This window comes from Inquilinus limosus (assembly GCF_002195995.1).
In the GTDB taxonomy this organism is placed as follows: Bacteria; Pseudomonadota; Alphaproteobacteria; order DSM-16000; family Inquilinaceae; genus Inquilinus; species Inquilinus limosus_C.
On the sequence record NZ_NHON01000024.1, the window covers coordinates 1 to 52,993 of the forward strand.

The 52,993-nt window shown below is 70.2% G+C and carries 58 protein-coding genes (1 of these 58 cut by a window edge); 33 read left to right on the forward strand and 25 right to left on the reverse strand.

Annotated features, from left to right (window positions below):
* The 6 genes from BWR60_RS14450 to BWR60_RS14475 form a co-directional block, all read left to right on the forward strand.
* On the forward strand, positions 1-536 hold a 536-nt coding region (locus tag BWR60_RS14450; protein WP_144445621.1), incomplete at its 5' end, for a CHAP domain-containing protein.
* A gap of 369 nt (positions 537-905) precedes the next feature.
* Positions 906-2,504: a glycosyltransferase family 39 protein gene (locus tag BWR60_RS14455; RefSeq protein WP_179221774.1), complete on the forward strand. Its 1,599-nt coding sequence runs from the start codon at positions 906-908 to the stop codon at positions 2,502-2,504.
* 8 nt (positions 2,505-2,512) lie between these two features.
* Entirely contained in the window at positions 2,513-3,529 is a 1,017-nt protein-coding gene (locus tag BWR60_RS14460) for a glycosyltransferase family 2 protein (RefSeq protein WP_088151734.1), read from the forward strand.
* Entirely contained in the window at positions 3,495-4,397 is a 903-nt protein-coding gene (locus BWR60_RS14465; RefSeq protein WP_088151735.1) for a ChbG/HpnK family deacetylase, read from the forward strand. The genes BWR60_RS14460 and BWR60_RS14465 overlap by 35 nt, the downstream gene beginning before the upstream one ends.
* Positions 4,398-4,433: 36 nt before the next feature.
* Positions 4,434-4,919, forward strand: coding sequence for a YajQ family cyclic di-GMP-binding protein (locus BWR60_RS14470; protein ID WP_088151736.1), 486 nt, complete (start codon positions 4,434-4,436; stop codon positions 4,917-4,919).
* A gap of 197 nt (positions 4,920-5,116) precedes the next feature.
* Positions 5,117-5,437, forward strand: coding sequence for a YbaY family lipoprotein (locus BWR60_RS14475; protein ID WP_218823499.1), 321 nt, complete (start codon positions 5,117-5,119; stop codon positions 5,435-5,437).
* A gap of 157 nt (positions 5,438-5,594) precedes the next feature.
* On the opposite strand, the gene BWR60_RS14480 is transcribed toward BWR60_RS14475, so the two are convergent.
* From BWR60_RS14480 to BWR60_RS14490, 3 genes are read right to left on the reverse strand one after another with little or no spacing between them, the layout of a single operon-like run.
* Entirely contained in the window at positions 5,595-6,062 is a 468-nt protein-coding gene (locus tag BWR60_RS14480) for a nucleoside deaminase (RefSeq protein ID WP_088151738.1), read from the reverse strand.
* Positions 6,049-6,690, reverse strand: a complete 642-nt coding sequence (locus BWR60_RS14485; protein ID WP_218823500.1) for a dimethylsulfonioproprionate lyase family protein — start codon at positions 6,688-6,690, stop codon at positions 6,049-6,051. Before BWR60_RS14485 ends, BWR60_RS14480 begins: the two co-directional genes overlap by 14 nt.
* On the reverse strand, positions 6,687-7,238 hold the full coding sequence (locus BWR60_RS14490; RefSeq protein ID WP_088151739.1) for an AAA family ATPase: 552 nt from the start codon (positions 7,236-7,238) through the stop codon (positions 6,687-6,689). Before BWR60_RS14490 ends, BWR60_RS14485 begins: the two co-directional genes overlap by 4 nt.
* Positions 7,239-7,337: 99 nt before the next feature.
* On the opposite strand from BWR60_RS14490, the gene BWR60_RS14495 reads away from it, so the two are divergent.
* The 3 genes from BWR60_RS14495 to BWR60_RS14515 all read left to right on the forward strand — a co-directional run bounded on the left by BWR60_RS14495 (position 7,338) and on the right by BWR60_RS14515 (position 10,918).
* Complete coding sequence (locus tag BWR60_RS14495; RefSeq protein ID WP_218823501.1) at positions 7,338-7,736, forward strand: NUDIX hydrolase; 399 nt, start codon at positions 7,338-7,340, stop codon at positions 7,734-7,736.
* Between the two features lie 806 nt (positions 7,737-8,542).
* Positions 8,543-9,574, forward strand: a complete 1,032-nt coding sequence (locus BWR60_RS37050) for a hypothetical protein (protein ID WP_179221775.1) — start codon at positions 8,543-8,545, stop codon at positions 9,572-9,574.
* Positions 9,575-10,528: 954 nt separating this feature from the next.
* Positions 10,529-10,918, forward strand: coding sequence for a Crp/Fnr family transcriptional regulator (locus BWR60_RS14515; RefSeq protein WP_088151744.1), 390 nt, complete (start codon positions 10,529-10,531; stop codon positions 10,916-10,918).
* On the opposite strand, the gene BWR60_RS14520 is transcribed toward BWR60_RS14515, so the two are convergent.
* On the reverse strand, positions 10,888-11,268 hold the full coding sequence (locus BWR60_RS14520) for a winged helix-turn-helix transcriptional regulator (RefSeq protein ID WP_179221776.1): 381 nt from the start codon (positions 11,266-11,268) through the stop codon (positions 10,888-10,890). The two genes, BWR60_RS14515 and BWR60_RS14520, sit on opposite strands and share 31 nt — an antisense overlap.
* A 243-nt stretch (positions 11,269-11,511) precedes the next feature.
* On the opposite strand from BWR60_RS14520, the gene BWR60_RS14525 reads away from it, so the two are divergent.
* Complete coding sequence (locus tag BWR60_RS14525; protein ID WP_088151745.1) at positions 11,512-11,823, forward strand: general stress protein; 312 nt, start codon at positions 11,512-11,514, stop codon at positions 11,821-11,823.
* A 69-nt stretch (positions 11,824-11,892) separates the two neighbouring features.
* On the opposite strand, the gene BWR60_RS14530 is transcribed toward BWR60_RS14525, so the two are convergent.
* The 4 genes from BWR60_RS14530 to BWR60_RS14545 all read right to left on the reverse strand — a co-directional run bounded on the left by BWR60_RS14530 (position 11,893) and on the right by BWR60_RS14545 (position 15,270).
* Positions 11,893-12,789 carry a cation diffusion facilitator family transporter gene (locus BWR60_RS14530; RefSeq protein ID WP_088151746.1) on the reverse strand — a complete coding sequence of 299 codons (897 nt, stop codon included), beginning with the start codon at positions 12,787-12,789 and terminating at the stop codon, positions 11,893-11,895.
* A 36-nt stretch (positions 12,790-12,825) separates the two neighbouring features.
* Positions 12,826-13,110, reverse strand: a complete 285-nt coding sequence (locus BWR60_RS14535) for a double zinc ribbon domain-containing protein (protein WP_088151747.1) — start codon at positions 13,108-13,110, stop codon at positions 12,826-12,828.
* Between the two features lie 142 nt (positions 13,111-13,252).
* On the reverse strand, positions 13,253-13,954 hold the full coding sequence (locus BWR60_RS14540; protein ID WP_034837212.1) for a PhoH family protein: 702 nt from the start codon (positions 13,952-13,954) through the stop codon (positions 13,253-13,255).
* 395 nt (positions 13,955-14,349) lie between these two features.
* A complete protein-coding gene (locus BWR60_RS14545; protein WP_218823502.1) occupies positions 14,350-15,270 on the reverse strand; it encodes a LysR family transcriptional regulator in 921 nt (306 codons plus the stop codon).
* A gap of 116 nt (positions 15,271-15,386) precedes the next feature.
* On the opposite strand from BWR60_RS14545, the gene BWR60_RS14550 reads away from it, so the two are divergent.
* Positions 15,387-16,670 (forward strand): MFS transporter, encoded by a 1,284-nt coding sequence (locus BWR60_RS14550; RefSeq protein WP_343216403.1) that lies wholly within the window; start codon positions 15,387-15,389, stop codon positions 16,668-16,670.
* Here BWR60_RS14550 and BWR60_RS14555 read toward each other — a convergent pair.
* Complete coding sequence (locus tag BWR60_RS14555; protein ID WP_179221777.1) at positions 16,661-17,254, reverse strand: TetR/AcrR family transcriptional regulator; 594 nt, start codon at positions 17,252-17,254, stop codon at positions 16,661-16,663. The genes BWR60_RS14550 and BWR60_RS14555 overlap by 10 nt on opposite strands.
* Positions 17,255-17,412: 158 nt before the next feature.
* Between BWR60_RS14555 and BWR60_RS14560 the strand changes: the two genes are divergently transcribed.
* Together BWR60_RS14560 and BWR60_RS14565 are read left to right on the forward strand one after the other, a co-directional pair.
* Positions 17,413-17,985, forward strand: coding sequence for a hydrolase (locus BWR60_RS14560; protein WP_088151749.1), 573 nt, complete (start codon positions 17,413-17,415; stop codon positions 17,983-17,985).
* 22 nt (positions 17,986-18,007) lie between these two features.
* Positions 18,008-19,093: an AbrB family transcriptional regulator gene (locus BWR60_RS14565; protein ID WP_230983056.1), complete on the forward strand. Its 1,086-nt coding sequence runs from the start codon at positions 18,008-18,010 to the stop codon at positions 19,091-19,093.
* Positions 19,094-19,096: 3 nt separating this feature from the next.
* Here the strand turns inward: BWR60_RS14565 and BWR60_RS37055 are convergent, their stop codons facing one another.
* The 5 genes from BWR60_RS37055 to BWR60_RS14590 all read right to left on the reverse strand — a co-directional run bounded on the left by BWR60_RS37055 (position 19,097) and on the right by BWR60_RS14590 (position 23,327).
* Positions 19,097-19,735: a phosphohydrolase gene (locus BWR60_RS37055; RefSeq protein ID WP_088151751.1), complete on the reverse strand. Its 639-nt coding sequence runs from the start codon at positions 19,733-19,735 to the stop codon at positions 19,097-19,099.
* 139 nt (positions 19,736-19,874) lie between these two features.
* Positions 19,875-20,069, reverse strand: a complete 195-nt coding sequence (locus tag BWR60_RS14575; RefSeq protein ID WP_144445622.1) for a hypothetical protein — start codon at positions 20,067-20,069, stop codon at positions 19,875-19,877.
* Positions 20,070-20,541: 472 nt separating this feature from the next.
* Entirely contained in the window at positions 20,542-21,252 is a 711-nt protein-coding gene (locus BWR60_RS14580; protein WP_088151753.1) for a pseudouridine synthase, read from the reverse strand.
* A 10-nt stretch (positions 21,253-21,262) separates the two neighbouring features.
* On the reverse strand, positions 21,263-22,300 hold the full coding sequence (locus BWR60_RS14585) for a class I SAM-dependent methyltransferase (protein ID WP_088151754.1): 1,038 nt from the start codon (positions 22,298-22,300) through the stop codon (positions 21,263-21,265).
* Between the two features lie 199 nt (positions 22,301-22,499).
* Positions 22,500-23,327: an IclR family transcriptional regulator gene (locus BWR60_RS14590; protein WP_088151755.1), complete on the reverse strand. Its 828-nt coding sequence runs from the start codon at positions 23,325-23,327 to the stop codon at positions 22,500-22,502.
* A gap of 216 nt (positions 23,328-23,543) precedes the next feature.
* Between BWR60_RS14590 and BWR60_RS14595 the strand changes: the two genes are divergently transcribed.
* The 7 genes from BWR60_RS14595 to BWR60_RS14625 are packed head-to-tail and all read left to right on the forward strand — an operon-like array spanning position 23,544 to position 30,157.
* Positions 23,544-24,617: an ABC transporter ATP-binding protein gene (locus tag BWR60_RS14595; protein ID WP_088151756.1), complete on the forward strand. Its 1,074-nt coding sequence runs from the start codon at positions 23,544-23,546 to the stop codon at positions 24,615-24,617.
* On the forward strand, positions 24,614-25,477 hold the full coding sequence (locus tag BWR60_RS14600) for an ABC transporter permease (protein ID WP_218823503.1): 864 nt from the start codon (positions 24,614-24,616) through the stop codon (positions 25,475-25,477). Before BWR60_RS14595 ends, BWR60_RS14600 begins: the two co-directional genes overlap by 4 nt.
* Positions 25,478-25,483: 6 nt before the next feature.
* Positions 25,484-26,278, forward strand: coding sequence for an ABC transporter permease (locus BWR60_RS14605; RefSeq protein WP_088151757.1), 795 nt, complete (start codon positions 25,484-25,486; stop codon positions 26,276-26,278).
* A 13-nt stretch (positions 26,279-26,291) separates the two neighbouring features.
* Complete coding sequence (locus tag BWR60_RS14610; RefSeq protein ID WP_088151758.1) at positions 26,292-26,585, forward strand: (2Fe-2S)-binding protein; 294 nt, start codon at positions 26,292-26,294, stop codon at positions 26,583-26,585.
* Positions 26,582-27,955: an NAD(P)/FAD-dependent oxidoreductase gene (locus BWR60_RS14615; RefSeq protein ID WP_088151759.1), complete on the forward strand. Its 1,374-nt coding sequence runs from the start codon at positions 26,582-26,584 to the stop codon at positions 27,953-27,955. The genes BWR60_RS14610 and BWR60_RS14615 overlap by 4 nt, the downstream gene beginning before the upstream one ends.
* Positions 27,952-29,082: an NAD(P)/FAD-dependent oxidoreductase gene (locus tag BWR60_RS37640; protein WP_088151760.1), complete on the forward strand. Its 1,131-nt coding sequence runs from the start codon at positions 27,952-27,954 to the stop codon at positions 29,080-29,082. The genes BWR60_RS14615 and BWR60_RS37640 overlap by 4 nt, the downstream gene beginning before the upstream one ends.
* 31 nt (positions 29,083-29,113) lie before the next feature.
* Entirely contained in the window at positions 29,114-30,157 is a 1,044-nt protein-coding gene (locus BWR60_RS14625; RefSeq protein WP_218823504.1) for an ABC transporter substrate-binding protein, read from the forward strand.
* A 115-nt stretch (positions 30,158-30,272) separates the two neighbouring features.
* Here BWR60_RS14625 and BWR60_RS14630 read toward each other — a convergent pair whose 3' ends face one another.
* From BWR60_RS14630 to BWR60_RS14640, 3 genes are all read right to left on the reverse strand, one after another.
* The gene (locus tag BWR60_RS14630) at positions 30,273-30,908 is read right to left on the reverse strand and encodes a TetR/AcrR family transcriptional regulator (protein WP_088151762.1); all 636 of its coding nucleotides are present in this window, start codon (positions 30,906-30,908) and stop codon (positions 30,273-30,275) included.
* 90 nt (positions 30,909-30,998) lie between these two features.
* Positions 30,999-32,375 carry a four-carbon acid sugar kinase family protein gene (locus tag BWR60_RS14635; protein ID WP_088151763.1) on the reverse strand — a complete coding sequence of 459 codons (1,377 nt, stop codon included), beginning with the start codon at positions 32,373-32,375 and terminating at the stop codon, positions 30,999-31,001.
* Positions 32,376-32,604: 229 nt separating this feature from the next.
* A complete protein-coding gene (locus BWR60_RS14640; protein WP_230983057.1) occupies positions 32,605-33,849 on the reverse strand; it encodes a ribulose-bisphosphate carboxylase large subunit family protein in 1,245 nt (414 codons plus the stop codon).
* A gap of 103 nt (positions 33,850-33,952) precedes the next feature.
* On the opposite strand from BWR60_RS14640, the gene BWR60_RS14645 reads away from it, so the two are divergent.
* The 7 genes from BWR60_RS14645 (at position 33,953) to BWR60_RS14675 (ending at position 41,096) form a co-directional block, all read left to right on the forward strand.
* Positions 33,953-34,780, forward strand: coding sequence for a phosphogluconate dehydrogenase C-terminal domain-containing protein (locus tag BWR60_RS14645; RefSeq protein ID WP_088151765.1), 828 nt, complete (start codon positions 33,953-33,955; stop codon positions 34,778-34,780).
* Between the two features lie 59 nt (positions 34,781-34,839).
* The gene (locus tag BWR60_RS14650; RefSeq protein WP_088151766.1) at positions 34,840-35,778 is read left to right on the forward strand and encodes a D-ribose ABC transporter substrate-binding protein; all 939 of its coding nucleotides are present in this window, start codon (positions 34,840-34,842) and stop codon (positions 35,776-35,778) included.
* Positions 35,779-35,800: 22 nt separating this feature from the next.
* Entirely contained in the window at positions 35,801-36,631 is an 831-nt protein-coding gene (locus tag BWR60_RS14655) for a DUF2291 family protein (protein ID WP_088151767.1), read from the forward strand.
* Positions 36,628-38,166, forward strand: a complete 1,539-nt coding sequence (locus BWR60_RS14660) for a sugar ABC transporter ATP-binding protein (protein ID WP_088151768.1) — start codon at positions 36,628-36,630, stop codon at positions 38,164-38,166. Before BWR60_RS14655 ends, BWR60_RS14660 begins: the two co-directional genes overlap by 4 nt.
* On the forward strand, positions 38,163-39,236 hold the full coding sequence (locus BWR60_RS14665) for an ABC transporter permease (RefSeq protein ID WP_088151769.1): 1,074 nt from the start codon (positions 38,163-38,165) through the stop codon (positions 39,234-39,236). Before BWR60_RS14660 ends, BWR60_RS14665 begins: the two co-directional genes overlap by 4 nt.
* 4 nt (positions 39,237-39,240) lie before the next feature.
* Positions 39,241-40,266: a Gfo/Idh/MocA family protein gene (locus BWR60_RS14670; protein WP_088151770.1), complete on the forward strand. Its 1,026-nt coding sequence runs from the start codon at positions 39,241-39,243 to the stop codon at positions 40,264-40,266.
* Between the two features lie 140 nt (positions 40,267-40,406).
* Positions 40,407-41,096: an RNA polymerase sigma factor gene (locus tag BWR60_RS14675; RefSeq protein WP_088151771.1), complete on the forward strand. Its 690-nt coding sequence runs from the start codon at positions 40,407-40,409 to the stop codon at positions 41,094-41,096.
* Positions 41,097-41,125: 29 nt separating this feature from the next.
* On the opposite strand, the gene BWR60_RS14680 is transcribed toward BWR60_RS14675, so the two are convergent.
* The 4 genes from BWR60_RS14680 to BWR60_RS14695 form a co-directional block, all read right to left on the reverse strand.
* Positions 41,126-41,455, reverse strand: coding sequence for a cupredoxin domain-containing protein (locus BWR60_RS14680; protein ID WP_088151772.1), 330 nt, complete (start codon positions 41,453-41,455; stop codon positions 41,126-41,128).
* 4 nt (positions 41,456-41,459) lie between these two features.
* Positions 41,460-41,990, reverse strand: coding sequence for a DUF4142 domain-containing protein (locus BWR60_RS14685; protein ID WP_088151773.1), 531 nt, complete (start codon positions 41,988-41,990; stop codon positions 41,460-41,462).
* A gap of 172 nt (positions 41,991-42,162) precedes the next feature.
* Positions 42,163-43,569 (reverse strand): adenylate/guanylate cyclase domain-containing protein, encoded by a 1,407-nt coding sequence (locus BWR60_RS14690; RefSeq protein ID WP_088151774.1) that lies wholly within the window; start codon positions 43,567-43,569, stop codon positions 42,163-42,165.
* A 52-nt stretch (positions 43,570-43,621) separates the two neighbouring features.
* Complete coding sequence (locus BWR60_RS14695) at positions 43,622-44,332, reverse strand: transcriptional regulator NanR (protein ID WP_088151775.1); 711 nt, start codon at positions 44,330-44,332, stop codon at positions 43,622-43,624.
* Between the two features lie 436 nt (positions 44,333-44,768).
* Between BWR60_RS14695 and BWR60_RS14700 the strand changes: the two genes are divergently transcribed.
* The 4 genes from BWR60_RS14700 (at position 44,769) to BWR60_RS14715 (ending at position 49,082) form a co-directional block, all read left to right on the forward strand.
* Complete coding sequence (locus tag BWR60_RS14700) at positions 44,769-45,824, forward strand: LacI family DNA-binding transcriptional regulator (protein WP_218823506.1); 1,056 nt, start codon at positions 44,769-44,771, stop codon at positions 45,822-45,824.
* 81 nt (positions 45,825-45,905) lie between these two features.
* Entirely contained in the window at positions 45,906-47,291 is a 1,386-nt protein-coding gene (locus tag BWR60_RS14705; RefSeq protein WP_088151776.1) for an ABC transporter substrate-binding protein, read from the forward strand.
* A 76-nt stretch (positions 47,292-47,367) separates the two neighbouring features.
* Positions 47,368-48,249 carry a carbohydrate ABC transporter permease gene (locus tag BWR60_RS14710; protein WP_088151777.1) on the forward strand — a complete coding sequence of 294 codons (882 nt, stop codon included), beginning with the start codon at positions 47,368-47,370 and terminating at the stop codon, positions 48,247-48,249.
* Entirely contained in the window at positions 48,246-49,082 is an 837-nt protein-coding gene (locus BWR60_RS14715; protein WP_088151778.1) for a carbohydrate ABC transporter permease, read from the forward strand. The genes BWR60_RS14710 and BWR60_RS14715 overlap by 4 nt, the downstream gene beginning before the upstream one ends.
* Before the next feature lie 21 nt (positions 49,083-49,103).
* Here the strand turns inward: BWR60_RS14715 and BWR60_RS14720 are convergent, their stop codons facing one another.
* Together BWR60_RS14720 and BWR60_RS14725 are read right to left on the reverse strand one after the other, a co-directional pair.
* Positions 49,104-49,847: a carbonic anhydrase gene (locus tag BWR60_RS14720; protein WP_088151779.1), complete on the reverse strand. Its 744-nt coding sequence runs from the start codon at positions 49,845-49,847 to the stop codon at positions 49,104-49,106.
* A 178-nt stretch (positions 49,848-50,025) separates the two neighbouring features.
* On the reverse strand, positions 50,026-50,358 hold the full coding sequence (locus tag BWR60_RS14725; RefSeq protein ID WP_034833006.1) for a DUF1476 domain-containing protein: 333 nt from the start codon (positions 50,356-50,358) through the stop codon (positions 50,026-50,028).
* Between the two features lie 205 nt (positions 50,359-50,563).
* Here BWR60_RS14725 and purC point away from each other — a divergent pair, with 205 nt between their 5' ends.
* The gene (gene purC, locus BWR60_RS14730; RefSeq protein ID WP_034833007.1) at positions 50,564-51,331 is read left to right on the forward strand and encodes a phosphoribosylaminoimidazolesuccinocarboxamide synthase; all 768 of its coding nucleotides are present in this window, start codon (positions 50,564-50,566) and stop codon (positions 51,329-51,331) included.
* Positions 51,328-51,570, forward strand: a complete 243-nt coding sequence (gene purS, locus BWR60_RS14735) for a phosphoribosylformylglycinamidine synthase subunit PurS (RefSeq protein WP_034833008.1) — start codon at positions 51,328-51,330, stop codon at positions 51,568-51,570. Before purC ends, purS begins: the two co-directional genes overlap by 4 nt.
* Positions 51,571-51,687: 117 nt before the next feature.
* On the opposite strand, the gene BWR60_RS14740 is transcribed toward purS, so the two are convergent.
* On the reverse strand, positions 51,688-52,380 hold the full coding sequence (locus tag BWR60_RS14740) for a tellurite resistance TerB family protein (RefSeq protein WP_088151780.1): 693 nt from the start codon (positions 52,378-52,380) through the stop codon (positions 51,688-51,690).
* Between the two features lie 73 nt (positions 52,381-52,453).
* Positions 52,454-52,993 carry the 3' portion of a transcriptional regulator GcvA gene (gene gcvA / locus BWR60_RS14745; protein ID WP_088151781.1) on the reverse strand. Its footprint extends 393 nt past the window's final position, so only the last 540 of its 933 coding nucleotides appear in the window; the start codon falls outside the window, past its right edge — the gene reads right to left on this strand; the stop codon is at positions 52,454-52,456.

Sequence of the window (52,993 nt, forward strand, 5' to 3'; positions counted from 1 at the left end):
GCCCCGCCCGGGCATCGGCCGCCGCCCGGGCCCCGGCCGTCGCCGACGTGCCGGCCCCGCGCACCCAGCTGACGGCCCGCAACGTCACCGAGCAGCGGCAGATCCAGCGGGTCTCCGCGCTCAAGGCCCAGCATCGCCGCTGGTCCTGCGTTCCCTTCGCCCGCGAGCTCACCGGCTTCCAGATCTCCGGCGACGCCTGGCGCTGGTGGGATGCCGCCGCCGGCCGCTACAACCGTGGCCGCATGCCGGTCGCCGGCTCGGTGATCGTGCTGAAGCGCTATGCGTCGATGCGGCGCGGCCATGTCGCGGTCGTCCGCCGGATCGTCAGCTCCCGCGAGATCATCGTCGACCAGGCCAACTGGGCGCCACGCGGCCGGGTGAACGAGCCGGCCCGGGTCATCGACGTCTCCGCCAAGAACGACTGGAGCCAGACCCGCTTCTGGCACCAGCCGACCGGCCAGATGGGAACGACGGTCTACCCGACCTACGGCTTCATCTACGCGCCGAACACCCAGGTCGCCGAACGCGCCGACTGACCAGACCGCATCACACGCTTCCGCTTCCAGCGAGGCCCGCCCACCACCGTGGGCGGGCCTTCGTCTTTTCGGGCCCGACATCCGGTATGGCCGAGGGTGTCGGCGACGGAAGGGTGCATTTTTCACCGGAATAATACTGCACCAGGAATCCCTCTTATACATAACTTCCTTTAAATCTGATCGTATCAGCCCGATGTGATCGATATCAATTGCAATGTTAATTCATCAATTACTTATATACCGAAATATACAAAATTGTAACTACCAGAGCGCGAAGCAACCGGATATTTCTGATCGTGCCGCAGCCCCGGCCGCCACTGGCGGTATCTTCCGGACCGCGGCCGAATGTTCCAATCGAGCAGCGACATCGTGAGCATCGAGGCGGCCTCGTCCGCATCCGTCACCGACTCCCCTGTCTCCCTGGGGATGCACCGCTCCGGCGCGACGCCCACGGCCGGCATCCGCACCGCCTGGGTGCTTGCCTTCGTCTCCGCCGGCTTCGCGGCCTGGACCCTGCTGCCGGCCTGGCTGGCGGGCAACCTGCATCCCGACACGCTCGAAGGCCTCTACTGGGGCCAGCACTGGCTGTGGGGCTATCACAAGCATCCGCCATTGGCGGCCTGGTCCTCCGAGCTGGTCCACGCCGTGTTTGGCAGCGCCAACTGGGCGTATTACGCGCTGAGCCAGGCCTTCATCGCCGCCGCCTTCGCCGGCATCTGGCTGCTGGCGCGCGACATCGCCGGGCGCCGTGCCGCGCTGGCCGCGGTGATCCTGCTGGCCCTGACCCACTACACCACCTACGCCACGCCGCGCTTCAATCCGAATGTCGTCCAGTTCGCCTTCTGGGCGTGGACCATGGCGCTGTTCTGGCGCGCCTTCACCCGCGACCGCGCCGTCTGGTGGGTGCTGACCGGCATCGCCGCGGGGCTGGGCCTGCTGGCGAAGTATTCGATCGGCGTGCTGCTGGCGACGCTGCTCGCCTATCTGCTGCTGTCACCGGCGGGCCGGCGGCACTTCGTTCGGCCGGGCCTCTATCTCGGCCTGGCCGCCTGCCTGCTGGTGATCGCGCCGCATCTGCTGTGGCTGGTCCGGAACGACTTCGTCCCCCTGGGCTATCTGGCCGAGCGCAGCGACGGCACCTTGATCGGCCCGGCGGGCCACATCGTCGGCCCCTTGGCCTTCCTGGGCGACCAGGCCTTCGCCATCGTGCCGATGCTGCTGGCGGCCCTGATCGGGCTCGGCGCCTCCGGCCGGGACCAGGCGACATCCATCGCCCATCTGGCCCGGCGGCGGCTGCGCTCCCCGGCCGGACTCTATCTCGCCTTCGTCTACCTGGTCCCGATCGCGGTGCTGGCTTTCGCCTCGGCGGCCACCGGCATCCGCATCCGGACGATGTGGGGCATGAGCTTCGTGCTGGCCCTGCCGCCGCTGCTGGCGCTGCTGCTGCCGGGGCTGGCCGCGCCCGGGCCGGCCGCGGGGCGCCTGCGCGCCTTCGCCCTCACCGCGGCGCCGGCCTTCATGGTCGCCTTCATCGTGCTGATGCTGGTCAAGCCCGGCCTGTCCGGCGCGCCGAACATCATGAACCTGGACGGGCCGGCCCTGTCCGCGGCGGCGGAATCGCTGTGGCAGAGGAGCCAGCCGGGCGCGCCCGGGACCGTGATCGGCACCATCCCGGAGGCCGGCACCATCTCCCTTTACGGCAGCGCGCGGCCGCAGGTCTTCGAGGATGCGGACCCGACGCTGTCGCCCTGGGTCGATCCCGAAAGGCTGGTCCACGACGGCGCCGTCTATGCGTCCCGGCGCGAGCCTGTGCCCGGCCGCCCGATCGCCGGCCTGTGCCCGCAGGACATCACCGCCTATGCCTGGCCGGCGCGCACGGCGCTCGGGACGCCGCTCGCAAGCCGCACCGTCTGGCTCGCCGTGCTTCCCGGCCGTGACTCCCCCGCCATCACCTGCCCTGCCCCGTGAGGGCCGCGATGAACCACACCCTTCCGACCACCCCGCGCCGCCTGTCGATCGTCGTGCCGCTGTACAACGAGGCGGATTCGGTCGCCACGCTTCACCGGCAGCTGGAGGAGCTGGCCGCCCGGCTCGACACGGCCCACGGCCTTGCGGTCGAGGTGATCTATGTCGATGACGGCAGCCGGGACGGCAGCGCCGGGGTCATCGCCGCCCTGCCCGACGGCCGAGCGCGGGTCGAGCTGATCCGCCTCAGCCGCAACTTCGGCAAGGAGGCGGCGCTGACCGCCGGCCTCGACGCCGCGATGGGCGACGCGGTGGTGTTCATGGATTCCGACGGCCAGCATCCGCCGGAGCTGATCGACACCTTCGTCCGCCACTGGCTGGTCGATGGCGACGACATCGTCTACGCCGTCCGCCGCCGGCGGCAGGAGGGCCCGGTCTACCGCCTGCTGGTCAAGTCCTTCTACGGGCTGATGAACTCGGGCAACGCCTTCCGCATCACGCCGGACGCGGCCGATTTCCGCCTGATCTCCGCCCGGGCCGCCGAGGCCCTGCGGGGCCTGCGCGAGCGCGGCCGCTTCTTCAAGGGCCTGTCGGTCTGGGTCGGCTTCCAGCAGCGCCGGATCGACTACCAGCCGGCGGAGCGGATCGGCGGCACGACGAAATGGTCGTTCTGGAAGCTGCTGCTGCTGTCGCTGAACGGCGTCACCTCCTTCAGCCGGATGCCGCTCCGGATCTCCACGCTGCTCGGCTTCGCCATGGCCCTCACCGCCTTCGTCTACGGGCTGTGGATCACCATCGTCTGCCTGGTCGACGGCGTCGCCCTGCCCGGCGTGCCCGGAGTGATCGCCATCCTGGTGCTGATCGGCGGCGTGCTGCTGATCAATCTCGGCATCCTCGGCGAGTATCTCGGCCAGATCCTGGACGAGGTGAAGGACCGCCCCCTCTATGTCGTCGCCGAGCATATGCGGCGCGACCGCGTGGAAGAGATGAGCCATGTCCTCCAGGCGTATCACGCTGGTCGCCGATGATTACGGCCTCGCCCCCGGCGTGTCGCTGGCGATCCGCCAGCTGCTGGCCGAGGGCCGCCTGTCCGGCACCAGCTGCCTGACCGTCGGGGCCTGCTGGCCGGAGGCGGCCGGGCTGCTGCGCGACCTGCCCGCCGGGCCGGCCGAGATCGGCCTTCACCTCTGCCTCACCGGCCCCTTCGCCCCGCTGTCGCAGCAGCTGCGGATCGATGCGGGCTGGAGCCGGTTTCCGAGCCTCGCCGCCCTGCTGCGCCTGAGCTTCACCCGCCGGCTGCCGTCCGGCGCAGTGTCGGCCGAGATCGAGGCGCAGCACGCCGCCTTCGTCGACGCCTTCGGCCGCGAGCCGGATTTCATCGACGGGCACCAGCACGTCCACCTGCTGCCCGGCGTCGCCGAGACCCTGGCCCTGACCCTGCGCTCCGCCGGGCTGCGGCCGCGCTGGATCCGGCGCTGCGGCGACCGGCCGCGACGGATCCTGCGCCGCCCCTTCGCCGCGAAGGCGCTGTTCCTGCAGGCGCTCAGCCTGCGCTCGGACGCCGTGCTCGCCGGCGTCGCCGGGCGGCGCAACGACAGCTTCTGCGGCATCTACGACTTCATCGACCGCGGCCACGGCGTGCTGTTCGAGCGCTGGCTGGAGACCGCGCCGGACCGGGCGGTGATCATGTGCCATCCCGGCCTGGTCGACGCCCGGCTCGCCGCCCTCGACCCGGTCACCACCATGCGCGCGGTCGAGTTCCGCTACTTCGCCGGGCGGGAGTTTCCCGAGGCGCTGCGGCGGCACGGCGCCCGGCTGGCGCCCTTCGGCGCCCCGCCGGCGGCCAACGGCCGCGCCGCGGCCATGGAGGCTCCCATTCGCCGCGGAATCGGCTAGACTCGCCGATCTGGTCCCGCAGATCCGCGAAATGCCATGCCCTCCTTCGACATCGTCTCCAAGACCGACCTCACCGAAGTCGACAACGCCGTCGCCGGCGTCACCCGCGAGGTGGCGCAGCGCTTCGACTTCAAGGGATCGAAATGCACGATCGAGCGCAGCGACGCGACGCTGACGATCCTGGCCGATGACGACCTGAAGCTGAAGCAGATGCACGAGCTGCTGCGCGGCTATTTCGCCCGGCGCAAGCTCGACGCCGGCGCGCTCGACTTCAAGACGCCGGAGAAGGCCTCCGCCAACATGGTGCGGCAGGAGGTGGTGGTGAAGCAGGGCATCGACCGCGACCTGGCCAAGACCATCATCAAGGCGATCAAGGACGGCAAGCAGAAGGTGCAAGCCGCGGTCCAGGGCGACGAGCTGCGGGTCACCGGCAAGAAGATCGACGACCTGCAGGCCACCATCGCCCTGGTCCGCGGCCTGAAGATCGAGCAGCCGCTGCAGTACCTGAACTTCCGCGACTGAGGGGTGGGCGCCGGGTGCAACCGAACGGGCCGTGGAGCGTTGTCATCGGCAGAACAGCGGCCGCCACGGCCTGCAAGGGGTATCCGATGAACCGCCGATCCTGCATCGCCGTCCTGGCCGTCGCCATGGCTCTCGCCGCCTGCGGCCCGACGGCAGAGCCTGCCGCCCCAACGCCCGCCCCTGCCGCGAGCGCGACCGTGACCGGCACCGCCACCTATCGCGAGCGCATCGCCCTGCCGGCGGATGCGGAGCTGATTGTGCAGCTGGTCGACGTCTCGCTGGCCGACGCGCCGTCGACCGTGATCGCCGAGCAGCGCATCGCCCCGGTGCGCGTGCCGGCCGCCTTCACCCTGACCTACGACCCGGCGCAGATCGACCAGCGCCACAGCTATGCCGTCTCGGCCAAGGTCGAGCGCGCCGGCACGCTGCTGTTCACCACCGACACCCGTCACCCGGTGCTGACCCAGGGCGGCGGCAGCGCCGTCGACATCGTGATGACCCGGGTGCGGTCGCGCTGAGGCCGGCCCGCTCAGAGACCGTTTGGAAATGCGCTGGCGTGAGTCGGCTGGCGGTGGTTTCGAGAACCGGCGCGCAGCGGACGTTTGAGTCCGTGAGCACCGGAAGCGGAGAAACCGCCGTCAGACGGCCTCGTCAGTAGCATTTACAGGCGGTCTCTCAGCCCCGCTGGCGGTCGCGCCACAGCCCGTAGAGGTCGAGCCCGCCCACCCGCACCGGCAGGTGCCGGATGGTCATGGCCTGGTCGGCCAGGGGCTTGGCGAGTTCTGCATAGACTCCGGCGGTGGACAGGCCGTAGGGCGCGCCCTCGTCGTTGGAATGGGCGTAGTAGACCGCCGTGACCCCGGCCATGGTCATGGCGGCGAGGCACATCGGGCAGGGGTGGCCGCTGGCATAGACGGTGCAGCCGTCGAGCCGCAGCGCGCCGAGCGCCCGGGCGGCGGCGCGGATCGCCTGCAGCTCGGCATGCGCCGTCGGGTCGCCGCTGGCGCCCATCTCGTTGACGCCGGTGGCGACCACCGCGCCGTCGCGCACCAGCACGGCGCCGAAGGGCCGGCCGCCCCGCTCCTCGACATTGTGCCGCGCCAGCTCGATCGCCTGCGCCAGGAACTGCTCATGCGTGGTCATGGGGGCCTCCTTCCTCCCGGCCGCCGGCGGCGCCGAGGATCGTCGATTTCTGCGCCAGGTCGCCGCCGCGCCAGAGATACAGCGCCAGCAGCGGCTGCGCGCCCGTGCGCATCGCATGGCCGATGCCGGAGGGGTGGTGGATCAGCTCGCCCGGCCGGCGCGGCCGCCAGCCTTCCCCGCCGCGCAGCCACAGGGCGGTGCCGGCCAGCGGCAGGTAGATCTCCTCCGCCGCATGGCTGTGCGCCGGGTATTCGAGGTCGGGGCCCAGCAGCAGCACGCCGCAGGCCAGGCGGTCGCCGGCGATCGGCCCGCGCAGGCCGACCAGCTCGCTCCAGCCATAGCGATCGAGGAAGCGTTCGCCGAAATCCGTGGCCGCATAGGTCTGGCCCCAGGCGAGCCCCGCCGCCGCCGCGACGATGCCATCGACCAGCGGCCGGGTCTCCCCGGCGGCGTGTGCCGCGAGCCGGTCGAGCCAGCGGAGGACCGGCAGCGGCCGCGGATCGACCGCCCGCCGGGCGGCATCGGGCGCCGGCCAGTCATCCAGGAACGGGAGAAGCTCCGGCCGGCCCGGGCCGTCCAGCAGCGCCCGCGCCAGGCCGACGAGTTCGTCCGGGCCCGCGGCGCTCACGGCAGCCCGGCCCTGGTCTCGGCGATGCGCGCCAGGATCGCGTCGACGGTCTCGCCCACCGTCAGCCCCGAGCTGTCGAGCCAGAGGCCGAGCCGCGGCGTGTCGGCGCGCAGGCCGCGGTCCAGATCGGCCGGCGTCCACGCCCCGTACCCCGTCTTCGGCCGCCCCGCCTCGCGCTCGGCCACCGCCTCGGGCGACGGGCACAGCACGACGATGCCGAAGGACCGGCCGCGCAGCAGCCGGGCGACCCGGGCCAGGGCCGGGCCGAGGATCACGTCCTGCCAGACCACGGTGAAGCCGGAGTCGGCATAGCGCCCGGCCACCGTCGCCGCCAGCTCATAGCGCAGGTCGAGCTGGCGCATCGCCTCGGCCGGCAGGTCGGGCGTCACCTCGACCCGGCCGGAGACGATCATGCGCCGGAACACGTCGCCGCGCAGATGCACCGCCCGCGGCAGCCTTTCGGCCAGTGCCTGGGCCACGGTCGACTTGCCCGCCGCCATGATCCCGGTGACGACGAGGATCCCCGGCGGGTCGGCTTCGGTCGGCATGGTCGATCCCTTCAATCCTCGTCCAGGATAGCCACCGCATGGCGCGACGGCACCGATACGATGTCAACCATCCGTCGCCCACGATGAAGGATGAATCCGATGAAGCAGATCGCCTGCGCCATCCTGCTGCGCGACGGCCGCATCCTGCTGGGCCGCCGGACACCGCAGCGCCGCTTCTACCCGGATTGCTGGGACGTGCTGGGCGGCCACGTCGAATCCGGGGAGACGCCGGAGCAGGCGCTGATCCGCGAGGTTCAGGAGGAGGCCGGGGTCACGCCGGTCCGCCACCACCTGGTCGCGACGCTGGCGGACCCCGATCCGGCGCGAAACGGCGAAGCCCGGCACCATGTCTTCGTCGTCACCGGCTGGACCGGAGGCGAGCCGCGGATGCTGGGCGACGAGCACAGCGAGATCCGCTGGATCCCGATCGACGAGGCCGCCCGGCTGCCCGACCTCGCGATCGAAGCGTATCGTGACCTGTTCCGATCACTGGCTTAGCCGGACACGCTCTTGGATGATGGGGCGCCGGGTTCCGGATAGCACCTCGCCCCGCTCGCCTTGTCGGAAGGAGTGAGAGGAGGTCACACCGCCGACCTCCCTGGAACGAACATGACCGCACGCTGACCGCATGCACCATGGCGCTCACTGAGGTCGACAGGTATGTTTAAATGGAGCTGTCTAGCCTGAAACCAACGCCATGCAATTTCCATGAGACAGGCAATTCTAAATCTCATTCTGCAAATCGGCTTTCCGATTGCCATCGGATTTTCTGTATATCTATTGAATAGAAAGCGCAAGTGGACATTCAAAAGAAGCATCTCGTACGGATACGCTAAGTTGTTCTATTACTTTTCGACTGTCGCGATTTGCGCCGGGATGTTCGTTGCCATGTTCGGAGCACTTAGTTTGCTCACAGGGGAAGATCGACATGCGATGTCGATTTGGCTCGGCATTCTGGTCGCCCTCCTGGCCTATGTATTTCGCTTTATTGGAAAATTCTGGATCGAGTCGGAGCAACAGCGGTCCAATTAGCGTTTCGAAGTTGGATCCAGCCGCGATCGTTTATTAGCTTTGCAACAGCTCAACGAACCGGAAGCGTTGTTCGCTGACGGCAAGCGAGTGCATTTCCGCGATCCGCCCTTCTCGGCCACCAACCGAATGACGGGCTGGAAGCGGTCATGGCGGGGCGGCCGTTGTGCCATCCTGCCACGGCTGCCTCATCCGGCTCCTGAAATCGGATGATTTCAAGCGATGACGATGCGGTTTCTCTTGACCAAATGTTCCCATTTTGTTCTAATTCACGGATGGTCGATCCCGTCACAGCCGAAACTCCGCCCGCCGCTTCGCCGGCCGCGGAGGAGGCTGCCCGGGAGGTCGAGGTGCTGGCCGCGCTGACGCAGCTTGCCCTGGAGATGGCCCGCGCCATCCAGGCCCAGGGACTCGCTGCCCTCGCGGCCGGCGATCTCGACCGCGCCGGCAGGGCCGAGAGCCGCTTCAGCAGCCTGTTTCTCGGCATCCGCCGCGCCGTCGCGCTCAGGGCCCGGCTGCACCGGCAGCAGGGGGAGGTTTCCGCCGTGCCCGCCGCGGGCGAGGCCGCGATGCTGTCCGAGCTGATGGAGCGCGCGCTGGAACTGGCCCGCGGCTTCCAGGCCCTGGGCGTGACGGCCGGCGATCTCGACCGCGCCGGGGAAGCGGAGACCCGCTTCAGCAGCCTGTTCCTCGGCATCCGGCGCGCCATCGCGCTGCAAGCCAAGCTGCGGCAGCAGCGGGAGGACGCACGGCGCAAGGCCGAACAGCGGCGCAAGAGCCGGCAGGACGAGACGGACGACCGGCGCCAGGCCGTCGCCCAGGGCGTCGCCCGCGCCATCGCCGCGGTTCCCGACGCCGACGACCGGGATCGGCTGACCGTGGACCTCTGGGAACGGCTGACCGAGGATGAGCGCATCGACGCCGACCTGGCCGACACCGCCTTGCCGATCGGGGGCCTGATCGCCAGCCTGTGCCGGGCCCTCGGCCTGCCGCCCGGCGGGACTCCTCCAGCCGGCGGGCCTGCGGCCGGCAGGCCTGCTGTCGGCGGACCTGCTGTCGGCGGACCTGCTGTCGGCGGACCTGCCACCGGAGACCCCGCCGCCGCGAAAGCCGGGGCCGATGAGGTCGGCGCCGGTCCGAAGGGCCAGGCCCGCGAACCGGCCTCGGCTCAGTCCGCGCTCAGGCGCGGCCGCTGCATTCGCGCACCATCAGGGTGGCGAACCAGTCGTCCTTCAGCAGGAAGTTCAGGTTCTTCGCAATGGCGTCGTCCACCGCGCGGTCCACCGACTGGCCACGGGCCACGGTGAAGGTGGTGCCGAAGGCCTGGTCGAACTGGACATTGCCGCCCACGGCCAGCTCATAGCGGATGTCGACGCCGTAATGCTCCTCCGCCCCCGCCCGGTCGACCTTGAAGTCGCGGATGGTGGCGTCGAGGATGCAGCGCGACGAATTCAGCCCGGCGCCGGCGCGGCGCAGCTCGGCCTTCAGCGCGTTGGTGACATAGCCCGGCACGTCGCGCACGCTGCCCTGCGGCGCCACGCCCGTGCGCGGCCGGTAGCCCATCGGGTTGACCGCGACCGCCCCGGTCAGATGCGCCGTGGTCTGCGGCTGGTAGCCGGTGCGCGGCGCCGGAACGGGCTGGGTGGCGCAGGCGGCGACGAGCAGGGCAAGGGCGAGCGGCAGGCGGCGCAGCATGGAGGCTCCAGGCGGTTGCGGCGGGGCCCGAGCGCCCCGCCCCGACATAGCCTCGCCGCCGCCGCCGGGTCAATCCGATGCCCGCGCCCGCCCGGGGCAATCGCCTGGAAGCCGGGCGATGCCGACGGGCTTGCATTGCCTCGCCCGCAATCGAGACCTTTTCAGGACGCTCGCCCCCTGCCGTCATTGCGAGGAGGCGAAGCCGACGAAGCAATCCAAGGGCCGGTGCGCACCGGCCCCTGGATTGCTTCGCTGCGCTCGCAATGACGGTGTCGGGAATTCTGAAAAGATCTCGCAAGCGGGAACGGCCATCGGACGGTGCCCTGTCCGCCGCGGGAAGCGCTTCGAGCGATTGCCCTGGCCCCCCTGCCGCCCCTTGCCGTCACGCGCCCCCTCGGCCGTTCCGTCATGCTCGGACGGAACTGGAAGCGGGCCGTCGCGTTGCTACGATGCCGACATCGTCCACGGCCCGCGGCTGTGCCGCCCGTCCGATCCACGCCTTCCCGCCTCTGCCCCGCGGCTGTCGCCCGCGCGCCTGATCGCGCCCATCACAGGGAGAGCCTGCCATGTCCCCGCACGACCTGAACGTCAAGCTCGCCGCCGACATGCCGCAGCTCAAGATCCTGGATCCCGAGCTGCTCGACTACATCCAGCGGCGCCGGGTCGAGGATGTCGCCTTCGCGGCCGGGGCAAGGATCATGACCGAGGGCGATCGCAATCCGCCGCTCTACACCGTCGCCAGCGGCTGGGCCATGCGCTTCAAGATACTGCAGGACGGCCGCCGGCAGATCCTGTCCTTCATCCTGCCGGGCGACGTGATCGGCTTCCAGGCCCAGTTCTTCGACAGCGCCGTCACCTCGATCGAGGCGGTCACCGAGGTCTCGCTGTGCGGCGACGGCCTGAGCGTCAGGCGGCGGCCTGAGCGTCAGGCGGCCTCGGCGGCCGGCGGCACATAGGCCATCCGGGCGGCGCGCACCTTGTCGTGATGCAGGTTCGCCCAGTCCACCAGCGCGTTCAGCGGCTCCAGCAACGACCGGCCGAGCGGCGTCAGGGCATAGTCGACCCGCGGCGGAATGGTCGGATGCACCGTGCGCGACACCAGCCCGTCCTGCTCCAGCCGGCGCAGCGTCTGCGCCAGCATGCGCTGCGAGATGTCGCCGATCTCGCGCTTGACCACGGTGAAGCGCTTCACCCCCGGCGCCAGGGTCTGCAGCACCAGCAGGCTCCAGCGGTCGCCGATGCGGTCCAGCACATCCCGGATCGGACAGGGATGGAACGCCCCGTCCACCATCTCGCGAGCCACCATGATCCGCTCCTTCCGCCCGATCGCGGGCAACGGTCGGTACAATATCGGAACCAGGATCCTGTTCGGAACCATCCCGTTGTCGCAGGCATCGGCACTCTTCGGCAAGGAGATGTCGGCCGCCTGCCGCGGACACCGCAAGCGAAGCCTAACGAACCGGCTGAAAATTAAGGATTTTTCATTGGGAACCTCGTCTCGCTGCGGCCTATTCCCATGAGGTGAGCCCACAGCAAGGGAGCTTCGACCATGGCGGATAGCCAGACTCCGCATCGGGGCGGCACCGGGAACTTCGCCCACAACCGGGAGCGCGCAGCGGAGGCCGGCCGCAAGGGCGGGCAGGTGAGCAGCGGCAACTTTGCCAATGATCCGGCCCGGGCCTCGGCCGCCGGTCGCAAGGGCGGCCAGCACAGCGGCGGCAACTTCAAGAACGATCCGGCCCGGGCCGCGGCAGCGGGCCGCAAGGGCGGGCAGGAAAGCGGCGGCAACTTCGCCAATGATCGCGAGCGCGCGGCGGAAGCCGGGCGGAAGGGCGGCCTCTCCGGACACGGCGCGCACTGACGTCGGCGCCGCTTCCGCATTCACCGCAGGGCAGGCCGGGCCTGCCCTTTTTTTGTCCGGGGGAACGGCCTAGAGGAAACGGTGGCCGGCCGCCGCGTCGGCGCAGGGCACCGGCTCGCATTGCAGCGTGACATGGCCGATGTCGAAGCGCTCATGCAGCATGGCCCGCGCCTGGTCCAGCAGCCCGGCGACGGCCGCGGCGTCGCCGCCCGACACCACCAGATGGGCGGTCAGCGACACGCGGCCGCCGGTCAACGCCCAGATGTGCAGGTCATGGACATCGGTGACACCGGGCAGGCCGCGCAGCGTGGCATGCACCGCGGCCGGGTCGATGCCGTCCGGCACGCCCTCCAGCAGGATGTTCACGCTCTGCCGCAGCAGGGTCCAGCTGCGCGGCAGCACCCACAGGCCGATGGCCACGGCGATCAGCGAATCCACCCATTCCCAGCCGGTGAAGCGGATGATGATCGCGGCGGCGATGACGCCGACCGAACCGAGCAGGTCGCTGAGCACCTCGAGATAGGCGCCCTTCACGTTCAGGCTGTTGTCCTGCTTCGACCGCAGCATCCACACTGCGAACAGGTTCACGCCGAGGCCGAGCACCGCGATCACCAGCATGGCCGTGGAATCGATCTGGCCGGGCTCGCTCAGCCGCCGCCATGCCTCGTACAGGATGTAAAGGGCGACGCCGAACAGCAGCAGGGCGTTGAACGCCGCCGCCAGGATCTCGAACCGCTCATAGCCGAAGCTGCGTCGGGCGTCGGGCGGGCGGCGCCCGATCCGGATCGCGGTGATCGCGATCACCAGCCCGACCACGTCGGTCGCCATATGCGCCGCGTCCGAGATCAGCGCCAGGCTGCCGGTCAGCAGGCCGCCGACGATCTCCGCCACCATGAAGGTCGCGGTCGGCACCAGCGCGATCCACAGGCTGCGCTCATTGCTGCCGGCGCCGTGATTGCCGCTCATCCCGCCCCTCCCCTTCGTCCCCGGCCGGTCATCCTGTCAGGACGCGGCCCGGCCGCAGTGCGGGCAGAACTTCGACCCGGCCGGGACGCTGCCGGCGCAGGCGCCGCAGGCGCCGGCAACCAGGCCGCCGCCGCATTGGCCGCAGAAGCGGCTGCCGCCCGGATTGCCGGCGCCGCAGGCCGGGCAGGCGATCGCGGCCTGCGCCGGCGGCGCACCATAGGCTTCGCCGAATCCGCCGCCATGGCGCCCGCCGCCGTGACGGCCACCACCGTGGTGACCACCGCCGAAGCCGCGGCCCATCAGGTGCTTGAAGATGCTCATCCCATGCCTCCATGGTCTCCGGACATGCCCGGCCGAGACGGAGATGGGAGCTACAGCAACTGTAGCTTCAAGGGGAGCAACCGAGGAAATCGGACCGCCGGAGGGCAGCGGCCGGCCCGGGCCCGGACCGGCCGCCGAAGCCTCAGGCCAGGAGCGGCATCATCGCGGCGACCAGCGGGTGGCGCACGATGTCCGCGGTGGTCAGCCGGACCACGGCGACGCCGTCCAGCGGCTCCAGCCGCCGCGCCGCCTCCTCCAGCCCGGACAGGCCGGGCAGCAGGTCGGTCTGGTCAGGGTCGCCGGTGATCACCATGGTCGAGTGCCAGCCGAGGCGGGTCAGCAGCATCTTCAACTGCTGGAATGTCATGTTCTGCGCCTCGTCGACGATGACGAAGCTGCGCGAGATGGTGCGGCCGCGCATATAGGCCAGCGGCGCGATCTCGACGATCCCCTCCTTGGTCATCTGGCGCACCTGCTTGGCGCCGAGACGGTCGGACAGCGCGTCGTAGATCGGGCGCATCCAGGGGTCCATCTTCTCGTTGATGTCGCCCGGCAGGTAGCCGAGGCTCTCGCCCGCCTCCACCACCGGCCGGGTGATGACGATGCGGCTGACGCGCTCGGCGGTCAGCGCCTCGACCGCCTTGGACACGGCGAGATAGGTCTTGCCGGTGCCGGCGGGGCCGAGGGCCAGGGTCATGGCGTGGCCTTCGATCGCCTTCATCAGGACCTCCTGATTGGCGGTCCTCGGCTTGACCGTCTTCAGGTAGCTCTGCTCCCGGAAATCATCGTCGTAGCCCTCATTGATGGCGACGACACGGGCACTGGAGGCGTTGCGTTTGGCCATGGAACGTCGTCCTTTGCTCTCGCTTGCATCCTCGAACAGCGGATCCCAGACACCGCCCCCTTCACCAGGAGATCTCATTCGCCGGAACCCTCCTTCGGGTCGGGTGGAACAGGACAGGTGACGGATCGGAACGGGCGGCCAGAAACGGCAAACGCCCCTGCGAGGGGCGTTTCGAACGATTGCCGATGCTGATGCTGCCCCTGGTCGGAGCCGGGAAGCGGATGATGATGCCAGGCTGTTGCCCGTCGCATGACGCCTTTCCGATCACTGACGACGAAAATCGCGTCGCCAGGGATGAGAGTCGCACCAACCCTCGTGCTGCACCAGCGAAAAGACGGGACGACACGGAAAATTCATACCAATTGTGGCGGAACGCCCACGCCGCGCGGCTAGATCTAGCGGCTGCCACCATCCAGAGCGTCCGGCCGGGTCGCCATGTCGATGAAGGCCCGCGCGGCCGGTGAGCTCTCGTCCCGCCGCCAGGTCAGCCACATGGTGGTGACGGCGCCGGGGTCGGACAGCCGGCGGAACACCACGCCCTCGACCTGGATCCGCTGCAGCGAGGCCGGCAGCAGCGACACGCCCAGCCCGGCCGCGACCAGCCCGACGATGGTCGAGACCTCGCGCGCCTCCTGCCCCAGCCGCGGGCTGAAGCCGGCGTCGCGGCACAGGCCGATCATCTGGTCGTACAGGCTGGTGCCCTGGTCGCGCGGGTAGCAGACGAAGGCTTCATCGGCCAGCTCGGCCAACGCCACCGGCGCGGGCGCGCCCGCCGCCAGCGGATGGTCGGTGCGCAGCGCCGCCACCAGCGGGTCGCGGAACAGCTCGCGCACCTCAATCCCGTCCGGCACGGGCGGGAAGGTCGGGTTGCGCAGGAAGCCGATCTGCAGGCGCCGCTCGGCCAGCGCCTCGATCTGCTGCCGGGTCGGCATCTCCTGCAGCTCCAGATGCACGTCCGGATGGCTGCGGCGGAAGGCGAAGATCGTCTGCGGGATCAGCGTGGTGAAGGGGGCCGACGCCGTGAAGGCGATGCGGATCTCGCCGATCTCGCCGCGCTGCGCCCGGCGCGCCACCTCCGCCGCGCGGTCGGCGGCGGCCAGCACCGTCCGCGCCTGTTCCAGGAACAGCCGGCCGACCTCGGTCAGCGCCACCCGCCGGTTGCTGCGCTCGAACAGCCGGGCGCCGAGCTCCTCCTCCAGCGCCTGGATCTGCTGGCTCAGCGGCGGCTGGGAGATGCCGAGCCGCGCCGCCGCCCGGCCGAAATGCAGCTCCTCGGCCAGGGCCACGGCATAGCGCAGATGCCTCAGCTCCATCATTCGCCAAACCTATCAAACATGCCGCCAAACATATTGGACACTATCAATTCCCGTCGCCATCTTTTCCGGGAGGGTCGGGCGCCTTTCCCCTTCGCAGGCCCGGCCGGAGATCTCCCGTGACCTCATCGGTCCAGTCGCTGCCGCGCCATCCCGCCGCCCCGTCGATCGCCGGAGCCATGCCGGCCGGAACCGTCGCGGCCGAGGACGTCGTCGCCTTCATCGAACACGGCACCACCGCCTTCCACCGCACCAACCTGGCGCTGTTCGCCGCCGGCTTCGCCACCTTCGCCCTGCTGTACTGCGTGCAGCCGCTGATGCCGGTCTTCGCCGAGACCTATGGCATCGGCGCGGCGGAGAGCAGCCTGTCGCTGTCGCTGACCACCGGGGCGCTGGCCTTCGCCATGCTGGTGGCCAGCGCGCTGTCCGAGACCTGGGGCCGCAAGCCCGTCATGGTGGCCTCGCTGTTCGCCTCGGCGGTGCTGACCGGCCTTGCGGCGCTGATGCCGTCCTGGCACGGGCTTCTGGTGCTGCGGGCGCTGATGGGCCTGTCGCTGAGCGGGCTGCCGGCCGTCGCCATGGCCTATGTCAGCGAGGAGATGCATCCGAAGTCGGTCGGGCTGGCCATGGGGCTGTTCATCGGCGGCAGCGCCCTGGGCGGGCTGGGCGGGCGGCTGATGGCCGGCATCCTCACCGACCTGGTCTCCTGGCGGTTCGGGCTCGGCGTCGTCGGGCTGAGCGGCCTGGTCTGCGCCGTGCTGTTCTGGCGCAGCCTGCCGCCCTCGGCCCATTTCACGCCCCGGCCGCTGCGCCCGCGCCTGCTGCTGGCCGCCTTCGCCGACCATCTGCGCGACCCCGGTCTGCGCTGGCTGTTCCTGGAAGGCTTCCTGCTGATGGGGGCCTTCGTCACCCTTTACAACTACACCGGCTTCCGCTTGCTCGCCCCGCCCTACGACCTCAGCCAGACGGCGGTGGCGGCGATCTTCGTGGTCTATCTGATCGGCATCGGTGCCTCGATCTGGGTCGGCCATCTCGCCGGCGTGCTCGGCCGCCGCCGGGTGTTCTGGGCGCCGATCGTGCTGATGCTGGCCGGCGTCGCCCTGACCCGCGGCGACGACCTGTGGGCGATCATCGCCGGCGTGGCGGTGCTGACCTTCGGCTTCTTCGGCGCCCATTCGGTGGCCAGCAGCTGGGTCGGCCGCCGGGCGCTGCATGCCCGCGCCCAGGCCTCCTCGGTGTACCTGTTCTTCTACTATCTCGGCTCCAGCGTGGCCGGCTCGCTCGGCGGCGTCGCCTGGGCCGATTGGGGCTGGTCCGGCGTCGCCCTGATGATCGGCGCCCTGGCCCTGGCGGCGCTGCTGATCGCCCTGCGCCTCGTCGTGCTGGCGCCGCGTCAGGCCTGACCGAGGCCTTCGGCGAGGTACAGCCGGGTCATCAGCCGCAGCTCGGCCAGGGCCGCGGCGCGCGCCTTCAATCCAGGCTCGGTGCCGAGCGCCGCCGCCGCCTTCATCTGCAGCAGCACGACGATCGCCATGGCCTTCGCCCGCTCCGGCGGCAGGCCAGGCGCGCGCAGGGCCAGGATCCGGGCGACGCCGGCGCGCAGGGCGTCGCGCAGCGTCAGGGGCTGGGCCGCCACGGCGTCCCGCCGCGCCTCGATCAGCGCCAGCGCCGTCACACGCTGCTGCTTCAGCCCGACCAGCAGGTCGATCAGCGCATCCGCCAGCGCCGGGACGGCCAGCCGCGCCGCCTGCGCCTCGACCGCCTGCAGCCCGGCCAGCACCTGCTCGCCATAGCCGGCCAGCAGCGCGTCGGCCAGCGCCTCCTTGTTCGGGAAGAACTGGTACAGCGAGCCGATCGATGCGCCGGCCCGGGCCGCGACCTCGGTCATCGTCGTCGCCTCATAACCCTTCTCGGCGAACACGGCCGCCCCCGCCTGCAGCAGCGCGGCAACGCGGTCGCGGCCGCGCTGGCGCCGGGGCTCACGCATCGCGGCGGCATCGGAGGCGGTTGACTTTTGTGAGGACATGCTCATAAAACTATCTGCGAGGCTATCCTCATATTTTCACATGCACCCGCCCCCGTCCATCCGCCCGGCTCGCCGCCGGGGCCGGAGGGGTGCGGCCTGCGCCCCGAAAGGTGACGACCATGCCCACCCTCGACCCCCGCCGCACCGCCCTGGTCCTGATCGATCTGCAGGCCGGCATCCTGGCCATGCCGCTCGCGCCCCGCAGCGGCGCGGAGGTGCTGGCCACGGCCAAGACGCTGGCCGCCCGCTTCCGCGCCGCCGGTGCCCTGGTGGTTCCGGTCCGCGTCGGCTGGGCGCCGGATTTCGCCGATGCGCCACGGCAGCCAGTGGACCAGCCGATGCCCCGACCGGCCGGCGGCCTGCCTGCGGGCTGGAGCGACCTGGCCGAGGGCGTGGCCGAGCCCGGCGACGTCGTGGTCACCAAGCGGCAATGGGGCGCCTTCACCGGCACCGATCTCGACCTGCAGCTGCGCCGGCGCGGCATCGACACCATCGTGCTGGGCGGCATCGCCACCAATTTCGGCGTCGAATCCACCGCCCGCCATGCCTGGGAGCTGAACTACGCCGTGGTCTTCGCCGAGGATGCGATGACCAGCCGGTCGGCGGAGATGCATGGCTTCGCCATGGAGTCTATCCTGCCCCGCATCGGAATCGTCTCCCAGGCCGCCGACATCCTGCTCGGCCAGTCCTGAGGCGGAAAGCGAGGCTGCTGTGGTGACCGTGAACGGCCCGGCCCTGCCGGCCCTGGCCAGGCTTCCGCGGGCTGGCCAGTGGGCGGTGCTGCTGGCCGCCTCGGCCGCCATCGCGGCGCTGCTGGAGATGGCCGCGCTGCCGGCCGCCCTGCTGCTGGGACCGATGATCGCCGGCATCCTGCTCGGCGTCGGCGGCGGCACCATCCGGGTGCCGCGGAAGCCCTATTTCGGCGCCCAGGCGATCATCGGCTGCCTGATCGCCGGGGCGATCACGTCGTCGATCGTGGTGTCCTTCCTGCGGGACTGGCCGCTGTTCCTGGCGATCGTGCTGTCGACGCTCTTCGCCAGCAGCGTGCTGGGCTGGATGATGAGCCGCTGGCAGGTGGTGCCCGGCACCACCGGCGTCTGGGGCTCCTCCCCCGGCGCCGCCACCGCCATGGTGCTGATGGCCGAGGCCTTCGGCGCCGACGCGCGGCTGGTCGCCTTCATGCAGTATCTGCGCGTCGTCTGCGTCGCCACCGCCGCCTCGCTGATCGCCCGCTTCTGGGTCGATGCCGGGGATGCCGGGCCCGCGGCGATCGTCTGGTTCCCGCCGATCGATGCCGGCCCCTTCGCGGCGACGCTGATCCTGGCCGGGCTGGGCGCCGCGGCCGGATGGCGGCTGCGCATCCCCGCCGGCCCGATGCTGGTGCCGATGGTGGTCGGGGCGGTGCTGCATTCGCTGGGCCTGATCGAGATCGCGCTGCCGGAATGGCTGCTGGCCGCCGCCTATGCGCTGATCGGCTGGAACATCGGCCTGGGCTTCACCCGGTCGGTGCTGGTCCACGCCGCCCGCGCGCTGCTGCAGATCCTGCTGTCGATCATCGCCCTGATCGCCTTCTGCGGCGGCCTGGCCTTCGTGCTGGTGCGGACGCTCGGCGTCGACCCGCTGACCGCCTATCTGGCGACCAGCCCCGGCGGCATGGATTCGATCGCCATCATCGCCGCGTCCAGCGATGTCGACCTGCCCTTCGTGATGGCGCTGCAGACCGTGCGCTTCTTCCTGGTGGTGCTGCTGGGCCCGGCGGTGGCGCGCTTCATCGCCCGGCGGTCCCCACACGCGACATAGCGGTCAGGCCGCGGCGGCCTTCAGCCGGCCCAGCTCTTGCAGGAAGCGCTCCGCCGCCAGGTCGGGCGCCCAGGGCTCCCAGGCTGTGCCGCCATAGATCGGCAGCAGCGGATCGTCGTCGATCGGCTGGAACCGGATCTTCAGCACCTTCGCGACCTCGTCGCGGGTCCAGCCGACGACGTGGATCGCCTCGCTGGCCGCGGCCACGCGGTCGGCGCGCTTGTGGAAAACCTTCTGCTCCGCCGTCCAGCGGGTCAGGCCATAGCGCAGGAACACCGTGTCCTCGAGCCGCGCGGCGAGGTCGCGGAACTCCTGGCCCAGGAAGGGCTTGATCACCGACAGCGGGTCGAAGCCGAGCAGCCCTTCATCGGCGTCGTGCAGCAGCTCGCGCAGCTCGGCCAGCGGCGACAGCGGCGCCGGCGCCCAGGCCCGGCACAGCGCCAGCACGGCCAGCGAATGCTGGGCGACGGAGAGCGGCAGCGGCCAGGCGGAATGCCCGCCCCAGCGATAGGTGCGGGCGAGGCCGAGGGCGAGGTCGCGATCGTCCCAATCGAACGGGGTGGGGTTGAGCAGATCCAGCCGCTTGCCCGACGGCAGCCGGACCCAGGCCCGCGCCATCGCCGTCCGTCCCTCCCAACGCATCCGGTGTCCTCGATCCCCTGGCTGCTCCGCCCTTCCCGGTAGCACCGAACCCGGCGGGCTGTCATCCATGGCAGGCAAAGACCGGCGGGCCGCGTCGGCGGCCGCCGGTCGGATCGAATGGAAGCGTATCAGGAAACGGCTAGAGCTTGATGCCGTTCGTCTGCGGCTGGCGCGGCGCCCAGTTGCGCACCACGGAGCTGGCGGGGCCGTAGCGGCGGGCGAATTCGGCCTGGGACAGGCGCAAGCCCCGGCACAGCATCTCGGCCCGGAGCGCCGCCTGAACGCGGGACGGACGGGTTGGGGCGGGCTGTGGGGCCTCGGCCGAAAGATCCATCTCCGCGATCTCCCTCATCGGGACCACAGTGTCGGTATCGTTCGCGGCCTTCGGCGGAAGAGTGTTCAGTTCGTGCTCATCCGCCCGAAGCGGGGCCGGACTCGTCCTGGGACGCCTGCGGTGCTGACCAGCCATGGCGGTTCCTCCAGCGGCTTTTGTCGTTGCGGCTGCGGCAAGCCAAAAGCCCGACGCGCCGTGGTTCCCACAGGAATGAAGACCGGGTGGCTGCATGTTCATCGGCGATGCGACGGATCCTGTGAAGCGCATCGGCACCGGGGGGCGGCGCCAAACCGACAAACACACGGCCGGCAAGGGCTGGCGGCGATATCACGCTCGGCCCCTTGCGGTCGACCTCCGACCTGCAGGCTGCGCACTCTGCGCCAGCGGCTGCGCCTCGACAAGGAAAATCATCAATGAAGACATAATATTATATTGTGGTGACGGACCGATGAACGGGCCGGCGAACATGTGTTCAGGGGCCTACTGAATTGAACACTGAAGACACCTCGGCCGGGTCCAACAGCCGCCATTTCCCCTCTGCCAGATCGCCGAGCGCCAGGCCGCCGACGGCCGACCGGTGCAGCGCCTCGACATGGTTGCCGACGGCGGCGAACATGCGCCGCACCTGATGATAGCGGCCCTCGGTCACGGCCAGCCGGGCCTTGCGCGGGCCGAGAGGCTCCAGCACCGCCGGCTCAAGCGGCGTGGTCTCGGACCGCAGCATCAGCGTGCCGGAGGCGAAGGCCGCCGCCTCCTCCCCGCTGAGGTCGCGGGCCAGCGTCGCCTCATAGACCTTGAGGATCCGGCTTTTCGGCGAGATGATCCGGTGCAGCAGCGGCCCGTCATCGGTCAGCAGCAGCAGGCCGGTGGTGTCGCGGTCCAGCCGCCCGACCGGGGCGATGATCGGGTTGCGCAGGCGGAAGCGCGGCGGCAGCAGCTCATACACCACCCGGCCCGGATCGCTGGTCGAGCAGGTGAAGCCGGCCGGCTTGTGCAGCATCAGCACCGCGCCCGGCGGCGGGTCGAGCGGCTGGCCGTCGACCCGGATCGCCTCATGCTCCGGCTGCGCCTCGGCGTCGAGCGGCGCGCTGCCGGCATCGGTGACGCGGCCGTCGCGCAGCAGCGCCTCGACCTGCCTGCGGCTGCCATAGCCAAGATTGGCGAGGCGGCGAACCAGCTTCATCGCCCGCCCCTCATCGAACGCCCTTCGACGCCTCGATCACCTTGTAGGTGCCGTCATCGGCGATGCGGCGGACCATGACGAAGGTCTGCTCCAGCGTCGCCTCATAGGGCAGGTGCCGGTTCGCCACCAGGAACAGCCGGCCCTTCTGGCGCAGCGCCGCCGCCGCCGCGGTGATGAAGGCGCGGCCCAGATCGTGCCGGTCGGCCCGGCCGCCCTCATGGAAGGGCGGGTTGGTGACGATGAAATGGTAGCGCCGGTCGCGCGGCAGCCCGGCGGCGACGTCGTGCCAGAGGAAGTCGAGTGCGAACCGGCCGGCATGGGGTTCCAGGTTGCGCCGCGCCAGCTCCAGCCCCCGCGCCTCGGCCTCATAGAGGTCGATCGAGGCGACCTCCGGGCAGCGGTCCAGAACCTCGGCCGCCAGATAGCCGAAGCCGGCGCCGAGATCGGCGCCCTGCCCCTTCAGATCCGCCGGCAGATGGGCGGCCAGCAGGGCAGAGCCAGGATCGATCCGGTCCCAGGCGAACAGGCCGGGACGGCTGAGGAAACGGCCATCCGCAACCGGGCGAGGCACATCCAGCGCCGACCATTCCGCCCGCAGCGCCGGATCGCCGGCGCCGGCCCGGACCCAGAACACGCGGCAGCGATTCTTCGACAGGCTCTCGACCGGGCCGGCCAGTCGCTCCAGATCCTCCTCGACCGACCGGGCGCCATCGGTGTTGGCCAGGCTGACCACGACCATGCCGCCGGGCTCGGCCTGGTCCAACGCCCGGGCCAGCAGCGCCCGCGCCGCCTCGCGCTGTCGCGGCGGCAGCACCAGCACCAGCGGGAACCGGCCCTCGACCCGGGTCGAGACGGTCAGCCCCGCCGCCTCCAATGCCGTGGCCCGGGGCCGGAAACTCTGCTCGCAGGCCAGGGCCGGCGAGGCGAATTCGGCCAGGGCGGCACCGGCGCGGGCGCCGAGGAGCAGCGCCCGGCCCTCTTCCGGCCAGGTCAGGGTGCCGTTGCGGAACGGCAGGAACAGGGTGTCGAGCGCGGGATCGTCGGTCATGCCCGCCCTCCCTGGCATATCGACGCCGAAAACGGAAGCGTTCCCCCTCGCCCTCCCGTTCGCCAACGCGAACGGCCCCCTCCCTCTCCCCGAGGAGAGGGACACGGGACAGCAGCGCCGAGGCGCCTCTCCTTGGGGAGAGGTCGAAATCGCAAAGCGATTTCGGGTGAGGGGGCGGGCGCGGTATCGGGCAAGCGCGTTACCCTCCCCGCCCGGCGCTGCCCAGCAACTGGGCGGGACGGCGCAGCGCCGGGTCGAAGGGGTTGATGCGGGGCCCGATCGCGGTCGCCTCGCGCTTCAGGATCTCGACCACCGTCGGCAGCCGGTCCTCGCCCAGCCGCTCCGAGATCGTGCCGATGCTGAGCGCCGCAACCGCCCGGCCCTCGCGGTCGAGCACCGGCACCGCGACGCCGCCCATGCCGGGCAGCGCCACGTCGCGGCGGGAGGCGAAGCCGGCCTCGCGCGCCTTGGCGATCTCGGTGCGGAGATAGACCTCGTCCATGAAGCCCTGGCCCAGCAGGCGCGGGACGTTGAAGCGGATCACCTCCTCCCGCTCCGCCTCCGGCAGGAAGGCCAGGATCACCAAGGCACCCTGGCCGACGCCGAGCGGCACCCGGCCGCCGATGTCGCCGGTGAAGGAGCGGATCGGGAACGGCCCCTCGCAGCGGTCCAGGCACATCGCGTCGAAGCCGCTGCGCACCAGCAGGAAAACGGTGTCGTGGAGCATGGCGGACAGGCGCTGCAGCACCGGCCAGCACAGGTCGCGCAGATTGCCCGGATTGCCCGCTCGCGCCGCCAGGGCGAAGAAGTCGATGCCGAGCCGGTACAGGCGGCTGCGGCCGTCCTGCTCGACCACCCCTTCCGTCTGCAGCGCCTGCAGCAGCCGGTGCACGGTCGCCTGGGTCAGGCCGGTGGCCTCGGCGATGCGGATCAGCTTCGCCCCCTCGCCGCCCGCCTCGGCCAGAGCCCGCAGGATGGCGAAGCCGCGCTGCAGGCTCTTGCCCGGGGCTTCGCTCTCTTTCGCCATTTTCGGAAACTCCAGATCGATATCCGCCCTTCGAATTCCGATTTCCGGAATCTAAATCACAATACTCTCAATAAAATGGAATGTCGCCTTGACTCACCGCCACGAAAGAGTCTTCTGAGAAGACGCGTCGGCGCCTTCCGTTCCACGGAAGCAAGACCGGCGGCCGAAGCGCGCCAGCGCCGAACGGCCGTGGACAGGGATGCCAGGGAGACTGCAGTGACCTTCCTCCGTCTCGAGCGGATCTCGAAGCTCTATGGCGACGTCGCGGCGGTCGCCGATCTCGATTTGACCGTGGAGCGCGGCGAGTTCGTGTCGCTGCTCGGCCCCTCCGGCTGCGGCAAGACCACGACGCTGCAGATGGTCGCCGGATTCGTCCCGGCCACGACCGGGCGCATCGTGCTGGACGGGCAGGACCTGACCCGGGTGAAGCCGAACCGCCGTGGCCTCGGCGTGGTGTTCCAGAGCTACGCCCTGTTCCCGCACATGACCGTGGCCGACAATGTCGCCTTCGGGCTGGAGATGCGCGGCGTCGCCAAGCCGGAGCGGGCGAAGCGGGTCGAGGAGGCGCTGGCGCTGGTCCATCTCGACCATCTCGCCGGCCGCTATCCGCGGGCCCTGTCCGGCGGCCAGCGCCAGCGCGTCGCCCTCGCCCGCGCCCTGGTGATCGAGCCGCCGGTGCTGCTGCTGGACGAGCCGCTGTCGAACCTGGACGCCAAGCTGCGCGAGGCGATGCAGTTCGAGCTGCGCCAGATTCAGCGTCGCACCGGCACCACCACGATCATGGTCACCCACGACCAGGCCGAGGCGCTGTCGATCAGCGACCGGGTGGTGGTGATGGAGCGCGGCCGCATCACCCAGATCGACCAGCCCTACCGGATGTACGAGCACCCGCGCAGCCGCTTCATCTCCGACTTCGTCGGCAAGGCCAACCTGCTGGACGGCGTGGTGGCCCAGCCCGGCGCGGTGGCGCGGGTGACGGTCGGCGCCGCGACGCTGGAGGCGCCGGGCGATGGCCTGCCCGTCGGCGCCCGCGTGCTGCTGTGCCTGCGGCCGGAGAAGCTGGCGCTGGGCGCGCCCGGCACCGGCCGGCTGCCCGGTACCGTCTCGCGCCGCTACTTCCTGGGCAGCCAGTGGCTGTACCACCTGGACACTGCGGCCGGCGAGCTGCTGGTGGCGGCGCCGAACCTCGGCGGCGAGCCGCTGGCCGAGGGGGCGCAGGCCGGCATCGACTGGGCGCCGGAGATGGTGCGGGTGCTGTGCGACGCCGAGGCCGCGGAGGCCGCCCGATGAGCGCCACGATGGCCGAGGGGCGCCTGGCCCCGGCGGCGATGGCCCTGCCGGCGACGATCCTGTTCGCCGGGCTGGTGCTGACGCCGCTGGCGCTGACCCTGATCCTGTCCTTCCACGTCTACGACCACGCCACCGGCGTTCAGGACGCCTGGACCGTCGGCCAGTACCTGACGGTGCTGACCGACCCCTACTATTACGAGATCTTCCTGCGCACCTTCCGCCTGTCGGCCCTGACCACGCTGATCTGCATCGTGGTCGGCGCGCCCGAAGCCTATGTGCTGAGCCGGATGCGCAGCCCCTGGCGCTCGATCTTCCTGCTGGTGGTGCTGGCGCCGCTGCTGGTCTCGGTCGTGGTCCGTGCCTTCGGCTGGAGCATGCTGCTGGGACCGACCGGGCTGGTGAACGAGGCGACGCAGGCGCTGGGCCTGGGCCGCGTCCGGCTGCTCTATACCGAGACCGCGGTGGTGGTGGCGCTGGTCCATATCATGCTGCCCTTCATGGTCATCCCGGTCTGGACCTCGCTGCAGAAGCTGGACCCGGCGGCCGAGCAGGCGGCGCTGTCACTGGGCGCGTCGCACGCCACCGTGCTGCGCCGGGTGGTGCTGCCGCAGATCCTGCCCGGCCTCCTGTCCGGCAGCCTGATCGTGTTCGGCCTGGCCGCCAGCTCCTTCGCCATCCCCGGCCTGCTGGGCGGGCGGCGGCTGAAGATGGTCGCCACCGTGGTCTATGACGAATACCTGAACTCGCTGAACTGGCCGCTGGGCGCCGCCATCGCGGTGATCCTGCTGGTCGCCAACCTGGCCATCATGCTCGGCTACAACCGGATCGTCGAAGGACGGTACCGGAAGACCCTCGGGTAGGCGCCAATGTCCCGCAACGGCCCCCTCGCCCTGGTCTTCCACGCGCTGGTCGTGATCTTCATGCTGGCGCCGCTGGTGATCGTCTGCCTGGTCGCCTTCACGCCGGAGAACACGCTGAGCCTGCCGACCGCCGGCGCCTCGCTGCGCTGGTTCGAGGCGGTGTTCGACCACGCCGATTTCCTGCAATCCTTCTGGAACAGCCTGGGCCTCGCGACCCTGTCGGCGACGCTGTCGACCGCGATCGCCGTGCCCGCCGGCATCGCCACCACCCGATACGCCTTCCGCGGCCGCGACGCGCTGAACGCGCTGTTCCTGTCGCCGCTGCTGATCCCGCACCTCGTGCTGGGCGTGGCGCTGCTGCAGCTGTTCTCCCAGCTCGGCGCCGCCGGCAGCTTCTTCTGGCTGGTGCTGGCGCACAGCGTGATTATCACGCCCTACGCCCTGCGGCTGGTCATCGCCGCGCTGGTCGGCTTCGACCGGTCGACCGAGCAGGCCGCGGCGTCGCTGGGGGCCAGCGCCTTCACCGTGTTCCGCCGTATCACCCTGCCGATGATCCTGCCCGGCGTGGCCGGCGGCTGGCTGCTGGCCTTCATCAACAGCTTCGACGAGCTGACGATGTCGATCTTCGTCACCTCGCCCGCCACCGTCACCTTGCCGGTGCGGATGTACATGTATGCGACGGAATCGATCGACCCGATGATGGCCGCCGTCTCGGCCCTGATGGTCGCCGTCACCGCCGTCGCCATGGTCGTGCTCGACCGCATCTACGGCCTCGACCGCATCCTGGTCGGCCGCCAGTGACCGGATCCCTCTGATGCCCATCCTGACCCGCCTGGCCGAGACCGCCAGGCCCGAGATCCGCTTCCGCCTGGACGGGCGGCCGGCGATCGCCCTGGCCGGCGACACGGTGCTGACCGCGATCCTCACCTCCGCCGACCGGCTGCGCCGGTCCGAGTTCGGCGGCGGTCCTCGCGCCGGCTTCTGCCTGATGGGCGCGTGCCAGGATTGCTGGGTGGCGACCGAGGACGGGCAACGCTTCCGCGCCTGTTCCACCGCCATCGCCGAGGGCATGCGGCTGGTGACCGGCCCGACGGGAGACGCGGCATGAGCGGCGAGATCCGCCCCGTCATCGTCGGCGCCGGCCCGGCCGGCATCCGCGCCGCCCAGGCCCTGGCGGCGGCCGGGCTGCGCCCGGTCGTGGTGGACGAGGCGGCGAAGGGCGGCGGCCAGATCTATCGCCGCCAGCCGGATGGCTTCACCCGCGACGCGAAGACTCTCTACGGGACCGAGGCGGCCAAGGCCGAGGCGCTGCACCGGACCATCGACGGGCTGGCCATCGACCACCGACCGCAGACCCTGGTGTGGAACATCGAGGCCGGGGCGCTGGACCTGCTGCGGGACGGCCAGGCCGAGCGGCTGCCCTACAGCCGTCTGATCCTGGCCACCGGCGCCACCGACCGCATCCTGCCGATCCCCGGCTGGACCCTGCCCGGCGCCTACAGCCTGGGCGCGGCGCAGGTGGCGCTGAAATACCAGGGCTGCGGCATCGGCCGGCGCGTCGCCTTCATCGGCACAGGCCCGCTGCTGCCGCTGGTCGCCTCGCAGTATCTCAAGGCCGGGGCGGAGGTCGCGGCGGTGCTGGACACAGCGCGGCAGGCCGACAAGCTGGCCGCCCTGCCCGGCCTGCTGCGCGGCCCCGCCACCATGGCCAAGGGCCTGCGCCTGCTGGCGGCGCTGAGGGCCGGCGGCGTGAAGCTGCGCCACGGCGCCCGGCCGCTGCGCATCCTCGGGACCGAGCGGGTCGAGGGGCTGGTCTGGCACGACGGCGAGCGCGAGCAGCGGATCGACTGCGACGCCGTCGCCTTCGGCTATGGCCTGCGCTCCGAGACCCAGCTGGCCGACCTGGCCGGCTGCCGCTTCCGCTTCGACCCGCTGAACCGCGCCTGGCTGCCCGAGCGCGACGCCGCCGGCCGCAGCAGCGTGGCCGGTGTCTACCTGGCCGGGGACGGCGCCGGTATCGCCGGGGCGGATGCGGCGGAGCTGGCCGGCGAGCGCGCGGCCCTGGCCCTGCTGGAGGATCTCGGCCGGCCGGTCGACCGCGCCCGCGCGGCACACCTGGAGGGTAAGCTGGCCGCGATCGGCCGGTTCCGCCAGGGGCTGGAGCGTGCCTTCCCCTTCCCCGCCGGCTGGGCCGCCCAGGCGCCGGACAGCCTCGTGATCTGCCGCTGCGAGGAGGTGTCGGCCGGCACGCTGCGCGCCACCGCCACCCGCTGGGGCACCCCGGAGCTGAACCGGCTGAAGGCGCTGTGCCGGGTCGGCATGGGCCGCTGCCAGGGCCGCATGTGCGGCACCGCGGCGGCCGAGATCCTGGCCGCCCATCGCGGCGTGCCGATCGAGGCGGTGGGCCGGCTGCGCGGCCAGGCCCCGGTCAAGCCGATCCCGATCGCGATCGAGGCCGCGCCGGAGGAAGCGGCATGACCGCCACCGAACGGATTACCACCGACGTCGCCATCATCGGCGGCGGCATCGCCGGCGCGGCGGCGGCCCTGGCGCTGCGCCGCATGGGGATGGCGGTGCTGCTGCTGGAGCGCGGCTTCTGCGGCGCCCAGGCCAGCGGCGTGAACTATGGCGGCGTCCGCCGCCAGGGCCGGCCGCCGGAGCAGATCCCGCTGTCGCAGCGCGCCCATGCGATCTGGCAGCGCCTGCCCGAGACGATCGGCATCGACGGCGAATACATCCGCTCCGGCCACCTCAAGCTGGCGCGCAGCGAGGCCGAGCTGGCGTCGCTGGAAGCCTATCAGGACCGGGTGCGCGATTTCGGCCTCGGGCTCGAGATCGTCGCCGGCAACGCCTTCCGCGCCCGCTGGCCCTGGCTGGGCGACCGCGCCATCGCCGGCTCCTGGTGCCCGGCCGACGGCCATGCCAATCCACGGCTGGTGTCGCCCGGCTTCGCCCGGGCCGCGCGCAAGGCCGGGGCCGACATCCGCGAGCAGACCGCGGTGCAGGAGGCGGTGCGCGACGGCGACGGCTTCCGCCTGCTGGCCGGCGAGGGGCTGGAGGTACGGTCGCGCCTGCTGCTGAACTGCGCTGGCGCCTGGTCCGGCCGCTTCGCCGCCGCCTTCGGCGAGCCGGTGCCGCTGGTCTCGGCCCATCCCAACATGGCGGTGACCGAGCCGCTGCCGCGCCTGATGGACATCAATGTCGGGGTCGAGGGCGGCAGCATCTATGCCCGCCAGGTCGAGCGCGGCAACTGCGTCATGGGCGGCGGCCGCGGCATCACCCTGGACGAGGACCGGGCCCGGCCCGGCCGCAGCGCCATCGCCGCGCTGCTGCGCCAGGCGGCGGAGCTGTTCCCGGCGCTGCGCGGCGCCCAGGTGATCCGGTTCTGGAGCGGGGTCGAGGGCGACACACCCGACCGCAACCCGGTGCTGGGGCCGAGCGGCACGACGCCGGGGCTGATCCATGGCTTCGGCTTCTCCGGCGCCGGCTTCCAGATCGGGCCGGCGGTCGGCGAGGTGCTGGCAGAGCTGGCGCGCGACGGCCGCAGCACCACCCCGGTCGAGGCCTTCGACATCGGCCGCTTCGCCACAACGGCGACGGCCTGAGCATCAACAACCGAAAACAGGAGAGAGCGACATGAACGGACGGATCACGACGGTACTGCTGGCCACCACGCTGCTGACGTCAGGCGCGGCGATGGCGGAGACCAAGACCCTCTATATCGGCATGAACGGCGGCGACATGGAGAAGGCGTACAGCCAGTACGTCTTCCCCGACTTCGAGAAGGCCAACGACGTCAAGGTCGTGGTGGTGCCCGGCACCTCGTCGGAGATCCTGGCGAAGGCGCAGGCGGCCAAGGACAACCCGCAGATGCACCTGGTCTTCCTCGATGACGGCGTCATGGTCCGCGCCATCGGCATGGGGCTGTGCCAGAAGACCGAGAGCGCGCCGGTGATGGCCGACCTGTACCCCGCCGCGCGGATCAAGGACGACATGGCGCTGGGCGTCACGGTCACAGTCACCGGCCTGGCCTACAACACCAAGATGTTCGAGGAGGAGGGCTGGGCCGCCCCGACGTCCTGGATGGACCTGGCCGACAAGAAGTTCGAGGGCAAGGTCGTGTTCCAGTCGCTGTCCAGCAGCACCTACGGGCTGCACGGCTTCCTGATGTTCAACCGCATCCAGGGCGGCACCGAGGAGAATGTCGATCCCGGCTTCGCCAAGTGGGGCGAGACCGTCGGCCCGAACGTCCTGGAATACATCCCGAGCTCGGCCAAGCTGTCGGAGATGGTGCAGACCGGCGAGGCGGCGATCTTCCCGCTGACTCCGACCGCCGTCGCCAGCTTCAAGGACAAGGGCATCCCGGTCGCCTACGCGCAACCCAAGGAAGGCGCGGTGGTGCTGATGGTCGCCGAATGCGTCGTCGCCGGGAACTCCGAGCCGGCGCTGGCGCAGAAGCTGGCGCAGTACCTGCTGACGCCCGAGGCCCAGGCCAAGGCGCTGCAATACGGCAACCAGATCCCGTCCAACGCCAAGGTCGACGGGTCGACCCCGGAATCGGCGGCGATGGTGAAGGAGATGCGCGGCTATCTCGACAACGCGGTCACGGTCGACTGGGACCAGATCAACGCCCACCGGCCGGACTGGAACGACCGCTGGAACCGGACGGTGGAACGGTAAGGCTACCCTCTATCGTCATTGCGAGGAGGCGAAGCCGACGAAGCAATCCAGGGGCCAGCGCGCACCGGCCCCTGGATTGCTTCGCTGCGCTCGCAATGACGGTATTGAGGCCGAGTCACCCCAGCCCCAACGCCCGGCGGACGAAGGCCTGCAGCTCGGCCACTAGGCCGGCGACATCGGTGCGGCCGTCGGCGATGGCGTGGTCGACGCCGCCATGGAAGGCGTAGAACAGCAGGATCCCCGTCATCTCGGGGTCGTCCGCCACCCAGGCCCCGGCCGCGGCGCCGTCGCGCAGCAGCTCCACCAGGCCGCGCACCGGCTCCATATGGCCGTCGACACGGCGCTGGCGCGGCAGGAAGTCGGGCGTGTGGAACAGCACGTCATGCAGCTCGACCTGGTCGAGATAGCCGTGCACGCCGCCCTCCAGCCAGGCGGCGAGCTGGCTCGACCAGTCGGCCGGATCGGCTTTCGCCCGGGCGGCGGCGATGCGGGCGCCGAACCGCTCGGCGAAGCGCTCGCGCAACGCCTCGACCAGCGCCTCCTTGCTGGCGAAGTACAGATAGAAGGTGCCCTTGGCCACGTCGGCGGCGGCGACGATGTCGTCGATGCTGGTGCCGGCGATGCCCTTGCGCAGCACCAGCGCCTCCCCCGCGTCCAGCAGCTCGCGCCGGCGCACCTCGGACGGCTTGGTCCGCGGCCGCCCCGGTTCGGCGGCGGCAGGCCGTCGTCTGCGCGTCTGGGATTCGATCATCGCCGCACTCTGCGTCGATCGGCCGGCGCGATGCAACCTCGGGACGGCCGAGCCAGCCCCTGAGCCTCCGCCGGATCGATCCGTCGGACCTCAGAATGGGGAAGCAGCCCCTCCCCCGCTTCTGATCCGGATGAAGTAGTCGGGCGCCCCCATCTGGCCGCCTTTCAGCGCGATCTCCAGCCCGGCCAGCGCCGGGTCGTCGCCATGCGCCCGGAACAGCGCGGCCCCCGGCACGGTCGGCGCCAGCGCCGTCAGGGCATGGATGCCGAGGACGCTCGCGCCGTAGCCGGAGGTGTCGCCGCCGGCGATGATGCCGCGCTTCAGCCGCCCCCGGCGCAGCACCTGCTGCAGCGCGGTGCCGAGGCCGGTGCCGATGCGCTCATTGACCACGGCCGGGTCGGCGCCGGAGGCGGCGAGCGCCTGGTTCAGCGCGGCCACGGCCGGATCGTCGGGGCCGCGGGCGGTGAACAGCAGCGGGTCGCGCCCGGCCCCGATCGCGGCCAGCGCCGCCTCGACCGTACGGCCGATCTCGCCGGCCCAGGCGGCCTCTTCGACCGCAAGGCGGGCATCGACCGGGATGGGGTGGAAGCCACGCTCGAGCGCATGGACGATCTGGGCCGCGGTCTGCGGCGCGCAGGAGCCGGAGACGACCGCGACACGGTCAACCGCCCCGGCGCTGGGCGCCGGCGGGGGTGGGTCGATCAGCCCGGCCTGCCGCCAATGGGCCAGCAGCGCATATTCCAGCCCCTGCGAGCCGATCGCGAACAGCCGGTCGCCGCGGCTGCGCCAGATCAGGCCGCCGACCGCGGCGAGGTCGGCCTCGTCCACCACGTCGAAGGCGACGATCTCGGCGCCGGCCGCGATCTCCCGCTCCAGCGCCGCCTCCCCGCGGCCGGAGCGCAGGGCGGTGAGGTCGACGAGGCCGAAGGGCTTGTCCGTCTGCCGCGCCAGATGCCGCCGGACATCGGCCTCGCCCATCGGCGTCACCGGGTGGCGGCTCATCGTCGGATGCCGGTCGAGGCGGTGGGCCGTGCCGTCGAAGGCGGCGAAGAGGTTGCCGAAGCACTGCCACCGCCCGATCGCCGGCGCCGCCACCACGAAGGGATGCCAGGCGCCGCCGAGTACCGGCACCGCGAGGTCGGCGGCCTTGCCGATCGACCCGACATGCGGCGCGGAATCGAGGGTCGAGCAGATCTTGTACTGTGCGACCGGCGCGCCGAGCCCGGCCAGGGCCTCGAACACCGGCGGCAGGTGCCGCTCCATCCAGGCCGGATCCTTCGACCGCGCCACCCCGGCGATGCCGATGCCGCGATAGCCGGCGAAGGCGGCGAGGTGTTGCGGCGTCGGCACGTCGAGGAACAGCACGGAGGGCACGCCGCCGAAGGTCAACACCTCCATCACCGCGGCGGCACCGGTGAAGTCGTCGCCATACCAGGAAACGAGCGGGCCTGGGGGGAGAGAGGTCATGCGGCGGCTCGCCAAGCTAAATAAGCTAAAGGAGTCCCCCCTCCCCTCGCGGGAGGGAGATAGGGGGAGGGGGTTCTCGCAGCTTGGCCTAGCCCTGCCGATTGGGCTTCGAGGCGAGTCGAAAGCGCATTCGCGCGCGGACGCGCGCAGACCCCTCCCCCTGCCCCCCTCCCGCAAGGGGAGGGGGGACTAAAATGGAATGGGGAGACAGGAGCTCGTCGGAGATCACTCATCCCCGATACGCCTCCAGCGCCTGGGCCAGGGCCGGCCGGGTGCGGGCGTACTCCGCCAGCGGAACGCCGCCGACCGCGGCCTCCCAGGCCTCGCGCAGCGCGGCGACGCCGGCGGCCGGGCCGGCGGGGTGGGCCATGATGCCGCCGCCGGCGGCGAAGATCAGGTCGGTCGAGCCCAGCGCCTTCCAGGTGCCCGGCGCCTGCCGCACCGTCTGGCCGGAGGAGAAGACCGGCATGATCGAACAGGGCTTGTCCGGGAACAGCGGCGCCAGGCAGGCACGGGCCGAGGCGATGACGCTGTCGTCATCCTCCGAGAACTTGTTGGCCAGGCCGTTGACATGGATGTGGTCGGCCCCGGCCAGCCGCCAGATTTTGTGCCAGGCGGTGAAGCTGAAGCCGAGCAGCGGGTGGCGCGAGAGGTACCCCCAGCCGTTGCGATGGGCGTGGATCGGCAGCGCGCTGTGGCGGCCGAGCGCGATCATGCCGGCCAAGCCGACCGAGTTGACGCTGGCCATGACGCAGGTGCCGCCCAGCGCCTGCACCAGGTCGTGGCGGCGCCGCATCTCGTCCAGGTCGCCGGTCAGGTTGAAGGCGACCATCACCTTGCGGCCCTTGCGCTCGGCGACGTCGTTGACCGCACGCATCACGGCGCGGGCGCGGTCCTCGAACGGGCAGGCGGGGCCGTCGGCTTGCAGCTCGTCATCCTTGATGAAATCGATATCGGCCTCGGCCAGGGTGCGCACCAGCTCCGCCGTCTCCTCCGCCCCGAGGCCGACGCTGGGCTTGATGATGGTGCCGATCAGCGGCCGGCCCTCGACCCCCGCCAGGCGCCGCGTGCCGGCGATGCCGAAGCGCGGCCCGGCATAGGCGGCGGCGAAGGCCGGCGGCAGGCGGAGGTCGAGCAGCCTGAGGCCGGAGAACTGCTTCAGCTCGAACAGGTTGCCGGCGACGGCCGCCATCAGGTTCGGCAGGGACGGCCCGAGATTCGCCAGCGGCCAGGACAGGGTCACCCGCGCCCGGACGACCGGCCCCGCTCCGCCCGCGCCCGGCAGGGATGGCGCCGCGGCCTCGCCGACCACCTCGAGCCGCTCGACCCGCGCCGCCGACCGCTCCTTCAAGGCCGGCGTCTCGCCCGGCACCGCGACGAAGGTGCCGGAGGACTGCTCGCCCGCCATCGCCTCGGCCGCCGCCCGCGGGTCATAGGCCGTCTCGATCAGGTAGTCGGCCTCGATGCGCTCCATCCCCTGCCCCCTCATCCGTGCGATGATCAAATCATGCTGATTGACTCATCATACCAGTTGTCTTACTCGTCTCGGCAAGAACCTGGCAAGAGAGGGCGCACCCATGACGTCGATCGCGTTGTTCGGGGCTGGCGGCAAGATGGGCTTCCGGCTGTCCAGCAACCTGAAGGGGTCACGCTTCGACGTGCGCCATGTCGAGGTCGGCGAGGCCGGCCGGGCCAATCTGAAGGCGAAGCTCGGCGTCGACTGCGTCCCGGCCGAGGCGGCGCTGGACGGCGCCGACGTCGTCATCCTGGCCGTGCCCGACACGCTGATCGGCAAGGTTGCCGCCGGGATCGAGAAACTGCTCCGCCCCGGCACCATGGTGGTGGCGCTGGATGCCGCCGCCCCCTTCGCCGGCCACCTGCCGAAACGGGACGACCTGACCTATTTCGTCACCCATCCCTGCCACCCGCCGATCTTCAACGACGAGACCGAGATGGCGGCGAAGACCGACTATTTCGGCGGCATCGCGGCCAAGCAGCACATCGTCTCCGCCCTGATGCAGGGGCCGGACGAGGCCTATGCCCTGGGCGAGGAGATCGCCAAGGTGATCTGGGCGCCGGTGATGCGCTCGCACCGCGTCTCGGTCGAGCAGATGGCGCTGCTGGAGCCCGGCCTGTCCGAGACCGTCTGCGCCACGCTGCTGGTGGTGATGCGCGAGGCGATGGACGAGGTGGTGGCCCGCGGCGTGACCCATGACGCGGCCCGCGACTTCCTGCTGGGCCACCTCAACGTGCTGGCCTCGGTCATCTTCGACGAGCGCGAGGGCGTGTTCTCCGACGCTTGCAACAAGGCGATCGAGTTCGGCAAGCCGGTGCTGATGCGGCCGGACTGGAAGCGGGTGTTCGAGCCGGACGAGATCGCGGCCAGCATCCAGCGCATCACCTGAGATCCGGCGGGCCGCAGGCCCGAACCGGGCGAGACAACGACATCCACAGGGAGGATCATATGCGTTTCACCAAGGCGCTTCTCGCGGCCGGCATCGCCGGCACCCTGGCCCTCGGCGTCAGCGTCGCCGCCCAGGCGGCGGACCTGGTCGCCATCATCACCCCGTCGCACGACAACCCGTTCTTCAAGGCGGAGGCCGAGGGCGCCCAGAAGCGGGCCCAGGCGCTGGGCTACGACACCATCGTCCTGGTCCATGACGACGACGCCAACAAGCAGATGGAGCGGATCGACACCGCCATCGCCCGCGGCGCCAAGGCGATCATCCTCGACAATGCCGGGGCCGACGCCACGGTGGCGGCGGTGCAGAAGGCGAAGGACGCCGGCATCCCGTCCTTCCTGATCGACCGCGAGATCAACGTCACCGGCGTCGCCGTCGCGCAGATCGTGTCGAACAACTACCAGGGCGCCCAGCTGGGGGCGCAGGAGTTCGTCCGCCTGATGGGCGAGAAGGGCAACTATGCCGAGCTGGTCGGGCGTGAGGCCGACACCAATGCCGGCATCCGATCGCAGGGCTACCACGACGTCATCGACGACTATCCCGACCTGAAGATGGTCGCCCGCCAGTCGGCCAATTGGAGCCAGACCGAGGCGTTCTCGAAGATGGAGTCGATCCTGCAGGCCCATCCCGACATCAAGGGCGTGATCTCCGGCAACGACACCATGGCGATGGGCGCCTGGGCGGCGCTGACCGCCGCCGGTCGCACCGACGTCATCCTGGTCGGCTTCGACGGCAGCAACGACGTGCGGGATTCGATCAGGCAGGGCGGGATCAAGGCGACCGTGCTGCAGCCGGCCTACCGCCAGGCGGAGCTGGCGGTCGAGCAGGCCGACCAATTCCTGAAGACCGGCAAGACCGGCCAGTCCGAGAAGCAGCTGATGGACTGCCTGCTGATCACGCCCGACAACGCCGGCAAGCTGGAAACCTTCGCGATGAAGTGACGGGCGAGTCCGGAGATCCGAAATGGCGGGCGTTATCCAATTGCCTCTCCCGCTTGCGGGAGAGGTCGGAGACGCGAAGCGGCTCCGGGTGAGGGCTCTTTGTCGAGGCCTGGGCCAGCCCTCACCCGGTCGTCCTGCGGACGCCCGACCTCTCCCGCCAGGCGGGAGAGGCAAAATAAGGCCGGCTGCATCGGCCGCTCGTGCCCTTGGTGTAGCAGTCGCGCTCCTGGCTGCCGGGCTGCCGCTGGCCGCCTGCAAGCTTGTGAAGAACGAGCCGCCGCAGGTGGCCTCGGCGGCGGGCAGCGTCGCCACCTCCTTCGACAACCCGGCCTTCGACCCGGAGAAGACGGTCGAGGAGATCTGGCAGCCGAAGCTGCTGCCCTATCTCAAGGCCAAGGCCGGGCCTTTCGCCGAGGTACGGGCGCTGTCCCCGGACGAGGCCGGCAAGCGCTTCGGCTACCGCGCGGTGGACAGCATGCCCTGGACCGTGGCGGCGACGGTCGAGGGCAAGATCACCGCGGCCGACACCGGCACCCGGGCGGCGACCATCGAGGTCGATACCGACGGCGACGGCACCGCCGACCTGACCGTCCAGATCGGCCCGGTGTTCAAGGGCACGGCGCTGCGCGACAGCCTCGACTTCATCTCGTTCAACAGCTTCGCCAACCAGATCGAATACGCCAAGTTCGGCAAGGCGCTGAACGCCCATATCCACAACGCCACCCTGGCCGCCCTGCCGCGCGACAAGCTGGTCGGCCGCACCGTGACGCTGCTGGGCGTGTTCACCCTGGACGACCCGAAGGCCAGGCCGCTGGTCACCGCGGCCGAGCTCAGCCTGGGGGCGCCGCCGTGACCGAGGCCCCTGCCCTCCAGGTCGAGGGGGTGACCAAGGTCTATCCCGGCACGGTGGCGCTGAAGGGCGTCGACTTCACCGTGCATCGCGGCGCGGTCAACGTGCTGGTCGGCGAGAACGGCGCCGGCAAGTCGACGCTGATGAAGATCATCGCCGGCGTCGAGCAGCCGACCGAGGGCCGCGTCCTGGTCGACGGCCGGCCGGTGGTGCTGCACAGCCCGCAGGACGCCGCCCGGCAGGGCATCGGCATCGTGTTCCAGGAGCTGAACCTCTGCGCCAACCTGTCGGTGGCGGAAAACATCTTCATGGCGCGCGAGCTCAAGGCCGGGCTGCGCGGCATCGACCATCGCGGCCAGAACCGGCGGGCGGCGGAGCTGCTGCGCCGGCTGGAGCACGACATCGACCCGCGCGCCGAGGTCGGCGATCTCGGCATCGGCCAGCAGCAGATCGTCGAGATCGCCAAGGCGCTGGCGCAGGACGCCCGCATCCTGATCATGGACGAGCCGACCTCGGCCCTGAGCGCCGCCGAGGTCGAGATCCTGTTCCGGGTGATCGCCGAGCTGAAGGCGCAGGGCGTCGCCATCGTCTACATCTCGCACCGGCTGGAGGAGCTGGTGCGGATCGGCGACTTCATCACCGTGCTGCGCGACGGCCGCATCACCGGCCATGAGCGGATGGGCCAGATCGACGTGCCCTGGATCGTGCGGCAGATGGTCGGCTCCGCCATGAAGGATTTCGCGGCGCCGGGCGACCGGCCGCCGGGGCCGGAGGTGTTCCGGGCCGAGGGCATCTGCCTGCCGCGCGCCGCCGGCGGCTATGCCGTCGACCATGTCTCGCTGTCGTTGCGGGCCGGCGAGATCCTCGGCCTCTACGGGCTGATGGGCGCCGGGCGGACCGAGCTGTTCGACTGCATCATGGGCCGCCATCCCTATTCCCGTGGCGCCATCTATCTCGACGGCGAGCGGGTGACGGCGCGCGACGTCACCGGGCGGATCCGCCGCGGCCTCGCCATCATCCCGGAGGACCGGCAGCGCGACGGGCTGGTGCCGATCCTGTCGGTGGCCGAGAACCTGACCCTGTCCAGCCTGCGACGCTTCCTGCGCGGCTTCCATCTGCGCCGGTCGGCCGAGATCGAGGCCGCGCGGCGGTCGATCCGCGAGCTGGCGATCAAGGTGTCGGATCCGGGGATCGAGGTCAGCGCGCTGTCCGGCGGCAACCAGCAGAAGGTGGTCATCGGCAAGGCGCTGATGACCGGCCCGCGGGTGCTACTGATGGACGAGCCCAGCCGCGGCATCGATGTCGGCGCCAAGGCCGAGATCTTCCGGGTGATGCGCGACCTGGCGTCCCGGGGCCTCGGCATCCTGTTCGCCACCTCGGACCTCGAGGAGGTGATGGCGCTGTCGGACCGGATCGCGGTGATGAGCAACGGCCGGCTGGTCGAGACCTTCGACCGCGCCGAGGCGACCGAGGACCGCGTCGTCGCGGCGTCGGCCGCCGGGCACGGACCAGCCCTCAGGGAGGAGGCGCGCGCATGATGGCAGCGGACAAGGCGGCCGGGCGGGAGGGGTGGAGCGGCGACGCCGTCGCGCTCCATCTGATGAAGCTGCGCACCTTCATCGCGCTGTTCGCGGTGCTGATCGTGTTCTCGGCGATCGCGCCGAACTTCCTCAGCGCCGCCAACCTGATCCTGATGTCGAAGCATGTGGCGCTGAACGCCTTCCTCGCGATTGGCATGACCTTCGTCATCATCACCGGCGGCATCGACCTGTCGGTCGGGTCGATCGTCGGGCTGTGCGGCATGGTGGCGGGCGGGCTGATCCTGCACGGCATCGACCTGTCCGCGCTCGGCTTCGAGTACACGCTGTACTTCACCGTGCCGGAGATCATGCTGATCACCCTCGCCCTCGGGGTGGTGATCGGCGCGGTCAACGGCCTCCTGATCACCCGGCTGAAGGTGGCGCCCTTCATCGCGACGCTGGGCACGCTGTATGTCGCCCGCGGCGCCGCGCTGCTGCTGTCCGACGGGGCCACCTTCCCGAACCTGGCGGGCAAGGCGGAGCTCGGCACCACCGGCTTCGCCACGCTGGGCGCCGGCACGCTGCTGGGCCTGCCGCTGACCATCTGGCTGCTGATCCTGGTCGCCGCCGGGGCCGCCTATCTCGCCGCCCGCACGCCGCTGGGCCGGCACATCTTCGCCGTCGGCGGCAATGAGCGCGCGTCGGGCCTGTCCGGCGTCCGGGTCAACCGGGTGAAGCTGTTCGTCTACATGTTCTCCGGCTTCTGCGCCGCGCTGGTCGGGCTGATCATCTCCTCGCAGCTGATGGCCTCGCATCCGGCGACGGGCGAGACCTTCGAGCTGAACGCCATCGCCGCGGCGGTGCTGGGCGGCACCTCGATGTCCGGCGGCCGCGGCACGATCGGCGGCACCATCATCGGCGCCTTCGTCATCGGCATCCTGTCGGACGGGCTGGTGATGATGGGCGTCAGCTCGTTCTGGCAGACCGTGATCAAGGGGCTGGTGATCATCACCGCGGTGGTGGTCGACCAGGCGCAGCGCCGGCTGCAGCAGCGCGTGGTGCTGCGCCGCATGGCGCGGGAGGGTTGAGGCGATGCTGCGTGGCGCCCTGATCGGCTGTGGCTTCTTCGCCGTCAACCAGCTGCACGCCTGGCGCGATGCCGAGGGGGCGGAGATCGTCGCCCTGTGCGACCGCGACCCGGCCCGGCTGGAAGCGGCGGGACGCGATTTCGGCATCGCCCGGCTCTATGCCGACGCGGCGGAGATGCTGGCGCGCGAGGCGCCGGACTTCGTCGACATCGCCACCACCGTGCCGAGCCATCGGCCACTGGTGGAGCTCGCCGCCCGGCATCGCGTGCCGGTGATCTGCCAGAAGCCCTTCGCCGCCACGCTGGGCGACGCGAAGGCCATGGTCGCGGCCTGCGAAGCGGCCGGCGTGCCGCTGATGGTGCATGAGAATTTCCGCTGGCAGTCGCCGATCCAGGCCGTGCGCCGGGTGATCGACTCCGGCCGGATCGGCGAGGTGTTCTGGGGCCGCGTCTCCTTCCGCTCGGCCTATGACGTGTTCTCCGGCCAGCCCTATCTCGCCACCGGCGAGCGCTTCATCATCGAGGATCTCGGCATCCACAGCCTCGACATCGCCCGCTTCCTGTTCGGCGACGCCACCCGCCTCACCGCCCGGACCCGCCGGGTCAACCCGGCGATCCGGGGCGAGGATGTCGCCACCATGCTGCTGGATCATGAAGGCGGGATCACCTCGGTGGTCGACTGTTCCTACGCCACGCGGCTGGCGGCCGAGCCCTTCCCGGAGACGCTGGTCGAGGTCGACGGCAGCGAGGGCACGATCTGCCTCGGCCAGGGCTATCGCATGACGGTGACCGGCCGCGACGGCAGCGAGACGGTCGACGTCTCCCCGCCCCTGCTGCCCTGGGCCAGCCGCCCCTGGCACAACATCCAGGAGAGCGTGGCCGCGATCCAGCGGCACTGGGTCGATTGCCTGCGCGCGGGGCGCGAGCCCGCCACCTCCGGCCGCGACAACCTCAAGACCCTGGCCCTGGTCGAGGCCGCCTATGACAGCGCCGGGACCGGGCGGACGGTCGGGCTGACGGACCTGCTGTAGCCGCTCGAGACGCGCCGGTGAGCCGGCGCCGCGCCTGCCGACCTGCCGGGCGATGGCATCGTGCGCAGCGTCGGGAACCTGCGGGGCCGTCGCGCGTCCAATATGATGTAAACCATGTTCGAGGCTGCAGTCGGGTTCCGATGATGCTGGCGATCAGCGACGACGCGCTTACCGAATCCGAGCTCGTGGACCTCGCCAGGGCCGGCGACCCCGATGCGTTTCGCACGATCATGCGCCGCTGCAATCAACGCCTCTTCCGGATCGCCCGCAGCGTGGTGAAGGACGACAACGAGGCCGAAGACGTGGTGCAGGAAACCTATCTGCGCGCCTTCGCGGCCATCGGCGGGTTCCGAGGGGCTTCGAGCCTGTCCACCTGGCTGACGCGGATCGCCCTCAACGAAGCGCGTGGACGCCTCCGCAAGAGTCGCCCGAATGTCAGTCTCGACGTCATCGAAGCCGAACAGGCAAGGGGCGCGGATGTGATCATGTTCCCTCGACCCCTCGGCGCCGGCACGCCCGAGAGCGATGTCGCCCGCGCCGAGGCCCGCCGGTTGCTGGAGGTGGCGATCGACGAATTGCCCGAGGCGTTTCGGCTCGTCTTCATCCTGCGCGAGATCGAGGAATGCTCGGTCGAGGAAACGGCGGCGCAGCTGGGGGTGTTGCCGGAAACGGTGAAGACGCGCCTGTTCCGCGCCCGCAGGCTGTTGCGCGACGCGCTTTACGAAAAGCTCTCGTCCAGCGTCATCGAAGCCTTTCCGTTCCTCGGCGCCCGATGCGACAGGATCACCGAGGCCGTGCTGCGGCGCCTCGCAGGCCCCGCCCTGCCCTGACCGCCGGCGTCCGCCCTGCCGGCATGTCTCTATTTCCGCACGACGATGCGGCCCGTCATCCCGGGATGGAAGCGGCAATAATAGGCGATCTCACCCGCCGACCTCACGACGATGCGCGCCGTCGCCCCGGGCTTGAGATCCAGGTCGAAGCTGCGGTCCCGCGCCGTCGCGGTGTGCTCGAACAGATCGGCGTTCACCCACTCGATGACGTCCCCGACCCGGACGCCGGCCGGCGCGGTCCCGAAGCGCATGTCCGCGATACGGACCACATGCACCGTCGGATCGGCCGCCGCCGGTCGGGCCGCGAGAGCCGCCGCGATCAGAAGCGCCGCAAGGAATGCAGGTCGACCGCGGCTCATGGCCTTACGAACCGAGTTCCTGCGCCAGATGCTCGGCGTGCATCTGGTGTTCCTGGAAGAGCTTGAGGCCGGTGCCGAGCAGCGCCTTCAGCTCGGGGTTCTTCGCGTCGGGGATCAGCGTATCGCTCAGGGCGCCGTTCACGGTCTTGTGATAGGCGACCTCGTTCTCGATATAGGCACGGTCGAATGCCGCCCCGTCGAGCTTGGCCAACTCGTCCAGCCTGGTTTTCGCCTGGCTGGAAAGAGAGGCGCTCGTGGCATTGGGCTCAGGCGTGACGCCGAGCTTCTTCACCAGAGCAAGCGCTTGGTCGTTGACCGCCTGGTGATCGCGGACCATCTCCTCGGCGAAGGCACGGACCTTGGCGTTCTTGCTCTTCTTGAGCGCCTGTTGGCCGGCCTCGACATCGATCTGGCCTGCCGTGTAGGCGATATGGGCGATCTGCGGATCGGTCGGAGCAGCCGCCGTCTGAGCCGGTGCCGAGCAGCCTGACGCCAACACCGCCAACGCGCCGATGACGAGAGAGTTCCAGTTCATTGCAAGCTCCTGCCGGGATCACCCGAGGCGCGGGCGAGACGAGATTGTCGGCCCCGCACGAGCATTGGATGAGCCGGCGGCCCCGAGGTTCCCGTCCCTGGGCGGCCTCGGCACCCCGTCCGGGTCGGCCGCTGATCGAGCCGCCCCGGACCGGCAGTGCTATGGGCGCACGCTACGGGATCTCGTAGAGCGTCACCTCGGCCTCGATCCCGCGCAGCATGTGGCGCTGGGCGATCGGCTCGATGCCGCTGGTCTGCAGCAGCCTCGCAGTATCTGAATCCGTCACCACCGGCTCGGTCGCGAAGATGGCGCGCGAGTTCACCAGGGTCTGCACCCGGGCGGCGATGTTGACGGTCTGGCCGAAATAGTCCTGCCGCTCGTTGAGCGTGACCGCCAGGCACGGCCCTTCATGGATGCCGATCTTCAGCACCAGGTCCTCGCTGGCATGGGCGTTGTTCAGGCGCCCCATCGCGTCGCGCATGCGCAGCGCGGCGGCCACGGCCCGGTCGGGCGTCGGGAAGGTGGCCATCACCGCGTCGCCGATGGTCTTGACCACGGCCCCGGCCTCGGCCGCGACGATCTCGTGCAGCACGCGGAAATGGGCGCGCACCAGGTCGAACGCCGCGAGGTCGCCGACCCGCTCATACAGCGCCGTCGACCCTTTGAGATCGGTGAACAGGAAGGTCATGCTGGTGATCTTGAGCCGCTGGTCGACGTCGAGCGTGTCGGTCCGGTAGATGTCGCGGAAGGTCTGGTTGGTCAGCAGCCGCTTGGCCGTCAGGAACGGCTTGCGCCGGCCGAGCAGGTCGTGCAGCGCGTGCCCGGCGATCCACATCCCGGCCAACACCCGGCGGTTGGTGCGGTTCTCGACGGACAGGCGCAGCGGGCCCGGCCGCAGCGCGATGGTCTCGTTCAGCCGATGCACCGGATCGATGATGAAGGTCAGCGACTGGCGGTCGCGCGTCGGCTCGCCCTTCACGTCGATGAACTGGGTCGCGTGGCTGACGGGATCGAAGGCGATCAGGAACTCCGCCGGCAGCTGCAGCGACAGGATCGCCTTCTCCCCGGCCGGCAGCTCGACGAAGTCGAGGGTGATGTCCTCGATCAGCTGCTCGAAGTTCGGCGGCAGGTCGACGCCGGATCCCCAGAACACCTGGCGGCAATACTCCACCGGCGGCAGCATGTCGGGGTCGTGCGCGCCGATCCGGCGCACCCGCGGGCTGACGGTGAAGGCCACCTCCACCATCTCGTCGAGCGTCGGCTCGTAGCCGGCGGCGCAGAGGGCGCAGTGATACTCGTCGCGGTCCAGGGACTTCAGGGTGGCGCCGGCATCGAGGACGCCGCCGCAGCCGGGGCAGAGCACGTTCCAGGACAGCTCGAACAACCCGAGGCGTGCGGCATGCAGGAACACCGCGATGGCGCGTTCGACATCGATCCCGGCCTGGGCCGCGAAGTCGAAGACGTTGACGCGGCAGAGCGCGCGGTCCGGCGCCTCCTGCACCAGCCGTTCCACCGCCGCCGCAGCCTCCCCGTCGGCAAGCTGCCGCAGGGCCGCAAACAGGGCCTGAGTTTCGCTCATGCCGAGATTTTACATCAAAATCGATGAAAACACCAAGGCAGCGTGCTGTCGCTCACCCGTGATGCGCGTACAGGGCCGCGGACCGGTCGAGGTGGCGGACCATCGCCGCCTCGGCCGCGTCCGGATCGTGCCGGCGGATGTGGTCGAGGATCTCGCGATGCTCGGCCAGGGTGACGTTCTGCTTCCCCGTCCAGATCAGCATCTCGGTGTGATAGTCGCGCAGCCAGCTCAGCATCGCCTCGCTGACCGCCTCGAAGATCGGATTGCCGGAGATCGCTGCGATCCGGCTGTGGAAGCGCATGTCGGCGGCGATGAAGGCGGCCGGGTCAGCGAGCTTGCCGCCCTGGTCCTGCAGCGTCTCCTCCAGCCCCGTGACGTCCGCCGCCGTCGCCTTCTCCGCCGCCTCGCGCACCATGCCGCGCTCGAAGAACCGGCGCGCCTGCTTCAGGTGCTCGAGGCTGTCCGGCGAGGCGGAGAGCAGCATATGGGCGGAGAGGTCGACCTGCTGAAAGATCGACTTCGCGGTCAGCTGCCGCACACGGGCGCGCTCGCCATGGCTGATGGTGATCAGGCCCATGTTGGCCAGCGCCTGCATCGCCTCCCGGATCGCCGGGCGGCCCACGCCGAACCGGTCCATCAGGTCCCGCTCCGACGGCATGGCGTCGCCCGGCGCCAGCTCGCCGCGGGTGATCATGGCCTTCAGGCGATCGAAGACCTCGTGCCACAGCTTCCGGCGGACGATGGGGTCAGTCGAGTCCCGCACGTGATATCATCTCCTGCGCCGCCACCCCGATCTCGCGGGTGCGCCTGTCCTGGCACGATGATCATACCACCTGCTTCGGCCACCGGCACCTTCGGAGCGATGCGCGCGATCGATGCCGGCTCGGTCGCTCTTGGAAGCGCATGCGCCGAAACCCGCCGCTTGCACGGTCACAGCCAATCATGTTACCGGTCACATCAATAAGAACGACAAATCGACCCTGGCCATGGGGAGGGCCGACATCGTGCTTGCCGACGACCGCTTTCGCCCGACCGCTCCGCGCATCCGGCCCTGACCGATGACGCGCCGCATGGCCTGCCGCGCCCCGGCGCGGCCCAGCCCCATCCGCCGTGCGGCCGTCCGCCGATTGCGGGACCCGCGATCCCGTCGGCGCACGGCCCGGCGCGGCATGGCCCCGCGGCCGACCGAAAGCCATCCCATGCCCAAGCGCTCCCTCCGCCCCACCATGCGGGACGTCGCCCGCCTCGCCGGGGTCTCGCCCATGACCGTGTCCCGCGTCCAGGCCGGCAGCAGCCGGGTGGCGCCGGAGACGCGCGAGCGGATCCGCCAGGCGATCGCGCAGCTCGGCTATGTCGACGACAAGGTGGCCGCCGCGCTGTCGTCGCGCCGCACCGGCTTCATCGCCACGCTGGTGCCGACCATCACCAATTCCAACTTCGCCGACACCGCGCACGGCCTGACCGAGGCGCTGCGCGAGACCGGCTACCAGCTGCTGATCGGCTACACCCTCTATCGCATGAGCGAGGAGGAGGCGCTGGTCCGGGCGATGCTGGAACGCCGGCCGGAGGCGATCGTGCTGGCCGGGATGAACCACACCGAGGCCGCGCGCACCATGCTGCGCAGCGCCGGCATTCCGGTGATCGAGATCTGGGATTGCGGCGCCGCCGAGCCGATCGACCGCGCCGTCGGCTTCTCCAACATCGAGGCCGGCCGGGCCGCGGCGCGGCACCTGATCGCGCTGGGGCACCGACGCATCGGCGCGATCGGGCCGGCGATCGGCGGCGCCAGCCACGACTTCCGCGGCGAGGCGCGCCTGGCCGGCTTCACCGAGGTGCTGCGCCAGGCCGGACTGCCGGCCGACGCCGTGGTCCATCGCGGCCAGGTGCCGGTGTCCTTCGCCGGCGGCGCCGCCGCCATGGCCCATCTGCTCGACGCCGACGAACCGGTCGAGGCGATCTTCGCGGTGTCGGACCTCGCCGCCGTCGGCGCGCTGATGGAATGCCACCGCCGCGGCATCGCGGTGCCGGACCAGGTATCGATCCTCGGCTTCGGCGATTTCGAGATCGGCGGGCAATGCGTGCCGGCGCTGTCGACCGTGCGGATCGACGCCGAAGACATCGGCCGCCGGGTCGGCGCGCTGCTGCTGCGCGTGCTCGAGCCCCGGGACGGCGCGCCGGCACCGTCCCGGGTGATCGATGTCGGCTTCGAGATCGTCGAGCGCGGTTCGACGGCCAGGAGGCCCGGCCGCGCCTGACCCTTCCCGCTTCCGGCCGTCCGGAAGCCACCAGCAAGACGGCAGAAGCCGCGCCCCAACCTCAGCTCTGGGAGAAGTTCCATGCCCAAGATCGGTCTCCGCCACCTCATGGCGGGTTGTGCCCTGACCCTCGGCCTCGCCGCCACCCTGCCCGCCCAGGCGCAGGACACGCTCACCGTCTGGGTCACCAAGGGGTTCTACAAGGGCGAGGACGACGCCCTGCTGGCCCTGATCGACCGGTACCAGAAGGCCACCGGCGTCAAGGTCGAGCTGTCGCTGTACTCGACCGAGGACTGCATCGTGAAGTCGGTCGCGGCGGTCGAGGCCGGCACGCCGCCGGATGTCGGCTACTGCACCACCTATGATTTCCGCACCACCGGCCAATGGGCCTATGAGGGCCGGCTGGAGGATGTCAGCGACGTCATCGCCCCGATCAAGGACAGCTTCCAGCCCGATGCGCTGGCCACCACCTTCCTGATGAACGGCAAGACCGGGCAGAAGGCCTATTACGCCTTCCCGATCGAACGCCAGACCATGCACATCTTCTACTGGAAGGACATGCTGCAGGACGCCGGCTTCAGCGAGGGCGACATCCCCGGCACCTGGAACGAGTACTGGGACTTCTGGTGCGGCAAGGTGCAGGACGCGCTGCGCGCGAAGGGCAAGCGGATCTACGCCATTGGCCAGCCGATGAGCGTCGCGGCGTCGGACACCTTCTTCAGCTTCCTGACCTGGGCCAACGCCTACAACGTCAAGATCGTCGACGAGACCGGCAAGATCGTGCTCGACCAGCCGGAGAACCGGGCGGCGATGATCGAGGCGGTGAAGAGCTACAGCTCGATCTTCACCCGCGGCTGCACCCCGCCCTCCTCGGTCAACTGGCTCGACACCGACAACAACGTCAACTTCCACAACAAGACCACAGTCCTAACTCACAACGCGACGATCTCGATCCCCAGCAAGCACCTGGACGATTCGACCAACCAGACGCTGACCGAGGAGCAGCGGGCCCAGGCGAAGAAGAACTATGAGGAGAACATCCGCACCACCCTGTTCCCGAAGAAGCCGGACGGCGGCACGCTGCCGAACCTGGCGGCGACCAAGACCGCGGTGATCTTCGCCGATTCCAAGAACAAGGCCCGGGCCAAGGAATTCATGGCCTTCATGATGAAGGACGAGAACCTGACGCCCTTCGTCGAGGGCTCGGTCGGGCGCTGGTATCCGGTGACCAAGTCCGGCGCCGCCCGGCCGTTCTGGACCGACGGCACCGACCCGCACCGCGCCGTGGTGTCGAAGCAGTTCACCGAGGGCACCCTGCCCTTCCCCTTCGTCTACAACTACCACTTCACCACGGTGAATGCGGAGAATGTCTGGGCCAAGGCGCTGAACCGCGTGGTCCAGGACGGGGTCTCGCCCGACCAGGCGGTCGATGAGATGATCGCCCGGATCAAGGAAATCGCCGGTTAGGACCGACCTGCCGGCCCGGTCCGCGTGGAGCGCCGCGCGGGCCGGGCCGCAGCCCTTTCTCAGAGAGGACCAGCCGATGACAGCGACCACGATCCACGGGATCCCGGCAGCCTCCCGCGGCAGCCACCGCCGCACCTGGGCGACCTGGGGCGCGATCCTGCTCATCCCCTATATCGCCGTGTTCCTGGTGCTGGTGGCCTATCCGGTCGGCTACGGCCTCTATCTCGGCGCCAACCCGGCCAGCTACCGCCGCCTGTTCGCCGACCCGATCTTCCTGACCGCGGCGGTCAACACCATCCTGTTCCTGCTGATCGCGGTGAATGTGAAGATGCTGATCGCGCTCGGCCTGTCCGGATTCTTCGCCGTGCCGCGCTGGTGGATCCGGCTGCTGCTGGTGCTGTTCATCCTGCCCTGGGCGGTGCCGTCGATCCCGACCATCCTGTCCTTCCGGGTCATGCTCAACCCCGAGACGGGGATGATCAACCAGCAGCTGTTCCAGCTGTTCGGCATCTTCGAGGGCCCACCCTGGCTGACCAGCCCGTGGCTGGCCTTCTTCGGCGCGGTCGTGGTCCACATCTGGAAATCGCTGCCGTTCTGGACCCTGATCCTCCTGACCGGACGCCTGGCCATCGCCCGCGACCTGTACGAGGCCGCCGCGGTCGACGGCGCCTCGCGCTGGCAGCGCTTCCGCTTCGTCACCTGGCCGTCGGTCGCGGCGCTCTACGTCACCTCGACCATCCTGTCGACGATCTGGACGCTGGGCGATTTCAACAGCGTCTACCTGCTGACCGGCGGCGGCCCGAACGACAGCACCCAGGTGCTGGCGACGCTCGGCATCCGCTACCTGCGCAACAACAATCTCGATCTCGGCGTCGCCTCGATCATCGTCGCCATGCCGCTGATCCTGCCGCTGGTCTTCGTCATGGTGAAGCGCCTGTCCAAGGGAGGCGAGGCATGAAGCGCTTTCTCAACGAAGCGGCCCTGATCGCGATCGCCATCCCGGTGGTGCTGTGGACGGTGGTGCCGCTGTATCACCTGTTCGTCCTGGCGATCTCGCCGCAGGACGCGGTGCTGGCCGGCACGCTGTGGCCGGAGCATCCGACCTTCTCCAACTTCCTCACCGTGTTCCGGCAGCAGCACTATTATCTCAGCAATTTCTGGCTGCAGCTCGGCAACAGCTTCTTCATCGCGGTCACGACCGGGGTGGCGACCCTGTTCGTCGCCACCTGCGCCGCCTTCGCCATCAGCCGGCTGCGCGTGCCGGGCGGCCGCCATATCATGAACATGGCCCTGGCCACCTATCTGATCCCGGCCGCCTTCCTGGCCGTGCCGATGTACAAGACCATGGGCTCCTACGGCCTGCTCGACACCCAGACCGCGCTGATCCTGGCGATGATCGCCCTGGCCTCGCCCTATGCCATCTGGGTGCTGAAGCAGGCCTCGGACAAGCTGCCGCGCGAGTTGGACGAGGCGGCGATCATGGACGGCGCCAAGCCGCTGCAGATCTTCCGCATGGTCTATCTGCCGCTGATGCGCCCGACCCTGGTGGCGATCGGCATCTACGCGCTGCTGCTGGCCTGGAACGAGTACCTCTACGCCTTCCTGCTGCTGTCGAGCGAGAAGGCGGCGCCGCTGTCGGTCGGGCTGGGCCTGTTCCTGTCGGCCGACGATTCGCCGTGGAACCTGCTGATGGCGACCGGGCTGATCTACGCCGTGCCGCCGGCCGTGATCTACTATGTCTTCCGCAACGCCATGACCAGCGGGCTGACGGCGGGGGCGGTGAAGGGCTGAGCCTTCCCCGCCCCGCGCGGCTCAGACCAGCGTCACCCGGCCGGTCGCCAGGTCGTAGACGCCGCCGACGACCTTGACCTTGCCCTGCTTGACCAGCCTGGACACGACCGGGTCGCCGGTGACCAGGAGCCGGACGTTGCGGCGGACATTCTCGACGGTGGCGTCGGCGAGAAGGTCCGTCCCGCCCTTGGCCTTCGCCGCCACGACCGCCGGCTTGATCGAATTGACCAGCTCGGGGAGATGGCCGGGCAGCCTGGTGCCGTCCTTCAGCACCTTGATGGTCGCGTCGACCGCCCCGCAATTGCTGTGGCCGAGCACCATGATCAGCGGGATGTTCAGGACCAGCGCCCCGTATTCGAGGCTGGCGAGCCCGTCGTCGTTCAGGAAGTTGCCGGCGACCCGGACCACGAACAGATCGCCCGGTCCCTGGTCGAAGGCCAGCTCCGGCGCGACGCGGGAATCGGCGCAGCTCAGGATCGACGCGAAGGGATACTGGGCGGCCACCCGCGCGGCGCGGCCGGCCGAATAATCCTTTTCCGTCGGCGCGTTGGCGACGTAGCGGGCATTGCCGTCCATCAGCCGCTGCAGGCCCTCGTCACCGGAGATCGGGGTCGTCGCCGCCGGTCCCTTGCCCTGTGCCTCGGCCGGGCCGCAGGCGGAGAGAGCCGCGCCGGCCGACAGGAGTGCCGCGCCGACGAGCAGGCCGCGGCGAGAGACCGGGAGCGGCGACCGCTCCGCCGCGACGGAACAATGCTGATCGCACATGAAATTTCCTTTCTCAAAAACATCGAAAAACGAGGCCAGTTCTTCAAAATTCGCCTCAACCGGAATATTGTTTCTCAGTCGTGAAATTTCCAAGCCCAAACCGCATGGCGACGTTTCGAAGCCGATCAACGAAAAAAGGCGGCCGAAGCCGCCCTTCCCGTCCGGATTGCCGCCGGCCTTACTTCGGCGTCGCCTCGGTCATGATCTGCTGCCGCGCCACCGCCAGCAGCGCGTCCATCTTCTTGCGCAGCCGGTGGTCGGACAGGTCGACGTCGTGGATCTTCAGGTCGGCATAGACCTTGTCGTGCACGTCCTCGTCGGTCTGCTTCTCGAAGTCGGACATGATGACCTCCTTCGCATAGGCCTCGGCGTCGGCGCCGGTCTTGCCCAGCAGCTCGGCCGCCCACAGGCCCAGCAGCTTGTTGCGCCGGTTCTGGATCCGGAACAGGAGCTCCTGGTCGTGCTGGAACTCCGCCTCGAAAGCCTGGCCCCGCGAGTCGAACGTCGTCATGCCGTGTCCTTCCACCTGCCCGCGGCCGCGGGCGCACGTCGCATCATGGCGCAGGATATAGCGACTCTGGGCGCCGCGGTCACCCCCGAGGCAACAGGGAGCGTGCAATTGTTTAGCAGACGTGCGCTTGCTATATGTGCGCAGACGCGGACGTCCTGCCGGACGCCCCGACCCTTTTTGTTGGCATCACCGTGGACGTTTCGACATGAGCCGCCGCAGGCGCATCTACGAGGGCAAGGCCAAGGTCCTCTACGAAGGACCGGAGCCCGGCACGATCGTCCAGTATTTCAAGGACGATGCGACGGCGCATAACGGGACGAAGAAGGCGGTGATCTCGGGCAAGGGGGTGCTGAACAACCGCATCTCCGAATACCTGATGACCCGCCTGTCCGAGATCGGCGTGCCGACGCATTTCATGCGCCGCCTGAACATGCGCGAGCAGCTGATCCACGAGGTCGAGATCATCCCGCTCGAGGTGGTGGTGCGGAACATCGCCGCGGGGTCGTTCTCCAAGCGCTTCAACGTGCCCGAGGGCACGCCGCTGCCGCGCTCGATCATCGAGTACTACCTGAAGTCGGACGAGCTCAACGACCCGATGGTGTCGGAGGAGCACATCACCGCCTTCGGCTGGGCCAACGCCCAGGACCTGGACGATATCGTCTCGCTGTCGCTGCGGGTGAACGACTACCTCACCGGCCTGTTCCTCGGCATCGGCCTCAAGCTCGTCGACTTCAAGCTCGAATTCGGCCGTCTCTACGACGAGAACGACGAGATGCGGATCGTCCTGGCCGACGAGATCAGCCCGGACAACTGCCGCCTGTGGGACGTGCAGACCAACGAGAAATTCGATAAGGATCGCTTCCGCCAGGATCTCGGCGGCGTCCTCGAGGCCTATCAGGAAGTGGCCCGGCGCCTCGGCATCCTGCCGGAAGGAAGTGTCGTCGACATCCGCGAGAACCAGGTCGCCCCATGAAAGCCCGCATCCACGTCATGCTGAAGCCCGGTGTCCTCGACACCCAGGGCAAGGCGATCGGTCACTCCCTGCAGGGCCTCGGCTTCGACGAGGTCGGCGAGGTGCGTCAGGGCAAGGTGATCGAGGTCGAGATCGCCGCCGCCGACGCCGCCCAGGCCAAGGCGCGCCTGGACGAGATGTGCCGCAAGCTGCTGGCCAACCCGGTCACCGAGAGCTACACGATCGACGTCGTCGCCTGAGACGGCCCCTCCCCTTTTGTCATTGCCGGGCTTGACCCGGCAATCCAGGGGCCACCGAGAACCGCCCTGGCCGCCCCTGGATCCTCGGGTCAAGCCCGAGGATGACAGCGAGGGCTGTCACACCACCGCGGCGGCCTGCGCCTCGAGATGGGCCGCCAGCCCCTCGGGCAGCTTCAGCCGCGCCGCCAGGTCGTCGAGATAGGCCTTCTCGCGCGGATCGTCCGCGTCGATCGCCAGCCGCGAGGCCAGCCAGATCTCCGCCGCCTGCTCCGGCGTCGCCGCCAGGGCCGCGATCGCGGCGATGTCGAGCGGCTTCGCCAGCTCGTCCATGACGAAGGCCTTCTCCTCGGTGCCGAGGCCGAGCTGGCCGATGCGGTCGAACAGCGCCTTCTGCTCGGTCGCGTCGATATGGCCGTCGGCCTTGGCCGCGGCAATCATCGCCCGAACCACCGCGATGCGCGCATCCCCGCCGCCGGCGGCGCTCTGCGTCTCCAGGTCGAACGGGCTGCGCGGCGGCGGCAGCGGGATCGGCTGCTGCGCCGGCGGCTGGGCCGGGGCCGGCGCCCGGTTGGCCGACCAGTCCTGCCAGGCCTTGTAGGCCAGGCCGCCGAGCACCGCGGCGCCGCCATAGCCGAGCATCGAACCGCCGAACTTGCGGACCTTCTTCGAGCCGAGGAGAAGGCCGATCAGCCCGCCGCCGACGGCGCCGGTGGCCAGCGTGCCGAGATTGCCGGACAAGCCGGAGGTCTTGCCGCCGGGCTGCTTGGCGCCGCCCAGGAAATCCTCGAACAGCTTCTTCGGGTCGATCACGCGCCTGTCCTCCAGTCGTTGCCACGGAGGGCAGATGGCCCGGCCGGCGAGGCCCGGCAAGGCCGGGCTGCGCCTAATCCGCCGGGCGCGACGACATGTCCGGTTCCCGCGGCACCCGGATGGTGCCGGCCGCAGCGGCGACGATCCAGTCGCGGAACGCCCGCACCATCGGCCGGCGCAGCGATCGCGCCGTGGCGACGAAGTGGTAGCTGGCGGCGCTCGGCACCGACAGGTCGAGCGGCCGCACCAGCCGGCCTGCCGCCAGGTCGTCGGCCACCAGGGAGAACACGGCCAGCGCCACCCCCTGCCCCTCCACCGCCGCCTGGATGGCCATCGAGGAGTCGCTGACCCGCGGTCCGCGCACCCAGTCGACATCCGCCATCCCGACGGCCCGCAGCCAGTCGCGCCAGGGCGCCAGGGACTGGTCGTGCAGCAGCGTCTGGCGGTGCAGGTCGTCGAGGGTGCGCAGCCCCGGCGTGCCGTCGCGCAGCGCCGGGCTGCACACCGGGAAGGTGTCSTCGGCGAACAGCCGGTCGCAGGACAGTCCCTCCCACCCGCCCTGGCCCCAGCGGGTGGCGCAATCGGCCTCGCCGCCCTCCAGATCGACCCGGGC

What these genes read in the sequence shown, in the direction of transcription:
- BWR60_RS14460 (WP_088151734.1), top strand. Translation starts at nt 2,513, where the DNA reads ATGAACCACACCCTTCCGACCACCCCGCGCCGCCTGTCGATCGTCGTG.
- BWR60_RS14465 (WP_088151735.1), top strand. Translation starts at nt 3,495, where the DNA reads ATGTCCTCCAGGCGTATCACGCTGGTCGCCGATGATTACGGCCTCGCC.
- BWR60_RS14470 (WP_088151736.1), top strand. Translation starts at nt 4,434, where the DNA reads ATGCCCTCCTTCGACATCGTCTCCAAGACCGACCTCACCGAAGTCGAC.
- BWR60_RS14480 (WP_088151738.1), bottom strand. Translation starts at nt 6,062, where the DNA reads ATGACCACGCATGAGCAGTTCCTGGCGCAGGCGATCGAGCTGGCGCGG.
- BWR60_RS14490 (WP_088151739.1), bottom strand. Translation starts at nt 7,238, where the DNA reads ATGCCGACCGAAGCCGACCCGCCGGGGATCCTCGTCGTCACCGGGATC.
- BWR60_RS14495 (WP_218823501.1), top strand. Translation starts at nt 7,338, where the DNA reads ATGAAGCAGATCGCCTGCGCCATCCTGCTGCGCGACGGCCGCATCCTG.
- BWR60_RS37050 (WP_179221775.1), top strand. Translation starts at nt 8,543, where the DNA reads ATGGTCGATCCCGTCACAGCCGAAACTCCGCCCGCCGCTTCGCCGGCC.
- BWR60_RS14515 (WP_088151744.1), top strand. Translation starts at nt 10,529, where the DNA reads ATGTCCCCGCACGACCTGAACGTCAAGCTCGCCGCCGACATGCCGCAG.
- BWR60_RS14520 (WP_179221776.1), bottom strand. Translation starts at nt 11,268, where the DNA reads ATGGTGGCTCGCGAGATGGTGGACGGGGCGTTCCATCCCTGTCCGATC.
- BWR60_RS14525 (WP_088151745.1), top strand. Translation starts at nt 11,512, where the DNA reads ATGGCGGATAGCCAGACTCCGCATCGGGGCGGCACCGGGAACTTCGCC.
- BWR60_RS14530 (WP_088151746.1), bottom strand. Translation starts at nt 12,789, where the DNA reads ATGAGCGGCAATCACGGCGCCGGCAGCAATGAGCGCAGCCTGTGGATC.
- BWR60_RS14535 (WP_088151747.1), bottom strand. Translation starts at nt 13,110, where the DNA reads ATGAGCATCTTCAAGCACCTGATGGGCCGCGGCTTCGGCGGTGGTCAC.
- BWR60_RS14540 (WP_034837212.1), bottom strand. Translation starts at nt 13,954, where the DNA reads ATGGCCAAACGCAACGCCTCCAGTGCCCGTGTCGTCGCCATCAATGAG.
- BWR60_RS14545 (WP_218823502.1), bottom strand. Translation starts at nt 15,270, where the DNA reads ATGATGGAGCTGAGGCATCTGCGCTATGCCGTGGCCCTGGCCGAGGAG.
- BWR60_RS14555 (WP_179221777.1), bottom strand. Translation starts at nt 17,254, where the DNA reads ATGCGTGAGCCCCGGCGCCAGCGCGGCCGCGACCGCGTTGCCGCGCTG.
- BWR60_RS14560 (WP_088151749.1), top strand. Translation starts at nt 17,413, where the DNA reads ATGCCCACCCTCGACCCCCGCCGCACCGCCCTGGTCCTGATCGATCTG.
- BWR60_RS37055 (WP_088151751.1), bottom strand. Translation starts at nt 19,735, where the DNA reads ATGCGTTGGGAGGGACGGACGGCGATGGCGCGGGCCTGGGTCCGGCTG.
- BWR60_RS14575 (WP_144445622.1), bottom strand. Translation starts at nt 20,069, where the DNA reads ATGGATCTTTCGGCCGAGGCCCCACAGCCCGCCCCAACCCGTCCGTCC.
- BWR60_RS14580 (WP_088151753.1), bottom strand. Translation starts at nt 21,252, where the DNA reads ATGAAGCTGGTTCGCCGCCTCGCCAATCTTGGCTATGGCAGCCGCAGG.
- BWR60_RS14585 (WP_088151754.1), bottom strand. Translation starts at nt 22,300, where the DNA reads ATGACCGACGATCCCGCGCTCGACACCCTGTTCCTGCCGTTCCGCAAC.
- BWR60_RS14590 (WP_088151755.1), bottom strand. Translation starts at nt 23,327, where the DNA reads ATGGCGAAAGAGAGCGAAGCCCCGGGCAAGAGCCTGCAGCGCGGCTTC.
- BWR60_RS14600 (WP_218823503.1), top strand. Translation starts at nt 24,614, where the DNA reads ATGAGCGCCACGATGGCCGAGGGGCGCCTGGCCCCGGCGGCGATGGCC.
- BWR60_RS14605 (WP_088151757.1), top strand. Translation starts at nt 25,484, where the DNA reads ATGTCCCGCAACGGCCCCCTCGCCCTGGTCTTCCACGCGCTGGTCGTG.
- BWR60_RS14610 (WP_088151758.1), top strand. Translation starts at nt 26,292, where the DNA reads ATGCCCATCCTGACCCGCCTGGCCGAGACCGCCAGGCCCGAGATCCGC.
- BWR60_RS14615 (WP_088151759.1), top strand. Translation starts at nt 26,582, where the DNA reads ATGAGCGGCGAGATCCGCCCCGTCATCGTCGGCGCCGGCCCGGCCGGC.
- BWR60_RS37640 (WP_088151760.1), top strand. Translation starts at nt 27,952, where the DNA reads ATGACCGCCACCGAACGGATTACCACCGACGTCGCCATCATCGGCGGC.
- BWR60_RS14625 (WP_218823504.1), top strand. Translation starts at nt 29,114, where the DNA reads ATGAACGGACGGATCACGACGGTACTGCTGGCCACCACGCTGCTGACG.
- BWR60_RS14630 (WP_088151762.1), bottom strand. Translation starts at nt 30,908, where the DNA reads ATGATCGAATCCCAGACGCGCAGACGACGGCCTGCCGCCGCCGAACCG.
- BWR60_RS14635 (WP_088151763.1), bottom strand. Translation starts at nt 32,375, where the DNA reads ATGACCTCTCTCCCCCCAGGCCCGCTCGTTTCCTGGTATGGCGACGAC.
- BWR60_RS14640 (WP_230983057.1), bottom strand. Translation starts at nt 33,849, where the DNA reads ATGGAGCGCATCGAGGCCGACTACCTGATCGAGACGGCCTATGACCCG.
- BWR60_RS14645 (WP_088151765.1), top strand. Translation starts at nt 33,953, where the DNA reads ATGACGTCGATCGCGTTGTTCGGGGCTGGCGGCAAGATGGGCTTCCGG.
- BWR60_RS14650 (WP_088151766.1), top strand. Translation starts at nt 34,840, where the DNA reads ATGCGTTTCACCAAGGCGCTTCTCGCGGCCGGCATCGCCGGCACCCTG.
- BWR60_RS14655 (WP_088151767.1), top strand. Translation starts at nt 35,801, where the DNA reads ATGGCGGGCGTTATCCAATTGCCTCTCCCGCTTGCGGGAGAGGTCGGA.
- BWR60_RS14665 (WP_088151769.1), top strand. Translation starts at nt 38,163, where the DNA reads ATGATGGCAGCGGACAAGGCGGCCGGGCGGGAGGGGTGGAGCGGCGAC.
- BWR60_RS14670 (WP_088151770.1), top strand. Translation starts at nt 39,241, where the DNA reads ATGCTGCGTGGCGCCCTGATCGGCTGTGGCTTCTTCGCCGTCAACCAG.
- BWR60_RS14675 (WP_088151771.1), top strand. Translation starts at nt 40,407, where the DNA reads ATGATGCTGGCGATCAGCGACGACGCGCTTACCGAATCCGAGCTCGTG.
- BWR60_RS14680 (WP_088151772.1), bottom strand. Translation starts at nt 41,455, where the DNA reads ATGAGCCGCGGTCGACCTGCATTCCTTGCGGCGCTTCTGATCGCGGCG.
- BWR60_RS14685 (WP_088151773.1), bottom strand. Translation starts at nt 41,990, where the DNA reads ATGAACTGGAACTCTCTCGTCATCGGCGCGTTGGCGGTGTTGGCGTCA.
- BWR60_RS14690 (WP_088151774.1), bottom strand. Translation starts at nt 43,569, where the DNA reads ATGAGCGAAACTCAGGCCCTGTTTGCGGCCCTGCGGCAGCTTGCCGAC.
- BWR60_RS14700 (WP_218823506.1), top strand. Translation starts at nt 44,769, where the DNA reads ATGCCCAAGCGCTCCCTCCGCCCCACCATGCGGGACGTCGCCCGCCTC.
- BWR60_RS14705 (WP_088151776.1), top strand. Translation starts at nt 45,906, where the DNA reads ATGCCCAAGATCGGTCTCCGCCACCTCATGGCGGGTTGTGCCCTGACC.
- BWR60_RS14710 (WP_088151777.1), top strand. Translation starts at nt 47,368, where the DNA reads ATGACAGCGACCACGATCCACGGGATCCCGGCAGCCTCCCGCGGCAGC.
- BWR60_RS14715 (WP_088151778.1), top strand. Translation starts at nt 48,246, where the DNA reads ATGAAGCGCTTTCTCAACGAAGCGGCCCTGATCGCGATCGCCATCCCG.
- BWR60_RS14720 (WP_088151779.1), bottom strand. Translation starts at nt 49,847, where the DNA reads ATGTGCGATCAGCATTGTTCCGTCGCGGCGGAGCGGTCGCCGCTCCCG.
- BWR60_RS14725 (WP_034833006.1), bottom strand. Translation starts at nt 50,358, where the DNA reads ATGACGACGTTCGACTCGCGGGGCCAGGCTTTCGAGGCGGAGTTCCAG.
- purC (WP_034833007.1), top strand. Translation starts at nt 50,564, where the DNA reads ATGAGCCGCCGCAGGCGCATCTACGAGGGCAAGGCCAAGGTCCTCTAC.
- purS (WP_034833008.1), top strand. Translation starts at nt 51,328, where the DNA reads ATGAAAGCCCGCATCCACGTCATGCTGAAGCCCGGTGTCCTCGACACC.